The organism is Cohnella lupini (assembly GCF_003386205.1).
GTDB lineage: Bacteria > Bacillota > Bacilli > Paenibacillales > Paenibacillaceae > Cohnella > Cohnella lupini.
In genome coordinates this window covers 1-57,671 of sequence record NZ_QRDY01000010.1, presented here as the reverse complement: position 1 = coordinate 57,671, position 57,671 = coordinate 1, and the positions used below count along the sequence as shown (strand labels likewise).

The window sequence follows — 57,671 nt, the reverse complement described above, 5'->3', positions numbered from 1 at the left end:
ACGCGTTGCAAGGCGAAGGCGTTCACGTTATTACCGTTAACGACTATTTAGCACAGCGCGATAGCGCGCTTATGGGACAAATCTATTCATTCTTGGGCATGACGGTGGGATGCAACCTGCACGGCCTCACTCACGAGGAGAAGCAGGAAGCCTACGCATGCGATATCACATACGGCACGAACAATGAATTCGGGTTCGACTATTTGCGCGACAATATGGTCCTTTATAAGGAACAGATGGTCCAGCGTCCGCTTCATTATGCGATCATCGACGAAGTGGATTCCATCCTTGTCGATGAAGCTCGTACGCCTTTGATCATATCCGGGCAAGCACAGAAGTCCACCGAGCTCTATTATGCCGCCGATCGTTTGGTCAGCAAGCTGACGGATGTCGAAGATTTTACGGTGGATATCAAAATGCGCAGCATAGCTTTGACCGAAGCTGGAGTTACGAAGGTTGAGCGCGCGTTTAACATCGAGAACTTGTTCGCTCACGATAACGTGACGCTGAATCACCATATTAACCAAGCATTGCGCGCTCGGTTCATTATGAAACGCGATGTCGACTATGTCGTTCAAGAAGACGAAGTCGTTATCGTCGACGAATTTACGGGACGCCTGATGGCCGGTCGCCGTTATAGCGAAGGCCTGCATCAAGCTATTGAAGCGAAGGAACAGCTTACGGTCCAGAACGAGAGCATGACTCTGGCGACGATTACGTTCCAGAACTACTTCCGGATGTACCGCAAGCTAGCCGGCATGACTGGTACGGCCAAGACGGAAGAAGAAGAATTCAAACGGATTTACGGCTTGGACGTCGTGCAAGTGCCGACGAACCGCCCATTGATCCGTACCGATATTCCGGACGTGGTGTACAAATCCGAGAACGGCAAGTACCGCGCGGTCGTAGAAGAGATCGTGAGTCGCCATGCCACGGGACAACCCGTGCTCGTCGGTACGGTCTCGATCGAGAATTCCGAGCGGATCTCCGACATGCTCAAGAAGAAGGGCATCAAGCACCAAGTGCTGAACGCGAAGTACCATGCCGAGGAAGCGGAGATTATCTCCAGCGCGGGACAGTACGGTACGGTTACGATCGCTACCAACATGGCCGGACGCGGAACGGATATCCTGCTGGGTGCTGGCGTCGTGGAAATCGGCGGTCTTCATATCATGGGTACGGAGCGTCATGAATCCCGTCGTATCGATAATCAATTGCGCGGCCGTGCGGGACGTCAAGGCGATCCGGGCTCCTCTCAATTTTATCTCTCCATGCAGGATGAGTTGATGCGCCGTTTCGGCGCGGACAACATCATGGGCATGATGGAGCGACTCGGCTTCGACGAGGATTCTCCGATCGAGAGCCGTCTGATCTCGCGAGCGATCGAATCCGCTCAGAAGCGGGTAGAAGGCAGCAACTTCGATACTCGCCGCATCGTCCTCCAATACGATGACGTCATTAACCTGCAGCGGGAGAAAATTTACGGAGATCGCCGGGCGATTCTGAGCTCGGACAATATTCGCGAGATTATTACGGGGATGATTCGTTCCGTCATTAATCGCGCGGTAAATAGCCACTGCTCGGATAACGACGTTCCGGAAGACTGGGATTTGGATAGCCTGCTTACTTACGCTCACACCCACTTCCTACCTGAAGACCGTTTTACCAAAGACGATCTGTGGGGCAAGGAGAAGGAAGAGATCATCGAATTCCTCGTGGAGAGCGTGGAGAAGCTATACGACGAACGCGAAGAGTCCATCGGGCTCGAGACGATGCGCGAATTCGAGAAGGTCGTCGTCCTTCGCGCGGTAGACAGCAAGTGGATGGATCATATCGATTCCATGGATCACCTGCGCCAAGGGATTCACTTACGGGCTTACGGCGGTAACGATCCGCTTCGCGAATATCAATTCGAAGGACATAACATGTTCCTTGCGATGATCGAGCGGATCGAAGAAGAAATCACGATGTATATCATGAGAGCGCAAGTTCAAACGGCTCCTAAGCGCGAAGCGGTGGCGGAAGGCCAAGCCGTCGACGTGAAGGCGGATGAAGGTCCGAAGAAGCCGAAGGCTCGTAGCGCGAGCATTGTAGGACGCAACGACCCTTGCCCTTGCGGTAGCGGGAAGAAATACAAATTGTGCCATGGTCGCATAGAATAGCCTGAGCGATTCGATTCCTTCCGACGCTTACGCGGTAAGCACTAGATCTTAAGAGGTGGTTTTCAACATGTTCGAGCTAGACGTATCGGTTAAGCAAGACCTTCGCGGAAACGCGAAGCGACTCCAGCAACTCAGGGGGTCACTTTGACTTAGATCTGAAGAAAGAACAGATCGAGAACTACGAAGTCAAAATGAGCGATCCGAATTTCTGGGACGATAACGAGAAGGCGCAAGCCGTTATCGGAGAGATGAACGCGATTAAGGGAGTCGTCGACCAATTCGAAGGCTTGGAGAACGAGTGCCGAGATCTGTTAGACATGCTCGAGATTCTCGAAGAAGAGTCGGATGAATCGATGGCGACGGAGTGGACCCAAAGCGTCAAAACGTTAACGGGCAAAGTGGATTCGTTCGAGCTTCAATTGCTGCTCAACCAGCCGTACGACAAACTCGACGCCATCCTGGAGCTTCACCCGGGAGCGGGCGGCACCGAATCGCAGGACTGGGCGCAGATGCTATACCGGATGTATACGCGCTGGGCGGAGAAGAGCGGCTTCAAGGTGGAACTGCTCGACTATCTGCCGGGCGATGAAGCTGGGATCAAGAGCGTAACGATCGGCGTCAAGGGTCACAATGCATATGGATATCTTAAGGCAGAGAAAGGCGTACACAGACTCGTGCGCATTTCTCCTTTCGATGCTTCGGGCCGACGCCATACTTCCTTCGTTTCCTGCGACGTCGTGCCGGAGATCAACGACGAGATCCATATCGAAATACGTCCAGAGGATCTGAGGGTCGATACTTATCGCGCAAGCGGAGCCGGAGGTCAGCACATCAACAAGACGGATTCGGCTGTCCGGCTGACTCATATCCCGACGGGCGTCGTCGTTGCTTGCCAGACGCAACGTTCGCAAATGCAGAACCGGGATAAAGCGATGAAGATGCTGCAATCCAAGCTTTACGAGCTTAAGATTCAGGAGCAGCAGAAGGAATTGGCCGAAGTTCGCGGTGAACATTTGGATATCGCGTGGGGCAGCCAGATCCGTTCGTACGTGTTCCATCCTTACAGCATGGTGAAGGATCACCGGACGTCGGTAGAGACGGGGAACATTGGAGCGGTCATGGATGGCGATCTGGATTCCTTTATCGACGGCTATCTGCGCAGCCAAATCAAGCAGGAAGTACAATAATGTATAGCATGTCGCGAAACTTCTTACACTGATCAGGTGTAGGAAGTTTTTCTGCGTATGATCAGAGGGAAGAAGGACTATCGATGTCGGAAAACGAAATGAAAAGTAAAATTCCTTATGTCCCTGCAGGCGTCCTCAACAAAAGAGCGACGCCCCGGTTCTCGCCAGGAATCAGAACCTTGTTCAGCTATCTGGCTATGCTGCTGGGATCTTTCTTTATAGCAATAAGCTTTAATCTATTTCTACTGCCTAACCGCATCGCGTCGGGCGGAGTATCGGGGATCTCGGTTATCCTGAATACGTTGACTCACATTACCCCCGCTTATACGCAGTGGGCGCTCAACATTCCGTTATTTTTGGCGGGAGTTCTCGTGCTCGGCAAGCAATTCGGCGTCAAAACGGCGGTAGGCTCCGTCGTGTTGCCGCTGTTCGTCTTGATGACGGCTCATTGGCACACGCCGACCAACGATCCGCTTCTCGCTGCCCTCTACGGGGGACTCGGCGTCGGGATCGGATTAGGGCTCGTTTTCCGGGGAAGGGGATCGACGGGCGGACTTGACGTGGCGGCACAAATCTTGCACAGGGTCTTCGGCATGCGGTTGGGGCTGGCGGTCGCGACGTTGGACGGACTCGTCATTCTCTCGGCAGGTTTGTTCATCTCGCTGGAAAATGCTTTATACGCCCTGATCGGCCTGTTCGCTACGAGCAAGACGATCGATATTATTCAGACGGGATTCCAAACCTCTAAAGCCGCATTTATTATCTCGAAGCATCCGACACGCGTAGCGGATGCGATTTTACATGATTTGGACAGGGGACTGACCAAGCTGCAAGGTGTCGGGGGTTATACCGGAGACGACAGGCCCGTACTGCTCGCGGTCGTGGGTCAGAATGAAGTGGTGCGGCTCAAGATTCTCGTGCGCGATGCGGATCCGGATGCATTCGTGATCATCACGAACGCTGCGGAAGTATTGGGGGAAGGCTTCCACGATGAACGTCTTTTATAGTGAGGAGAGCCGTGAAGGAGTTGCCGGGATCGGATAAGTGAATCCAACCATTGAATAAATAGTAATTTCGATGTATAATAATACATATTCTTAAATGCGGACGATTGATTCATTCATTCTATATTCGGTCTCTTTATCTGGGGGAATTATTTATGATATCAACGATCAAAGCGGCTATCGTCGGTTCAACCGGCTACAGCGGCGTCGAACTCATTCGTTTGCTGCAATCCCATCCGCACGTCGAGGTTACGTCCGTCATCTCGTCTTCCAGCGCGGGAGCTCCTATCGCGGAGGGTTTTCCCCATCTCATGGAAATCCGCACCGATCTTCTCGACGGAATCGACGTAGATAACATTCGTGCCAAGGCGGATGTCGTGTTTTTAGCCACTCCTCACGGAGTCAGCATGAAGCTGGCACCGGAGTTTTTGGAAGCGGGGCTTAAAGTGATCGACCTCTCCGGGGACTTCCGATTGAAGTCCGGAGAAGTTTATAAGCAATGGTACCAACACGAGCCAGCGGACCAAGCGCTGGTCGCTCGCGCGGTTTACGGCCTTGCAGAAGTATACGGCGACCAAGTAGCGAACTCGGATTTTATTTCCAATCCCGGTTGCTTCACGACATCTGCTTTGCTTGGATTGTATCCGGCGGTTAAAGCGGGTTGGATCGATCCGGACAGCATCATCATAGACGCGAAGTCGGGCGTATCCGGAGCGGGTCGTGGCCTTAGCCTCGGTAACCACTACTCCGAGATCAACGAGAATTTCAAAGCTTACAAAATAAACAAACACCAACATACGCCCGAGATTGAGCAAGTACTTACAGAAGCGGCGGGAAGACCCGTCATCGCTACTTTCACGACGCATCTCGTTCCGATGACGAGAGGCATTATGAGTACGATGTACGCTAAATTGACCGAGAAGCGTTCCAGCGCGGACTTCGTAGAGTTGTATCGGCAGTTTTACGAAGGTCGCAAGTTCGTCCGCGTTCGTCCGGACGGCAACTGGCCGGCGACGAAGGAAGTATACGGCACGAACTATTGCGACATCGGCTTTTCCGTGGACGAGAGAACGGGAAGAATCACCTTTATTTCGGTTATTGATAACTTGGTCAAGGGAGCTGCCGGCCAAGCGATTCAGAATTTGAACCTGCTGATGAATTGGGACGAGACGCTCGGCCTGCAATTCTCGCCGGTATACCCTTAATTCATGGAAGAGAGGAACTGGACGACTATCATGGGGAATAAGAGGTTTACAATCATAGAAGGCGGAGGAGTTACGACGCCTAAAGGTTTCAAGGCCGGCGGCCTACATTGCGGGTTGAAAAAAACGGATCGGCACGACCTGGGAGTTATCGTATGCGAGGTTCCGGCTGCCGCTGCTGCCGTATACACGACGAACCTGTTTCAAGCGGCACCTTTATTGGTGACTCGCGAATCGCTAGGTAAAGGCGGTACGTTAAGGGCAGTGATCGTGAACAGCGGCAATGCCAACGCATGTACGGGAGAGCAAGGCGATGCGGACGCCAGGACGATGCAATCGAATACGGCGGAAGCCCTCGGCGTGAGCAAGGACCAAGTGGCAGTCGCTTCAACCGGCGTCATCGGTGAGTTGTTGAAGATGGACCGCGTCACTAGCGGGATCGATAAGCTTCCCGGTAGGTTGCGAGAAGATATCCAAGGCTCCGACGACTTCTGTCAGGCGATTCTGACGACGGATCTCGTCAAGAAAGTAAGCTGCGTGAGCGTCCAGGTGGACGGCCGCCAAGTCACCATCGCAGGCGCGGCCAAAGGCTCGGGAATGATTCATCCGAACATGGCGACGATGCTTGGTTTCGTCACGACGGATGTTAGCATAGGATCGGATCTTCTGCAACAATTGCTGCGCGAAGTAACGAATGTCAGCTTTAATATGATAACCGTCGACGGCGATACGAGCACGAACGATATGCTGGTGGCAATGGCAAGCGGATTGGCGGGCAACGAGGAGCTTACTCGCGATCACCCTGATTTCGCAGCGTTCGCGGACGGCTTGCGCCACGTATGCGCGGAACTGGCGAAAGCCATTGCCCGCGATGGCGAAGGCGCGACCAAGCTGATCGAGACGACCGTCATCGGCGCGGCAAGCGACGAAGCGGCTCAAGCGATCGCGAAGACGATTATCGGTTCCAGCCTTGTGAAGTCCGCCGTTTACGGAGCGGACGCCAACTGGGGACGGATTATCGCCGCCGTAGGCCGGGCGGGACAGCCGGTTAACGTAGGAACGGTAGACATCCGTTTAGGTGATATTCTCGTGCTGGAGCAATCCAGACCGATTCCTTTCGACGAAGAGATAGCATTGGAATACTTAAAAGGCGATACCGTCGGCATCAACGTCAACCTGAACATGGGCAGCGGCAAAGCGACGGCATGGGGCTGCGATCTGACGTACGATTACGTGCGCATCAACGCCGCTTATCGGACGTAAGGAGACGGATAATCGCTATGGGGAATCGAAGATTCGTAATGAAATGCGGCGGTAGCACGCTGGCTGCGTTGCCGGATGCCTTTTTCGAAGATTTGCGCGACATGCAGGCTAAAGGCATCGAACCGGTCATCGTGCATGGCGGGGGGCCGGCCATCAACGAAACGCTTGGCAAGCTGGGAATCGAGAGCAGATTCGTAGGCGGACTTCGCGTAACTGATGAACCTACCCTGGACGTGGTCGAGATGGTTCTCGCGGGACGCATCAACAAGGAGATCGTTCGCAAGCTGCAGAAGAACGGCGCCAAGTCGATCGGGTTGTCCGGTACGGACGGCAAGCTCATCGTGGCGAAGCCGGTAGAGAACGCTCATGAAGTCGGGCTTGTCGGCGACGTAATCGGCGTGAACTCTACTTTGGTCGAAGGCATTATCCAGCTCGGGTTTATTCCAGTCATCGCGCCGATCGGCATCGACGAAGCAGGCCAACGGTACAACATCAACGCGGACACGGCGGCCGGAGCGGTTGCTTCCGAGCTTGGCGTGGATACGATGATCGTCGTAACGGACGTTCCCGGCATCATGCGGACGGTTGATGGGAAGAAGGTCGTTCTGCCTCAGGTGACGTTCGAGGACTTAGAGGAAATGATTGTTAGCGAAGAAATATACGGCGGCATGATCCCGAAGGTGCGAGCGGCAATGAGTTGCCTGCATGGCAACGTCAAGGAAGTTTTGATCGTCGACGGGTCGGCGGAGCGCGTGCTTAGCCGCGCGGTAACGGAAGGCGACATCGGGACTCGAATCGTAAGGTCGTAAGGCCATTTGGGGAAAAAAGGAGAGATCGGAATGAGCGACAGCGCGTTGTTTTCGACGTATGCGAGGTTTCCAATTACTTTGGTGAAGGGGAAAGGAAGCCGGCTATGGGACGATCAAGGGAAGGAATACCTTGATTTCATGAGCGGCTTGGCCGTAACGAACTTAGGGCACGTACCGGATGCCGTCAAGAACGCTCTCGTACAGCAACTCGACCAGCTATGGCACATATCCAATCTGTTCAGCAATCCGAACCAAGAGAACGCGGCGAGGCTGCTTGTCGATAATAGTTGCGCCGATGCGGTGTTCTTCTGTAACAGCGGGGCGGAGGCGAACGAGGCCGCGATCAAGATCGCGCGTCGCTACCATCAGAAGCTGAAAGGAAACGACCGCTACGAGATCATCACGTTTAATCAATCTTTCCATGGACGCACGCTGGCGACTTTGACGGCGACCGGTCAAGATAAAGTAAAGGAAGGCTTCTTGCCGTTGCCGGAGGGCTTCCGCCATGTGCCTCTTCACGATATCGCCGCTTTGGAAGCGGCGGTGAACGATAAGACGGCCGCGATCATGCTCGAATTGGTTCAGGCAGAAGGCGGCGTTATTCCGGTCGACGGAGACTTCTTGCGGGAAGTGCGCGCGCTCTGCGATCGCCACGGCATTCTGCTCATTATCGACGAGATCCAGACGGGGATGGGACGCACGGGCAAGCTGTTCGCTTACGAGCACTACGACGTCGAGCCGGACGTATTCACGTTGGCCAAAGGAATCGGAAGCGGCTTCCCGGTAGGCGCCATGCTTGCCAAAGCGCACGTTAAACCGGCTTTCGTGCCGGGCGCGCACGCGACGACCTTCGGCGGCACGCCGATCGCGATGGCTGCGGTTGCGGCCACGATCGAGACGATGCTGAAGGAGAAGGCGGTAGAACGCGCGGCCGAAGCATCCGAGTACTTGATGTCGAAGCTGCAGGAGAAGCTTGCCGGTCTTCCGAACGTAGAGGGAATCCGCGGCAAGGGCTTGCTGATCGGCATCGTCTGCATCGGACCGGTCGCCGAGGCTCTAGCGGAGCTGCATTCCCGCGGGTTGCTGGTCGTACCGGCCGGTCCTAACGTGATCCGGCTGCTCCCTAACCTGCTGGTCTCCCATGAAGATATCGATACGGCGGTCGAATTGATCGCAACCGTATTAACGGAACAGGCGGCGGCGAAATCCGTCGGCCTTTAAGGAAGAAGGGGGTTTTGCTATGACAACGACGGCGAACCTGGAAGAGATCGCTTTGAATTTGAAGGGCCGGGATTTTCTTGGGCTGGTGGATTATACGCCGGAAGAAATCCGTTACTTATTGGATCTTGCCATCGAGCTTAAGCGGAAGCAGAAAGCCGGCGAAATCTATCATCCTCTCAAGGGCAAATCCTTGGGAATGATTTTCGAGAAATCGTCTACCCGTACGCGGATTTCCTTTGAAGTCGGCATGTATCAATTGGGCGGCCAAGCGCTATTCTTGAGCAAGAACGATATCCAGATGGGACGCGGGGAGACGATCCGCGATACGGCGCAAGTCATGTCCCGTTACCTGGACGGCATGATCCTGCGTACTTTCGGTCATCGCAACGTCGTCGAATTGGCGCGCGGAGCAACGATTCCCGTCATTAACGCGCTATCCGATCAGTCGCATCCATGCCAAGCTTTGGCGGATTATCAGACCGCGCTTGAGCATAAGGGCAAGCTGGCAGGCCTTAAAGTCGCCTATATCGGCGACGGCAACAACGTGCTGCACTCGCTGATGATGGGCGCGGCCAAGCTCGGCATGCACTTCGCCAGCGCATCTCCGGAAGGATACGACCCAGCCGAAAGCTCGGTGAAATCTTCCAGAGAGGCGGCGCAAGAAACCGGCTCCCGCATCGATATCGTCCGCGATCCTCGGGAAGCTATCGAAGGTGCCGATATCGTCTATACCGACGTTTGGGCGAGCATGGGCTTCGAGGAGGAGCAGAAGGATCGCGAAAAGGCGTTCAAGAACTATCAAGTCAACGAGGAATTGACGAAATACGCCAAGAACGACTACCTGTTCATGCACTGCTTACCCGCGCACCGAGGGGAAGAAGTCAGCGAAGGCGTTATCGACGGCAAGCACTCCGTCATTTTCGACGAAGCCGAGAATCGCCTGCATGCTCAGAAAGCGGTTATGGCCGCGATTATGTAAGCTGGCGTCTCTCTCGTCAGTTGCACGACTCACCGTGGTAACTAACTCGCACCAAAACAGCCAAGCCGAGCCGAATTAGTAACGAAATCGAGCTAACTCGCACCAAAACAGCCAAGCCGAGCCGAATTAGTAACGAAATCGAGCTAACTCGCTCCAAAGCAGCGAAACCGAGCCGAATTAGTAACGAAATCGAGCTAACTCGCTCCAAAGCAGCGAAACCGAGCCGAATTAGTAACGAAATCGAGCTAAATCGCACCAAACCAACCAATCCAAGTCGAATTAGTAACAAAATCGAGCTAACTCGCACCCAATTGGCTCGACACTATAGCTCGCACCTTCGCAGCTCTGAGCGGATGGGATAGCGACTATACCTAACCTAACAATTTAATGCATAACATTTTCCCGATAAGGAGCTTTCATTCCCAATGGCAAAAAACAAAATCGTCCTTGCCTACTCCGGCGGACTCGATACATCGGTCATTCTTACGTGGCTTAAAGAAACGTACGATGCCGAGATTATTACCTTCACCGCCGATATCGGCCAGAAGGACGAATTGGACGGCTTAGAAGAAAAGGCGCTCAAAACCGGCGCTTCCAAAGTGTATATCGACGATCTCCGCGAGGAATTCGCCAAGGACTTCATTTATCCGATGTTTCAAGCAGGCGCGCTCTACGAAGGCCAATATTTGCTTGGCACGAGTATCGCTCGTCCTCTGATCGCTAAGCGCATGGTGGAAATCGCCCTCGCCGAAGGCGCCACGTACATCGCGCACGGCGCGACAGGTAAAGGCAACGATCAAGTCCGCTTCGAGCTGACGGCCGCGGCCCTCACTCCTAACATCGAAGTCATCGCGCCATGGCGCGACGAAGCGTTCCGCGAAGCCTTCCCGGGTCGCGCGGAAATGATCGCCTACGCCGAGAAGCACGGCATCCCGGTTCAAGCATCCGCATCCAAGCCGTACTCGACGGATCGCAATCTGCTGCATATCAGCTTCGAGAGCGGCATGCTCGAGGATCCTTGGTTCGATTCCAGCGCGTCGGACGTGGAAGACATGTACGTGCTGAGCGTTTCCCCGGAGAAAGCGCCGAATGAAGCCGAGTATATCGAGCTCGATTTCGAAGCCGGCAATTGCGTCGCGATCAACGGAGAAAGCTTGAGCCCGCTGGCGATCATGGAGAAGCTGAACGAAATCGGCGGCAAACACGGCGTAGGACGCGTCGACATGGTGGAGAACCGGTTCGTCGGCATGAAGAGCCGCGGCGTATACGAAACTCCGGGCGGAAGCATTTTGTTCACCGCTCATCGCAAAATGGAATCGTTGACCATGGACCGCGACGTCATGCATCTTCGCGACTCCCTGATCTCCAAATATAGCACTTTGGTATACAACGGTTTCTGGTTCGCGCCAGAGCGCATCGCCATTCAAGCGCTCGTGAACGAGAGCCAGAAGCACGTGACGGGCACGGTCCGTCTGAAGCTGTACAAAGGCAATATCATGGCGGCCGGCCTCAAGAGCCCCGTCAGTCTCTACAATCCGCACATCGCGACGATGGAAGCGGACCCTACGAAAGCGTACGATCAAGGCGACGCTACCGGCTTCATCCGCCTGAACGCGCTGCGTCTGAAGGTATCTTCGGGCGTCAACGGCGCATCCGGCATTAACTGATAAAGACAAAAGGGAGAACCGGGCGCGAGCCTGCCGAACCATCCCCCGTAGCGTATCGGAATGCATAGGTGAAATCCTCCTATACACATCCGATACCTCCGCAAAGCTTCTTCAGCAATCGGTATTGCCGAAGACGGTTTTGCTAGCGCGGGGCAATGCGGGAGGCACCTTCGCTAACCGGAGCTCCCCTTTTGTCGTTAAAGCGCGATACATAGGAGAGGGGTATTCCGATCATGAGCAAATTATGGGGCGGCCGGTTCACGAAAAAAACCGACCAACTGGTGGAAGAATATACGGCTTCGATTACGTTCGATAAGGAGCTAGCCGAGGAGGATATCCAAGGCAGCTTGGCGCACGTGACGATGCTGGGCAAGTGCGGCATTCTTCCGGCCGAGGACGTCGAGAAGATCAAAGACGGATTGCTGAAAGTCCGCCGGCGCATCCAGAACGGCGAGCAGGAGTTCCTCATCGCGGACGAGGATATCCACATGAACATCGAGAAGGCGCTCATCGACGAGATCGGTCCCGTCGGCGGCAAGCTTCACACGGGGCGCAGCCGCAACGACCAAGTGGCGACGGACATGCATCTGTATTTGCGCAAACGCGTCGTCGAGTTCGTGGATCAGCTTCAGAAGCTGCAAGGAGCGCTCATCGGACAAGCCAAGCAGAACTTGGATACCATCGTTCCGGGTTATACGCATCTGCAACGGGCGCAACCGATCCTGTTCGCCCATCATCTGATGGCTTACGTGTCTATGTTCGGCCGCGATATCGAGCGCCTTCAAGACAGCTACAAGCGAATCGACGCTTTGCCGCTCGGAGCGGGAGCTCTCGCGGGAACAACCTTCGCCATCGATCGCCACTTCACGGCTCAGCAGCTCAATTTCGGCCGCGTGTACGAGAATAGCTTGGACGCGGTCAGCGACCGCGACTTCATCGTGGAGTTCCTGAGCGGAGCTTCGCTGATCATGATGCATCTATCCCGCATGAGCGAAGAGCTTATTCTCTGGTCCAGCACCGAGTTCCAGTTCGTCGAGCTGGACGATGCTTTCTGCACGGGCTCGAGTATTATGCCGCAGAAGAAGAACCCCGACGTGCCCGAGCTCGTTCGCGGCAAGACCGGTCGCGTCTATGGCAACCTGGTTGGCCTTCTAACCGTCCTCAAGTCGCTTCCGCTGGCTTACAATAAAGACATGCAGGAAGACAAGGAAGGCATGTTCGATACGGTTAAAACGTTGCAGGGAGCGCTGCAGCTGTTTGCCTCGATGATCGAGACTATGAAGGTTCGCAAGGAAAAGATGCGCCGCGCCGTCGACCAAGACTTCTCGAACGCGACGGATATCGCCGACTTCCTGGTGGGCAAAGGCCTCCCGTTCCGTCAAGCGCACGAAGTCATCGGCAAAACGGTACTTTACTGCATTCAGCACAATAAGTTTCTGCTCGATCTGACGTTGGAGGAATTCAAGCAATTTTCCGAGCTGTTCGACGATCGAATTTACGCGGTGCTTCAGCCGGAAGCGGTCGTTAACGCACGGAACGTCTACGGTGGCACCGCAACCCCGCAAGTGGAAGCCGCGATCTCTCGCGCCGAAGCCGAACTGGCCCGCACCTCGGAATGGGTCTCGGAGTACGAAGCGAAGAGCCTTTAAGGATATAGCAATAAATAAACAAAGACGTGGCCGATTGGGCTACGTCTTTTGCTTTCCCGTCTTTGTTAGTTCAGCCGATTAAATCGGTTCGACCGGTCCTTCGTCTCCGCCGGGAGCGGGAACGCTCGGAGTCGGCGTTTCGCCATCCGGATGCAATCGTACATCTTGGGGATTAACCGCGATCAGAGTGTCCGTAGTACGATAAGTGTCTTTGGACAGCTTTTTGCGCTCGGCGAATTCGCCATTCACCGACTTGACCAAGAACGATTCGACCACATAGCCGGCTTCGCCGTTTTGCAAAGTATCTTGCGCACCAAGGGCAAGCTTGTCATTAGCCACATATATGATTTTCGGAGCATTTTCTTTGACGAGCTCGGTTTCGGTCTCGAAAGAGATATTTTCCGGCATCGTTCCGAAAAGTTTCACCGTAAGCGTCTTGTCCTCGACGACCGTACGGATCAATAATTGCTTGCCCGTCGAATTTCGGAACTTGAAGTTGACGTACCCGTCGGCGAAAGTGGCATCCAGGCCCTTAGGCAAGTAGTGAACGACGAGAGAATGGTTGCGCCGCTCGACGATGTCCAGACCCGTGAGCAACGCTGCGTTATACAGCGTGCTGGATACTTGGCATATACCGCCGCCGATGCCCGGAGTCAGTTTGCCTTTCACAATGACCGGTGCTTCCATATAGCCGTATTCTTTTTCGGCTTTGGCCACGATCTTCCCGTATTCGAAGATTTCGTCCGGCATGAGGAGCGTTTCGTTTAAGGCTTTGGCGGCTACGGTCACGTTATGGGAACGCCCTTCGCCGCTCGAAGTGAATGAAGTCGTGAATTCCACGATTTTGCGGTCGATGCCTTCTTTTTTCAGCTTGGCCAGAGTGATTTCCGGAGGAGTCTCGGTAATAGTTAACTCCAGAAGGAGAGGTTCCGTCCGCAAAGACGACAAAGTAACGGGCTCGTTCTTCCGCACCTGATCCCGCATGGCGGCCAGATCCAACCGGCGTCCCAGCTTCTCTTCGGTATAGACGACGACATCCTGTTCATTGATTGTTCGCGTCGCGTTCTCGGACTGACCGGTAACTAATGCGCTCCAAGACGATCCCGCCGTTTGACTGAACGCCTTTTCATCCCAGGTCACCGTCATGCCGTGCGATGCGTCGAGAGTGCCCCGATATCGGATCTTCGCCCTTTCCCACCAGGAATAATCCCGGTAACGCTCGATCGCGCTCAAGGCTTCGTCCACGTCTACTTTCATACCTAATTGCTTGAAGGTGTAGGAGGGGATCTCGGGGTCCGCTCCGACGGAGCCGAGTTGATCGGGCTGTACGCTTACGACGGTCGATTCGAGTTTAGCCGCTTGCTCGCGAATTCGCGCCAATGCCGCATCCGCAGATTGTCCGCCGACCAGCAGACCGCCTACGGTAAATTCTTCCGGCAACGTGTCATCGCCGCCGTAAGTAATCGCACCGCCTAACCCGGCGCCGATGATCAGAATCGTCAACAATACCGCGACTAACCATCCTTTTTTCATAACGGACCCCTCCCAATTCCTTAGAATGTTAATTTACAAAAGTTTCTAGATATATATACAACGATTGTGGAAGTTCGTTTTCGCCAAAAATTAAAAATTTCTTAAAATTTACCTAAAGTCCAAGCCCTATATGGGATCTTGTACCATGGGTCGACATATTTCTCCTGTCGGATCATCGACAAAGAGAGGAATATCAGGCATGATGTCGAAGTAACTAAGGTCTGAATCTTAACAGGAAGTGATACCGTGATTGAAATGCAGGACATCTGGAAGACTTACGCCGATGGCACGACGGCTCTTCAAGGGGTTAACGTGGTTATCGATCGTAACGAGTTCGTGTACATAGTCGGCCCCTCCGGTGCCGGGAAGTCGACATTCATGAAGCTGATCTACAGGGAAGAGGTTCCGACCAAGGGACAGATTTCCGTCAACGGATTCAATATAGGAAAGCTGAAGCATCGCAAAATTCCTTACGTACGCCGGAATATCGGAGTTATTTTCCAAGATTACAAGCTGTTGCCCAAGTTATCCGCTTTCGAGAACGTGGCTTTCGCTATGGAAGTTATCGAGACGCCTAAGCGGATGATCCGCCGGCGCACGATGGAAGTGTTAGAGCTAGTAGGACTGAAGCACAAAGCGAGCAGCCTTCCGGCTCAATTGTCCGGAGGAGAGCAGCAACGGGTAGCAATCGCGCGCGCCATCGTCAATAGTCCTGCGGTTATCGTTGCCGATGAACCGACGGGAAACCTGGACCCCGAGACTTCGTGGGGCATTATGAATTTGCTGGAAGAGATTAACTTCAGAGGCACGACGATCGTCATGGCAACGCACAACAAAGAGATCGTGAACACGCTGCGCAAACGCGTTATCGCTATCGAACGGGGCAGCATCGTTCGCGATCAGCAGAGAGGGGAATACGGTTATGAAATTTAGTACCGTTTCCCGCCATATTCGCGAAGGGGTCAAGAATGTCGGAAGGAACGGCTGGATGACTTTCGCTTCGATGAGTTCGATCGCCGTTTCGTTGTTCATCCTCGGGATTTTTATGCTACTCGCGCTTAACGTCAACAAGCTGGCCGATCAATTGGATAGCCAAGTTCAGATTAACGTGTATCTCCAAGTAGACACGGAGCAGACCAAGGCGGAAGAAATCGAGCGAACGATCAAGCGAATACCCGAAGTGAAAACCGTTACATACATTCCCAAGGCGGAAGGCTTGAAGCGTTTCCGCGAGAGCATGGGGGAAGAAGGCAAAGAAGCGCTGGACGGCTACGAGAACGAGAATAACCCGTTGCCGGACGCCTTCGAAGTCGAAGCGTTCGATCCGCAGAAGATTGCCTTCGTCGCCGCTCAGATCGAAGCGATCAATTTGACCGATCCCGACAAATCCATCTCCAAAGTAAAATACGGCAAAGAGACGATCGAGAAGCTATTCAGCATTACGAACGCCGTCCGCAATATCGGAATCGCGATCGTATTGGGTCTTGCCGTCATGGCGATGTTCCTGATTTCCACGACGATCAAGATGACGATCATCGCTCGCCGTCGAGAGATATCGATTATGAAGCTGGTCGGCGCAACGAACAACTTTATCCGCTGGCCGTTCTTCATCGAAGGCGCCATCATCGGTTTCGGCGGTTCTTTCCTCAGTACGGCCCTGCTGTTGTTCGGATATTCCCAATTGGTAGAATCGACGAGCGCATCCGTAGGCCTGTACATGATTCAGTTCTCGACATTGGACGAAGTCAGAGTACTCGTCGGGGGAACCATCATCGTTCTAGGAACGTTGCTGGGAGTTTGGGGAAGCACGATATCCGTGCGAAGGTATCTTAAAGTCTAATATTACTCATTAACCGATATTGGGATGCGGCAAACCCGTGCCGAAGGAGGACTTTCGTGAGAAGGAAATTATTGCTCTTGGTAGCCATGCTGCTGGTTACCGTACTGATCGCGCAACCGTACAACGGACAAGCTCTTTCCGAAGTCGAGAAAATCGATCAGGACTTGAAGAAGCTGAAGGACGACATGGATCGCGCTGCGCACAATCAGAGATACGCGGAGAAAACCGTTGAAGATCTTACCGGCAAGCAAGAGGCAACCAAGGATGATATGCAGAAGTTGTTGGATCGCATTGGCCTGGTACAGAAGAAGCTGGAAACGACGCAAGGGAAAATCGCCACTGCGGAAGAGAAGCTATACGTGACGGGAGAAGAGTTGCAGAATGCGATCAAGCAACGCGACAATCGCATGGAGTTGATGGATTCTCGCGTTCGTATGGCCTATACGGCCGGAGCCGTCTCGTATTTGGACGTATTGCTTAGCGCGACGAGCTTCTCCGACTTCTTGGATCGGTTCGACGCGGTAGAATCGATAACCGCGCAGGACAAGAACATCGCCGACGAGAAAAAGAAATATACCGACGAAGTCGCGGCTATGAAGACGCAAAGGGAAAAAGAGCTTCAAAGCGTCAAGGATTTGTACAAGGAGCTGGAAACGAACCAAGCGCAGCTCCACCAAGACGAGAACGACAAGGAAGTATTGATCTCCAAGATTACGAAGCAGATCGAGAACCTGGAAGAAATCAGCGAGGAATCCGAGAAGCAGCTCACGGAGCTCGCGAAGCAGGCCTCCGCGCTTCAAGCTAAGAAAAACAGGATCAAGAACTACTATAAGGGCGGCAAGCTAGGCATGCCGTTGAAAGTGGAATACCGGCTGTCATCGCCTTTCGGTTACCGAATCCACCCGATTACGGGTGCTAAGAAGCTTCATGCGGGCATGGACATGGCTGCGCCAAAGGGAACATCGGTTTACGCCGCCGAGACGGGCGTCGTTATCGTCGCCCAGTCTTGGAGCGGCTACGGAAACTGCATCATCATCGACCATGGCAGCGGATTGTGGACGTTATACGGTCACTTGATGAACGGAGGCATTCTCGTGGAAAAAGGCCAAACGGTCAAACGCGGGGAGAAAATCGGCATGGTCGGCTCGACCGGTCAGTCGACGGGTAACCATCTGCACTTCGAGGTTCGCAAAAATTCCGAACCGGTGAATCCGGTGTCTTATCTGAAATAAGGCTTGAAGGAACAGTTGATCCCCGACAGAGAGTTTTTTCGTCGCGGATCAACTGTTTTTCATTTCGCTTCGTGATCAAAGCCGTCAAGATTCGATATCGAATCCGATTCTTGCCGCGCTTCGTGATGAAAAGCCGGCTTTTTGAACAACCACAGTAAGATCAAGTTCAAAAGGCCGGCTTTTCAGCACCGAGAAGATTGGATGAAGCTAGGGAGTGAGGAGCGGAGCGTAGGAAAAACCTACGTGAGCACCGGAAGGCCCGGCTGAATTCAAGATTCGATGTCGAATCCGCTTCTTGTTACGCTTCGTGATCAAAAGCCGGCTTTTTGAACAACCACTAGGCTAAGTCGCGGAAGCATGTCATAATCTAATCATAATAAACCGTAGTTCGAGGAGTGGGATTTTCGTGTGGTTTCGAGGTCGCACCGTTGTAGCCATGATGGTGCTGACGGCTATTGCTGCCAGCGTGGCGACTTACTCTTTTTTCGAATTATCCGACTGGAGTCTGAAGCCTTCCGGATCGGACGCGTCTTCCGAGAACGAAGGGCTTAACCAGGATGAACTGGACAAATTGAATAAAGCTTTCAATCTCATCGAGCAGCGATTCATCGTGCCGATGGATCGGAACAAGCTATTGGATGGCGCCTTGCAAGGGATGGTAGAATCGTTGAGCGATCCTTATTCGGTGTACAAGTCCGAAGAGGAAGCCGAAGAGTTCAACGATGCCATCCATGGCGCGTTTACGGGAATTGGGGCGGAGCTCAGAGTCGACAATGGAGAGATCGTCGTCGAGGCTCCGATTCGCGGATCGCCGGCGGAGAGAGCGGGGTTGCAGCCGCTAGACGTATTGCTATCCGTTAACGGAGAGAGCTTGAAGGGGGTGACCCTTAGCGAAGCCGTTGCGAAAATACGCGGACCTAAGGGCACTAAAGCCAAGTTAAAGGTGCGAAGGAGCGGAGTGACCGAGCCTCTTGATCTCGAGCTTGTGCGGGATCGCATCGGGCTTAAAACGGTGGACGCCGAAATCAGCCCGGACGGTATAGGGCATCTCATTATCAATCAATTCGACGACGAGACTGCGGGACAAGTAGCGATCGAACTTCAGAGACTTAGGACTAACGGTATGAAGGCGCTCGTCATCGACGTCCGGGACAATCCGGGAGGGCTGCTCAAGACGGTTATCGACGTGGCCGATCAGCTCGTGGAGAAAGGCAAACCGATCGTGCAATCCGAGTATAAGGATGGCGAGCGTATCGTCGATGTCGCGAAAAACGGGGTTATGGACAATGCGATTCCGCTCGTTGTGCTGATAAACGAAGGTAGCGCCAGCGCGGCCGAGATTTTGGCGGGGGCTCTGAAGCAGTCCGCCGATGCCGTGCTCGTGGGCATTACCACTTACGGCAAAGGCACGGTACAGGTTCCCTTCAACGAGGAGCTCGGGGACAAGAGCCTAATTAAGCTAACGGTTAACAAATGGTTGCTCCCGGACGGGACATGGATCGATCAAAAAGGGATCGAGCCCGATATCGAAGTCGCTCAACCGGATTACTTCCAGGCTTACCGATTACCCCGTGATTACATTCTTAAATTCGATACGAGCGGGGAAGCGGTCGAGAATCTTCAAAATATCCTTGAGGGCGTTGGTTTTCCGGCGGATCGTACGGACGGTTATTTTAGCCAAGAGACGAAAAAGGCGCTGGAGCGGTTTCAGCAACAGCAAGCTTTGCCGGTTTCGGGCGAGGTAGATCCGAAAACGGCACAGAGATTGGAAGATATTCTTCAAGAGAATTTGCAGAAACCGGAAGTCGATACGCAATGGCAAGCCGCGCTTTCGAAAGCGCGGGAAATGATGCAAGCGCGTTAGTAAATAATTAGAAAAGCACCAGGTGAAGGAATTTTCTCGCTATTGTCGAATACTTAGGAGGTTGACCATAGGTCAACTTCCTTTTTTACGAATGGGGGAGAGGCGCTTGGATCCTCTGCTGGACGTATTGCGGGAAGCCGGACGAGCCGTTATCGGATTGTTCGCGTTACCGTATTTCTATATCGCCATCGGATTAGTATGGTGGCATGCTCGTCTAGGATCTACATTACAGCGCAAGCTGTTCCATGTTAGATTGTACGGCACCTTGCACTTAACGTTAACGAGAGTATTCGCGGGTATCGCCGTTGGACTCGTATTATCTCTAACGAGTCTAGGGGCGGGAGCGGGACTCAGTTCGGAAACGTTAATGTTCTTATGGATCGTCATGGGAATATTGGCCGTATTCCGCCTGCGTTACGTATGTCTTGCCTATGCGGCTGGGGCTTTGGGCATCATTCAAGTTCTCTCGGACTGGAGCGGACTGAACGGAACGGAGGGGACGTACGCCGAGGCGGTACAAATTCTCTTCGCGATAGACGTTCCGGGGCTTCTCTTCATGGCGGGGTTATTGCATGTGGCTGAAGGCTTTCTGGTGCGGTTGCAAGGCCCGAAGCTGGCCATTCCGTTGTTCCTTCAGGGAAAGAGGGGGAAAACGATGGGCGCGTATGCCTTATCTGGCGTATGGCCGATTCCCCTTCTATGGCTGACTCCCGCGATCGGCGATGGATTCACTCTCCCATGGGCGCCGATATTCGGCGGCGGAGCGGAGGGGGCGGCATGGAGCTTACTAGCCTTCCCGGTACTGATCGGATTCAGCGACCGAACGACGGCGCATTGGCCGGAAGAAAAAGCTCGTTCATCGGGTAATAGGTTGATGATCTATGGAGTAGTTGTTGCGATTCTCGCGGTAGGGGCGGAGTACTGGTCGCCGCTGACTATCGTTGCCGCGGTGGCGGCATTCGCATTGCATGAGGGATTACTGCTGATGAGCCGAATGAAGGAAATGGGCAGGAATCCACGATTCTCGCAGGACGGAACGGGAGTCAAGGTGCTTGCGGTATTGCCGAATACGCCCGCGGACGAGTTGGGCTTTCAATCCGGGGAAGTCATCAAGAAGGTTAACGGAGTGAACGTCCGCAACAAGGAAGAGCTTCATGCCGCTCTTCAACGGCAATCCGCATTTTGCAAGCTAGAGGTCGCCAACCGGGATGGTCACGTCAAGTTCCTCCAGCGCGCACGATACGAAGGCGAGCATTACCAACTGGGCCTGATCTTAGCGCCCGACGAGGATGTGGAATTCGTTGCGGCTCCGCGGTCTGCTTCGATCTGGCAGGGTTTGAGGGAAGCGGGCGCGCGCAGGCTTGGGAATTCGCCTACAATGACGGCTCGCAAGGAAGCCATGCAGGCGGAAGTAGAGCTGGCAGCGGCAGAACAAGCCGCGCTGGCCGCCGTTCCGGAAGAACCCGATGAAGACGCGGGACTTCCCCCGCGCAACGCTCAGAGCAGAAAAAATTCTTGACTTAAATGATACCGTACAGTAATTTGGAGTGACATCATCAGTAAATTAGGCTTTCTAGGGTTCCACGGTAACGCCGTTCGCGTACCGGTTCGGTCCGAGAGGAAGCGCATCTTGGCGATATGCGAGGATGGACACGGCGGGATAAAAACCCGGGAGTATCGATGAGGGTTCGTAGCGACGTCCAACGTTGCTCGAAGCCGGCGATACTTTCGGGTTTTTTTGTTTTCCGTAATACCGCCGGGACAAAATACAAGTCGGAGGTGCATTCTTATCAAGAATTCGAATCGTTATTGGTTGTTGCTTTGGGTAGCGGGGGTGTGCGAGGTCGGGTGGGTATCGGGGTTGAAACACGCGACTACTCCGAGCGAATGGATATTGACCGGGATCGGGATTCTGTTGAGCTTCACCGGGCTGCTGTATGCATCGCGGTTTCTTCCGGTCGGTACGGTATATGCGGTGTTTACCGGTATAGGCGCGGCAGGCACGGTGCTGGCGGAGTCGATTTTCTTCGGCATCCCGTTAGAGGCCGGGAAGCTGGCATTAGTCGTCGTTATGATCATCGGAATCGCCGGTCTTAAGATGACGACCCGGATACCGGCTAGGGAGGTGGAGGAATAATGGCTTGGATCATGCTCGTTTTCGCGGGATTGTTCGAGGTGGTCGGGGTGTTGGGAATGAATCGGTTGAAGGAAAAAAAGGATAAAACGAGCGTTGCGATACTGGCGGTAGGATTCGTTGCGAGCTTCGCGCTCCTATCGATCGCGATGAAATCCATATCAATGGGCACGGCCTACGCCATATGGACGGCAATCGGAACGGTTGGCGGAACTCTCGTAGGAATGGCATTCTACGGGGAGTCCCGCCAAATTCGCCGGATTTTCTTCCTGAGCCTTGTCGTCGGAGCCGTTATCGGATTAAAGATTCTTGGACGCTAGTATCCTGCTGGCTTAGGATGAATAGAACGACCAGACCCGCGATTCCGATGCAAAGCAAGGTGAAGAGCGTGATCTTGACCGCGCTTCTGGGAACGTGGCCGGATACCGTTCCTGTCTGGCCGTTGACCATATAGTAATAGGACTTGGACTTATAAGTATAGTTAGCGTTCCATACCGGCAGCAGCAAGTGCTTGTAAGTGATGTCATCGTAGGACGTTCTTATGTTCAGATTGCGTATTTCGTCGCCGCCGATGACCTGTTTGATCTCGGACTTCAAAGTGTCGTCCGCGATCTCTCGGGCTTCCTCCCACCCCTGCTCTCGGGATACGGAGTATCGCTCGGAGATATATCCGCTTAAGTATTCAGGTTGGTAAGTGCGGAGCTCCGATAGCTCGAAATCTCCGAGCTTTCCCAGCAAGCCGGAGTCGTAATGCCCGGAGGCCGGGATAAGCAGGTCGTCGAAGGACCTGTCATAGTCGCCGCGAGTAGGGTGCCACACCGTGTATCTTTCCGTTGCGGTATAGGTTTCCGATTTGCCGTTGACGACGCGAGTTCGCGTGACCGTCCGGTAATGATAAATGCCGACTTCGGCGGTATAGACGGAATAGGTGTCCGTATCGTAAGTCCAGTAAGGAATATAAATACTGTTCAATTCGGAGTTTACGTTTTGTTTCTTGAATGCGCCAGGAAGAAACCAACGCTTCTTTTTCCAGGCCGAGAAGGAACTTAACGCTTCGTCCCGCGAGATCTGGAACGGAATGACGGACTCAGGCCGAATACTTCCGGAGTCTGCTTGAGGAAGTACTTTGGGAGAACCGCAGAAGACGCATTGCGATGTCGTCTGGCCCGCGGGGATCAACGTTTCTCCGCCGCAGGTTTCGCAATGGATGAGCTGTTGCTCTGTTCCCCAATCGTGCAGTGCTTCGAGATTGTCGCCTTCATTGTCGAACGGATGCTCTTGCGGTTGTTCCATGACGTTGTCGATCGACCGCTCGGCGCCGCAATACCGGCATTTTAGATTCTGGCTCTCCGAGTCGAATACCATGGGTCCGGCGCATCCTGCGCACGGAAAACGAATCGCGGTTGAAGAGGTGCTCGTGCTCATAGTTTCCTCCGATCAGCTTGTTTTGCTGCCGCAATCGGAGCAAAATTTGGCATTCTCCGCCAGCTTACCGCCGCATTCCGAGCAGAACTTCTTCCCTGTCGAAGGAGCGTTGGAGGTTGGGGATTGCTGAGATTGCGATTGAGGGGCGGGGGTTTGTTGCTGTTCGGCAGGTCTGCCCAACATTTGGTTCATCATCTGCCCCATGGCCATCCCGGCTCCGAGTCCCGCGCCGGCCCCGGCTATTCCGCCGTCATTATTGGCGGCATCCCGAATGGCTTCGGCGGTCTGGAATTTCATGTATTGATCGAGATTGCCGGCGATATTCATCGAGGACTTGCGGTCGATCATTTTCTCGACATCCTCGGGAAGCGAGATATTCTCGATCGTCACGCCGACTAGCAGAAGGCCGATTGCCGAGAACCGGGGCTGCAGCCTGGAGATGGACAATTGCCCCAACTCGTCGTAAGAACTGGAGAGATCCGCTACCGGGATTTTGGCTTCGCCGATTAGATCGCTTATCCCCGATACCACGATGGACTTCAGAAATCCGGTAATGCCGGAAGTGGTAAATTCCTGCTTGGTGCCGAATATTTCTTTAAGGAAAATCACTGGGTCGTTGATCTTGACGGAGTAGTTACCGTAACCGCGCATGCGGATAATTCCGAATTCCGGATCGCGCATGATGACGGGATTCGTCGTTCCCCATTTCAAATCCGTGAAAGTAGTCGTATTGAGGAAATAGACATCCGATTTGAATGGCGAATTAAAAGCATATTTCCAAGAATTCAACGCGGTTAGTACAGGAAGGTTCTGAGTGCTTAACGTATGCGTGCCAGGACCGAATACGTCGGCGATCCGGCCTTCGTTCACGAATATAGCGTTCTGGGATTCTCGTACGACGAGCTTTGCGCCCATCTTAATCGCGTTGTCGTAAGCGGGAAACCGATATACCAGTGCACCTTTGTCGTCCAGCCATTCAATCACTTCGATGAATTGACCTTTAATGAAGTCGAACAATCCCATGCTTCACTCTCCCAGTCTGCGCCGTCCCGAGGACGGAGAAGTCTTTTCCCCTATCCTATCACAGAACGGTTTATTCCCGCCTCAAAACGAGGATTTCCACGCGGCGATTTTTCTGGCGATCCGCTTCCTTGTCGTTCGGGGCGACCGGACGCGTATCGGCGTAACCGGCCACCTCGAATTTCTTCTCTTCGAGTTTCTTCACGTCGACGAAATACCGAAGCACGGAGAGCGCGCGACCCGTTGAAAGCCCCCAATTGTCTTGGAAAAGACCTCCGGGTTGAATGGGAAGATTGTCGGTATGGCCCTGGATCGAGATCGTCGTGGAGAGCTTGTCGAACAGGCTGGATAATCTGTTCAGAATCGGAAGCGACGGCTTCTTTAAGTCCGCTCTGCCCAGATCGAAGAGAAACCGGTCGGACAGTCGGATCGATATTCCTTGCGGCGTATCGACGACGAAAACTTCGTCCTCCAGGTGATAATCCTTTACGTATTCCCTAATGATTTTAAGCAGATCCTGAAGCTCTTGCTCTTGATTCCTGTCTTCACCCGAAGATGGAGAAGGTTCCGACGAAGCGGTAGGCGGCGGAGTAGGGAATTTGTCCGGATCGTCCATGTTGCCGTCCAGAATGCCGGATCCCTTCTCGATCAAGCTGTCCGCGTCATTGAATTGCATTTGCAGAGCTTTGGAGAGGGTTTCGTATTTCTTGATGTCGATTTGGCTCATGGCGTATAACACGACGAAGAAGATGAGAAGCAAGGTAATTAAATCCGCGTAAGTAATGAGCCAGCGTTCTTGATTGGCGTGAGCTTTGCCGCCGCGTCTTCGTCTGCTACTCTTGCGCATCGAGAGTCACCTTCTTATCCGCGGAAGAAGCCGGGCTATCGCCCAGCAGGAGGAACGAGGTCAACTTCTTGCGGATCAAAACCGGGTTCTCGCCGGCTTGAATGGCAAGGATTCCCTCGAGCATGAGCTCCAGAACGTGAACCTGCTCGGAGCAACGGGAACGGATCTTGGAAGCGAGCGGCAGGTAGATGACGTTGGCCGAAGCTACGCCGTATAGCGTTGCCGTGAAGGCGACGGCAATGGCCGGCCCAAGGGTTGAAGGGTCGGAGAGATTGCCTAACACGTGGATGAGGCCCATAACCGTTCCGATGATGCCCATCGTCGGCGCGTAGCCGCCCGCGGAATCGAATATGCTTGCTTGTTGTTCGAGGCGCTGCTCGGTGGCGTCGATCTCCACCTCTAAGATCTGGCGGTTAAGATCGGCGTCCGTGCCGTCCACGACCATTTGCAGGCCGTCGCGCAGAAACCTATTGGTATGATCCGACGCCTGGCTTTCCAGCGAAAGAACCCCTTCGCGCCTCGCAATGGTCGCGAACTCGACGATGTCGTCGATCAATTGATGAGGATCCTCTTCGTGCGGGCGGAACACCAGCTTAATAGAATCGGGGATGCGTTTAAGCCTTGACCAGGGGTAACTCACGGCAGTTGCGGCGAAGGTGCCGCCGAAGACGATGAGCAACGCCGTTTTCTCGAACAGCCCTTCCCAATGTCCGCCTTCCCATAGAAATCCGCCGATCAGGGCGCCAAGTCCGGCGAGGATGCCGAAGTTCGTAGTTTTATCCAGACGTTTCATATTAAGACTCGCTCCTTTTGACGGTGCAGACGTTAAACGATATAATAGATGGGAACACACATTCTGTTTAACCGTACGCGCTTTGTTATTTATATCGGGTGCATCGGGATCGAATCCCATAGGACTTAAGTCATGCGAACACGGGAGGGGGAGTAGAGAAGTGTCAACATCGGAAATGGAAATCGATCGGAAGCCGTTCAAGCTGGTGTCGGAATATTCTCCGGACGGAGATCAGCCGGGAGCGATCGCAAGCTTGGCGAAAGGGATAATAGCGGGGGAGAAGCACCAAACGTTGCTTGGGGCGACCGGAACCGGTAAAACCTTTACCATCGCGCAGACGATAGCAAAGGTAAATAAACCGACGCTCATTATCGCGCATAACAAGACGTTGGCCATGCAATTATGCAGCGAATTCAAGGAATTCTTTCCGGAGAACGCCGTGGAATACTTCGTCAGCTATTACGACTACTACCAGCCGGAAGCATATATCCCATCTACCGATACTTATATCGAGAAGGACTCCAGCATCAACGACGAGATCGATAAGATGCGGCATTCCTCTACCGCCTCGTTATTCGAGAGACGGGACGTTATCATCGTAGCCAGCGTTTCTTGCATATACGGTCTCGGCTCGCCGGAAGAATACCGGGATTTGCGACTAAGCTTACGCGTCGGGATGGAGAAGTCGCGAAATGCCATCCTGCATAGATTGATCGATATTCAGTATGAACGAAACGATCTGAACTTCGTCCGGGGAACGTTCCGGGTAAGAGGCGACGTGATCGAAATTTTCCCGGTATCGCGTGGAGATTCGGCGATCCGGGTCGAGATGTTCGGCGACGAGATCGAACGGATTACAGAGATCGACGTACTGACCGGCGAGATAAAGGGTCAACGGGATCACGTTATTATTTTCCCGGGATCTCACTTCGTGACGGGCGAGGAGAAGATGAAGCGGGCGCTCGTGAACATCGAGCGGGAATTGGAAGAAAGGCTCGTCGAGCTTCGGGATGCGGGCAAGCTTCTCGAAGCGCAGAGGCTTGAGCAGAGAACCCGCTACGATCTGGAGATGATGGCCGAGATGGGCTTCTGCTCCGGCATCGAGAATTACTCGGGTCCGATGACGTTCCGCGAGCGCGGGGCGACTCCATATACTTTGATGGATTTCTTCCCGGACGATTACATGATCGTCATCGACGAGTCTCATGTGACTCTACCGCAACTAAGAGCCATGTACAATGGTGACCAAGCGCGCAAATCGGTGCTGGTAGATCACGGCTTCCGGCTGCCGTCCGCCAAAGACAATCGGCCTTTGCGATTCGAAGAATTCGAAGAGAAGGCCACGCAGCTCGTCTTCGTCTCGGCGACGCCGGGACCATACGAGCTCGAGCTTTGCCCTACGGTGGTGGAGCAGATCATTCGCCCTACGGGGTTGATCGATCCCGTTATCGAGATCCGTCAGACCAAGGGACAAATCGACGACCTGCTCGGCGAGATCCGCGACAGGATATCCAAGGACGAGAGGGTGCTCGTCACCACCTTGACGAAGAAGATGTCCGAGGATCTGACCGACTATATGAAGGAAGTCGGAATCAAGGTTAGGTATCTGCATTCCGATATCAAAACCTTGGAGCGGATGGCGATCTTGCGGGACTTGCGGTTGGGCGTGTTCGACGTCCTCATCGGGATCAACCTGTTACGGGAAGGGCTCGACTTGCCGGAGGTGTCGTTGGTCGCGATATTGGATGCGGACAAAGAAGGCTTCCTACGCTCCGAACGTTCTCTCATCCAGACGATCGGAAGAGCGGCGCGGAACTCCAGCGGGCGCGTCATTATGTACGGGGATAAGATCACGGATTCCATGGCGAAGGCCATAAGCGAAACGGATCGCCGCCGCACGATCCAGCTTGCTTATAACGAGAAGCACGGCATTACGCCGCAGACGATCGTTAAGAAGGTAAGGGATCTTATCGAAGCGACGAAGGTCGCGGAATCGAAGAGTACGTACCTTACGGGAGCGGAAGATCTCAGTAAGCTGTCGAAGAAGGACCGCGCTTCGATCATCGAACGCCTCGAGTTCGAGATGAAGGATGCGGCGAAGAGCTTGCAGTTCGAGCGTGCCGCGGAGCTACGCGATGCTTTGCTGGAACTGAAGGCGAGCTTGTAAGGCGCGTTTGTAAGGCGAGTTTGTAAGGCGCGTTTGTGGAGAAGAGAGACGACGAGAAGTTTCGCCGTCTCTTTTTTGTACGCGATTCAGAAAGTATAAAATTTCTATACTTGTCCTGGATCGTCCACGATAAATTGACATTCTCTGTCCTTAAAGGACGACGAAGTCATTTTTACTTCACATATCAGACTTACATGCCGCTTACCGTCGTCAAAGACGGCGAGACCATTTAACTGTTGTGATCAGAAGTTAATACTTAGGTAGGTAGTAGGAAGTCAGCTGGGGTGTGAGAGGGGGAGTGAGTCATCCTATCAAATACGATGCTTTTCAATGTATTTTTGATGCTCGTTCAAAAATTAAGCCGGATAAAGATGTTTTTTATTCCTATTGGTCTCCATTTGACCTATTCCTTTCATAAATTCGATCAATAGTGATGTTCTTCATCCTACTTTGATTGCAAATGCGCTTGATAACTCCAATAGCGATGATTACCATTCTACTTTTGATCAAGTCATACAGCAGAGCATGCTTTAATCTCGAAGTATTGGACGGCGAAGCGGTTTTTACTTGGTCGAAAAGGTGCGGCTCTACGTCATGCCTTGTTAAACATAAACGATCCTTATCTAAATCGTTTTGTATTATTTATCTAATTAAAATGGATAAATCATATAATTTTTTGTAGTATTTTCATGAAATATGCTGTTTCGTGTCTCGCGATTGATGTAAAATGGGTGAAGTGTCTTTCGCAATAGTCGTAAAAAGCATGGCTAGTACAAGTCTATCGGTCGTAATGTGCCGAAGCGATCCTTCATTACAACTAAACAACTTCGGGAGGAAATAACTGTGAGCAGAATCATTTCTATCGGAATCGTAGGGTACGGAAATTTGGGCCGGGGAGTAGAAGCGGCGATTCGCCAAAATTCCGATCTCAGGCTGGAAGCGATCTTTACGCGCCGGAATCCGGGGTCGATCGAATCCGGTACTCCGATGGTATCGATCTCCGATATTGAACAATACAAGGGCAAAATCGACGTTATGATTCTGTGCGGCGGCTCGGCCAAGGACTTGCCCGAGCAAGGTCCGTCGCTGGCTAAACATTTTCACACCGTGGACAGCTTCGATACGCACGCGCTCATTCCGGAGTATTACGATAAAGTAAACGACGCGGCCGTATCGAACGGCAATGTCAGCGTGATCTCGACGGGGTGGGATCCCGGATTGTTCTCCTTGAACCGCTTGCTTGCGGAAGCCGTACTTCCGGACGGCAAGGAGTACACCTTCTGGGGCAAAGGCGTAAGCCAAGGCCATTCCGACGCGATACGCAGGGTCGAAGGCGTCAGTAACGGAATTCAATATACGATCCCGCGGGAAGAGGCTGTCGAGAGGGTGCGCAGCGGTTCGAACCCCGTCCTCACGACGCGGGAAAAACACCTTCGGGAATGTTTCGTCGTATTGAAGGATGGCGCGAATCCCGAAGCCGTGGCGAACGAAATCAAGAGCATGCCGAATTATTTCGCGGATTACGAGACGGTCGTTCACTTCGTCGCCGAGGCAACGCTTCAAGCGGAGCATGCCAAGATGCCTCACGGAGGCAACGTTATCCGCAGCGGTCAAACCGGACAAGGCAATGGCAACACGCAATTGATCGAGTTCGGGCTCAAGCTGGACAGCAACCCCGAATTCACGGCTAGCGTACTCGTAGCTTACGCTCGCGCCGCGTATCGGATGGCTCAAGCAGGTCAAACCGGAGCCAAAACCGTTTTCGACGTGCCGTACGGACTGTTGTCGCCGAAATCTCCCGAGCAGCTCCGCAAGGAATTGCTATAACTTCTAGCGGAGTAGAGTTTCTAAGAATGCCAATCATTTGAAATGGTTACAAATCATTTGCATGACCAGCCGCAGTTCTGTATAATGAACGGGAACACACATTCCTATTCGTGTGCGACTGCGGCCGGCATGCATTTTCTGAGGCCCCCGTGCTGTCGCGAAAGGGGCTTTTTCGTTTTGGCTAACGAGAAGATAATCATCAAGGGCGCGCGTGCCCATAATTTGAAAAATATCGACGTGACGATTCCTCGCGATAAGTTCGTCGTATTGACGGGGCTATCCGGTTCGGGTAAGTCGTCGCTAGCGTTCGACACGATCTACGCCGAGGGACAACGCCGTTACGTGGAGTCCTTATCCGCGTACGCAAGGCAATTTCTCGGACAGATGGACAAACCGGATGTAGATTCGATAGAAGGTCTATCGCCGGCGATATCGATCGACCAGAAGACGACAAGCCGCAATCCCCGTTCGACGGTCGGTACGGTTACCGAAATCTACGACTATCTTCGCCTGATGTTCGCTCGCGTTGGCAAGCCTCATTGTCCGGATCATGGACTTGAGATTACGTCGCAGACCGTGGAACAGATGGTCGACCGGATCATGGAATATCCGGAGAGGACCCGTCTACAGATCTTGGCTCCCGTCGTATCCGGCCGCAAAGGCGAACATTCTAAGCTTCTAACGGATATTCAGAAGCAAGGCTTCGTTCGAGTGCGCGTCAACGGAGAGCTTCGGGATTTGTCAGAGAAGATCGATCTGGAGAAGAACAAGAAACATTCGATAGAAGTCGTCGTCGACCGAATCGTAGTTAAAGAAGACGTGGCCTCGAGGCTCGCGGATTCTTTGGAGACCGGATTAAAGCTGTCGGGCGGGCAAATTATCGTCGATATCATAGATAAAGAAGAACTCATGTTCAATTCCAATCTCGCGTGTCCGGAGTGCGGTTTCTCCATCGACGAGCTTGCGCCGCGCATGTTTTCTTTCAATTCCCCGTACGGTGCTTGTCCGGAATGCGACGGTTTAGGGGTGAAGATGGTCGTCGACCCGGATCTGCTTATTCCGGATCGCGACAAGAGCATAGAAGAAGGAGCGTTCGAGGCTTGGGCAGGTAGCACGTCTAATTACTATCCTCAATTCCTGAACGCGGTTTGCACTCATTATGGTATTCGTACGGACGTACCCGTAGAGCAATTGGACGATAAGCAAATGCAAATTATCCTTTACGGGACTGGCGGAGAGAAAATCCGCTTCCGTTACGAGAACGAATTCGGCCATACGCGGGATGCGTTAGTTCCGTTCGAAGGGGTCGTTCACAATTTGGAACGACGCTACCGGGAGACGGGATCCGAAGGCATCCGCGAGTTCATTGAAGTTTACATGAGCGCGAAGCCGTGCGGCAAATGCAAAGGCCAACGACTGAAGAAGGAATCGCTTGCCGTCACGATCGGCAAGGAGAACATAGCTTACGTGACGTCGCTGTCCATCGGCGATGCTCAGAGATTTTTCACCGGATTGGCTTTAACCGAGAAGGAGCAGGCGATCGCCAATCTGATCTTGAAGGAGATCAATAATCGTCTGGGCTTCCTGGTGAACGTGGGATTGGATTACTTGTCCTTATCACGCGCGGCTGGCACGCTTTCCGGCGGAGAAGCGCAACGGATCAGGCTCGCGACGCAGATCGGGTCAAGTCTGATGGGCGTGCTCTACATTCTGGATGAGCCAAGTATCGGGTTGCATCAACGAGATAACGATCGGCTCATTCAGACGTTGAACCATATGCGCGATCTCGGGAATACGCTCATCGTCGTAGAGCACGACGAAGATACGATGATGGCCGCGGATTGGATTATCGATATCGGTCCAGGTGCGGGAATACATGGCGGGACTGTCATCGCGGAGGGGACTCCCGCGGAAGTGATGGCGAACGAGAAATCCCTGACGGGAGCTTATCTAAGCGGACGCAAGTTTATTCCCATTCCTCAAGAACGCAGGAAGCCGGATGGTAGATGGATCGAGATCAAGGGAGCTAAGGAAAACAACCTTAGGAACCTGAGCGCCAAGTTTCCTTTAGGCGTGTTTACGGCCGTAACGGGCGTATCCGGTTCGGGCAAGTCGACGCTAGTCAACGAGATCTTGTACAAGACGTTGGCGCGGGATCTGAACAAAGCGAAAACTCGTCCGGGCTCCTACAAGGAAATCAACGGGCTCGAGCACTTGGAGAAGGTCATCGACATCGATCAGTCTCCGATCGGACGGACGCCGCGATCCAACCCGGCCACTTACACGGGCGTGTTCGACGATATTCGCGACGTATATGCTCTAACTAATGAATCCAAGGTTCGAGGTTACAAGAAGGGCCGATTCAGCTTTAACGTAAAGGGCGGACGATGCGAAGCTTGCAAAGGCGACGGCATCATCAAGATCGAGATGCATTTCTTGCCGGACGTTTATGTGCCATGCGAGATTTGCAAAGGCAAACGGTACAATCGCGAGACGCTGGAAGTGAAGTACAAAGGCAAGAGCATTGCGGAAGTGTTGGCCATGACGATCGAGGATGCTACGGAATTCTTTATTAACATTCCGCGTATCCATCGCAAGTTGCAGACGCTCATGGACGTTGGGCTTGGCTACATGGATCTTGGACAGCCGGCTACGACGTTATCGGGGGGAGAAGCCCAACGCGTTAAGCTCGCGGCGGAATTATATCGTCGCAGCACGGGGAAGATGCTTTATATTCTCGATGAGCCGACGACCGGTCTTCACGTAGACGACATAGACCGTCTGCTGCAAGTTCTCCATCGGCTCGTCGATTCCGGAGAAAGCGTGTTGGTTATCGAGCATAATCTGGATGTTATCAAGACGGCGGATTATTTAGTCGATCTTGGACCGGAGGGGGGCAACGGAGGCGGCACGATCGTGGCCACCGGTACTCCCGAGGAAGTATCCAAGGTTAAGGGCTCCTATACGGGCAAGTATCTGGCTCCGGTTCTCGTAAGGGATCGCGCGCGGACGGAAGCTGCTTTAGCCCAAGTGTAATTACTTTTCTACCGAATATGAATAAAGACGAGCCCCGCCTTCGCTAACGAAGGGGGCTCGTCTTTTTTGATCATCTTCGTCAATCAATCGCTATGAACATGCGATTGGGAAGAAGGGTTAATAATCGTGAGCAGTTGTTTCTGCAGCTTCAGTATCCCTTGCTGCTTCTCGACGATTTGTTTCTTCTGTTCGATGATGGACCGAAGATCGTTTTTGGCGGGATCCCATTGCTTACTCGCAGCATGTTCTTGGAATTTATCCCACGACTCATGCTTTTTATCGCGCAGGGAGCGAATGGCATCGCGTGAAGAGATCATCTGTTGGATAAGTTGTTTCGCGGGTTTTTTCAGCGAATTCCGCTGTTCCGGCGTCAGTGATTCCCGTGCTCGCTTTATTTGGTCGTTCTGCGATCTCATCTGTCTGAAGAGACCCTTCTGTTCGATTCGAATTTGGTCCAGTTGGGCTTTAAGCGCTTGGACGTCGGCGGGATATGCGCTCCAGTCTATAGGTGCCTTTTGCTCGGGGTGATGGTGTTCTTGTCCCGGAGTGGCGGCAAGTAGCAGTGGAGCCGATATCGTCAACAAAACAAGCGTAAGGATGGTAACGATTCTGTTAATCATTTAGAGTTCCTCCCGGTTGATGGATTCCCCTCTAGTATGGACGAAAAACTTTTTTCCATTCTTTGGATTACACATTTAAGAACAGTGTCAGCCCGGTTTACCGCTTGCGATATCGGTTCGATAAGCGATCAAGCTGATGGGTTGTCCGATCTTCTCGGACAATCGTTGCTCCATTTCCCTGATTTCTTCGACTTCTTCAGGCTTCAATAAGGCAAGAGAGTACATTTCTTCATACATGGCAAGACCTCCGTAAGTTTATATTCATTAGTATGAGAAAATCCTCCAAAGTTAACACATCGACATCGCAGAAAATAGATCCCCAAAGTCTGGAATTATTCGTCTGACTATCGCACTGTTATAAATGGTGGTGGAAATGGACATTTTATATTTCCGAGGTAAGCGGGAGGCAGAATACGATTCCAAACAATTACTGATACTAATCGTAATCCTTTCTTACTAGTAATGTGTGACAAAGTTGTTACGTCCTTCACTTCGGACTTGCAAGCCGGGCGTCCAGAAGCTAACATAGATGAAGATGGGTTCATTAGGTCAAATAAAGGAGGTCCCCCTATATGTTTCTCGTTGAAACGGCATCGGATGCTGCGGTAAGTACATACGAGCACTTCGATATCTTTATGGTTATTTTTACGATTCTGATTGCCGTAGGGCTATTGCGTCTTTTGATGCAGAGGCCTCGAAAAAACGTGCTCGCCATCGGATTTTCCACTGTAGCGCTTCTGGTATTCTTAGTAGCTGACTATAAGATGGTAAGCGGCTGGGTTTGGTAAGACCAACGAATTAGAGTAATACGTTAAGCGAGTCGGGGAATAATCCTCCGGCTCGTTTTTTATTTTGGTAAAAAGGAAAAAATCTCCTCGTTTATTTATTCTCAGGAAACGGTCTTTGTGATAGAGTAAATCTGTTTAATAGAATTATCTGGAGGCGGAGTTATTGCATTTAAAAAGACGGCGTAACATCGGGCTAGTAATTATCCTCTCCGCGCTTATGGCGGTTGCGGGTCTAGCTGGTTCATCGGTCGCTAACGGAAGCGGTAGCGGCGTGGCATTAGATGCCAAGGTCATTAACGGAGAAGTATACGTGAAAGCTTCAGCTCTCGTGTCGGAGGTCGGAGGTACGGGATCTTATAACTCTTCTACTAAGAAGTATATATATGCATCCGAATCTCTCATTCCTGAAGTCATTAAGAAAGTATCTCCGTCGGTAGTAGCCATAATCGGAAAACCCGCGGACGAGAATTCAAGCAATCGGTTTTCCTTGGCTCACGGCACGGGGGTCATCGTGAAAAGCGACGGTTGGATCGTTACGAACGCGCATGTGGTCAAGGATATGGAACGAATCGTCGTCGTGACGGCGGATGGTAAAGAATACGCGGGCACTCGCAAGCAAATCGACGTAACGAGCGATCTCGCGTTAGTCAAAATTAATGCGGCGAAATTGAAAGTCGCGGCGTTGGCGCCCTCTCCGCTAAAGGTACAGGTTGGCGAGTCGGTCATCGCGATAGGCACGCCTGTTTCCTTTTCCCTCCGAAATACGGCTACGGTGGGCGTGATCAGCGGGATGAATCGATCGGTATCTTCAGATTACAACTTGCTGCAGACGGATGCGGCGATAAATCCGGGAAACAGCGGCGGGCCGCTCGTTAACATGAAGGGAGAGGTCGTGGGCATTAACTCGATGAAATTCGTAGATGTCGATATAGACAGCATGGGCTTCGCGATTCCCGCCGATACCGTTCAGTACGTGCTTAATCATTTTTACAAATACGGTCAAGTTAAACGTCCTTCGCTCGGCTTGGAACTCGAAGAAAGCTGGTCGGCCGTCGTAGGTCTGCCAACGGAAGAGCCGATGACCGTCATCGCTGTCACTCCTGGAAATGCTGATAAAGCGGGGGTGCAGGTCGGGGATCAACTTTATTCGGTAAATGGCAAGCAGGTTTCTTCCCTAGTGGAGCTCAACGAGTTGCTTAAAGCGTTCCTGCCGGGGCAAACGATTAGCGTGACTTTGCTGTCCGACGGCGACTTGGTGACCAAGAAGCTCGTATTGTCCGAAAGCATAAAGAATTAACGGTAAGTTAGATCGCATACCCGAGGGGAGTACAAATTCATGTTTACAATGGTTCGTTCCAAGAGTAAGAGCCTTATGGCTATTCTGCTAGCCGCCGTTTTGATCGTTCTGATCGCACTGCCGGTATCCGCGGCCGAGAGCGACGGCAAGGTCGAAGTTCGACTTAAAGTCGGAAGCGCTCAAATGAAAATCGACGGAGTCGCGGTTAAAATTCAAGCTCCGTATGTATCCGCAGGAAACGTCATGGTACCTCTAAGCGTGTTTACCAACAAAAAAGGCTTCGGAGCAGGCTTGAAATTGACGAACAATAAAATCATTACTTTGACTTATCCTAAACATGTAATCACGCTTACGATCGGTAGCAAATCTGCTACTATCGACGGCAAAAAGACGACATTGGCGGTCGCGCCTGTTAACAAACAAGGAACTACGATGATTCCTTTGGCGGTTATAACGAAAGCACTCGGCGTCAAGCTGTCGAAAGACGCGGTAACGAAGGAATTGATCCTAACGGGTACCGCTGCTTCCGGCGCAACCGGCAACTCGAACTCGGGAATCGATTCGGACTCCGGGAAGTCGATGATCGGCGATAGCTACTACAAGTGGTCCATGAATTATCCGACGGGGCTCGTCCAAGACAAGCAGTGGTCGAACGGGGATTGGATTTCCTTTAGCGACGTCAAAGGCGATTATTATATGGCGGTATCCATTGATGAATCCGAGGAGACCTTGGATAAGCAAGATAAAAGAGACTTCTTGGAGTACAACATGGGCGAAGAAGAAACAATCGTCGACGTCAAGACGATTACCCGATCCGGCGAGGAAATCGAGCGCATGGTGACGAAGGAAAACGGATTCTTTTACGAATATCGGGGGTTTCAAGCAAACGGCTATTTCTACACGTTGATCTTCGGCAAAAAGGCGAAATCGGCGGCGGACTTGAACGCGAATACGGCATTATTGGATAGTTTTAAGCCTGTGTTTCAAGCGTCCAATAAATCGCTGAAAGATTTGGCTCGGATCATAGATGGGAAGATTACTTATACGGACGATGAATATGGTTTAAGTATCAAACTGCCGAAAGAGTGGGAAAGGGATACGGAGTCGGTTAAACCGTATTATGTGGGGCCAGATGATTCATACTTACTTCTAGAGGTGAGTTCAGTCAGAGAAGGCGACACACTTGACCAGTGGGTTGATCGTAAATTACAGATATACAAAGATATAAAGAAGGACATATATCATAAAACCCCAGTGAAAAGTTCAATCATCTGGAATGGTGTACCTGCCATTTTAGTGGAATTGTCCTATTCCACCGACACAAAAAACTGGTTGAACGAGTATGAAATTTATGCCATCAATGGCACCCATAAGTACTATGCAGATCTTACCTTCGGTCAGGAAAGCAAAGACGACATCATGCCTGTATACGATCTAATGCTAAAAGAGATGAAAATCGATTTTTCATTGATCGAAAAGTCGTTCGGCGAAGTGCCGGACCCGTATGACATTGATATAAAGGAAGTCATTACAAAAACGAGCAAGGAGAATAAATTCAGTATCACCCTTCCGAAGTATTGGACTAAAGGCGTGATGGATATGGACAGTGATGATCTTGTATTTCGAGGATATGGCACGGAACTACACATCAATATAATAGAAGCAACCGGATTGGCATCCTCTCTCGATATTTTCTTGAAATCATATCAAGATGGAATACTTGAAGACGGTGGACTTCGTATTGATTCCAATACTGCGGTTAATTTCGCGGGGGTTAGCGCCCGGAAATTTGAGATATCCAGTACAGAGCTGGCATTGAATTCAGGGACAGTAACAGCTTATATTTTCAAAAAAGACGAAAAAATCTTTGCGGTTCAAGCTGCTATTCCAACTATTAGCGCTTCTGAATTAATTAACAAACAAGTGCAGGACGCATTTAACTCCTTCCAATTCACAGACAAGTAAGCTTAATAACGATAGCCGCTCTATGGAGGAAACTTCCTCCGCAGGGCGGTTTTTCGCTTTTCTTGGCCCCTTCGCCCTGACTTTGGTATACTGGGAGCAGAAGATTGTCGCGTAAGTAAACGCGCTTTGGAGGGTAACGAAACTAATGGTAGATAAGAGCGCCTTGCGGCGTGAAGACATAGAGCTTTTGGCACCGGCTGGAGATTGGGAATGCATGCGCGCGGCGGTCGCGAACGGAGCGAATGCCGTATTTTTCGGCGTGGAGAAATTTAATGCGAGAGCACGCGCGCGCAATTTTCAAACGAACGAATTACCGGAGATCATGGCGTTCCTGCACAAATACGGAGCAAAGGGATTCCTGACCTTTAATATTCTCGTATTCGAGGACGAGTTGTCGGAAGCGCGTAAGCTCATAGAGGCATGCATCGACGCGGGAGTAGACGCGGTTATCGTGCAAGACTTGGGTCTTGTGAAAATGATCCGCGAGATTTCCCCCGACTTCCCGATCCATGGCTCGACGCAGATGACGATTACTTCTCCGGAAGCGGTCGAATTCACAAAGCCGTTCGCTTTGGAGCGTGTCGTTCTGGGTCGAGAAAACAACCTTAAGCAAATTCAGAAAATCGGAGATCAAGCGAAGCTGCCGATGGAAGTGTTCGTGCACGGCGCGCTTTGCGTGTCTTACTCCGGGCAATGTTTAACCTCCGAAGTATGGGGAGGACGTTCCGCCAATCGCGGGGAGTGCGCGCAAGCTTGCCGATTGCCCTATGACCTGATGGTGGACGGCGTGCACCAGCCAATGGGCGACATTGCTTACCTGTTATCTCCCAAGGATCTGGCCGCGATCGATATCGTGCCTGAATTAATCGATGCCGGAGTAACGTCCTTCAAAATTGAAGGACGTTTGAAAAGCCCGGAATACGTAGCGAATGTCGTAAGCAAATACGGCAAAGAAATCGACAAATACTTCGGCGGAGACGATTCCGAGCCTTCTAAAGAAGAAGTGCGAGAATTGCAGCAGAGCTTTTCCCGAGGGTTCACGCACGGATTCCTCGACGGCACGAATAATAAGCAACTCGTCGAAGGGACTTTCCCCAAAAGCCGCGGCGTTTACTTGGGCACGGTGGAGAAGATTCTCCGCGATGCGGTGATTTGTCGGTTGGAAGCTCCGCTTAAGCGCGGAGACGGGATCGTCTTCGATGCCGGAGATCCAACGAAGAAAGAAGAGGGCGGACGCGTATACGATGTTCGCAACGCTGGCGTCAAGCTGGAAGGCGAAGCGGCGGAAGGCGCGCGTATCGAAATCGTCCCCGGGCGGAACGACGTAGATTTGAACCGGGTTCGCGAAGGAGATCGAATTTGGAAAACGAGCGACCCTGCGTTGGACAGGCGCCTGCGTAGCAGCTTCGAGACGGAGAAGCCATATAGGACTTTCCCGCTAGCCGTATCCGTGTTCGGACAAGAGGGCATTCCGATGCGTACGATCTGGACTGATATCGGCAAAGGAACAACCGTTGCCGTAGAATCGGAGATTCCGCTCGAACGCGCCGAGAAGCGCCCGCTTGGACACGACGTATTACACGATCAACTCGGCCGCTTAGGCGGAACGCTTTACTATCTTGATCAATTAGAAGTTGCGCTTAAAGGCGACGTGATCGTGCCGATGCGGGAATTAAATAGAATGCGCCGGGAAGCGGCGGAGCAATTGGAGATTCTTCGCGAGCAGCCGCCGAAATATATCAAGCGCCAAGTGGATGAGTTTGCGGATTCTTTCGCGGCTGATCAAGACGTTTCGGTTCTGCCGCAAGAGGTGGAGATGACCGCGCTATGCCGGACGTTAGAACAGGTGAAGGCCGTCGTGGAGACGGATGTCTCTCTCGTGTACGCGGACTTCGAGTTCATTAAGCAGTTCCCCGAAGCAATTGCCGTCTGCAGGGCAGCGGGCAAACGAATCGCGCTCGCGACGCCGCGTATTCATATGCCGGGCGAGAACGGCTACCACCGCAACATCTTGAAGCTGAAGCCGGATGCAGTGCTCGTGCGCAATACGGGGGCGCTCTACTTCTACTTGAAGGAACGGATGGAGAAGCCGGATGCGGAGCATCCGATCCTAATCGGAGACTTCTCGTTGAACGTGGCAAATCATAAAACGGTGAATCTTTTCCGCGAAGCGGGCTGCGACTGGGTTACTCCTTCGTACGATCTCAACATTCAGCAGATGGTGGACATGCTTCGCCGTGCCGATACTTCTCGCCTGGAATTGGTCATCCACCAGCATATGCCGATGTTCCATACCGAACATTGCGTCTACTGCACGTTCATGAGCGAAGGCACGGATTTCACGAACTGCGGACGTCCTTGCGAGGAGAAACGGGCATCGCTGCAGGATAGAATCGGCATGTCCCATCCGGTTCGCGTCGACGAAGGCTGCCGGAATACGGTATACAACGCGATCGAACAATCAGGCGCGGAATACTTGAGCACTTTCATGGAACTAGGCGTTCGTTCCTATCGAGTTGAGTTCCTGGAAGAGCCGGCGGACAAAGTTCGCGAAGTGCTCGCGCTCTACCGTGCGGCGATCGACGGCAAGATCGGCGGTCCTGAAGTTTGGCGCAAGCTGAAGGCGACCAACCAACTCGGCGTCACTCGCGGGCAACTGGTGAAATAAATGAGATTAAACCTTATTTCCGAATTCAAATAGGAAATAAGGTTTTTTTGTCGAAAGAATACGATATGAAAAATTCAACTCAAGAACATTCTCCTAGGAATGAAAAAATCGCATTTGTTATCCTTTCGGCGTTTTTATGGATTGGAGCGGTTTGCGCGGGCTACTTTTTCGAAGTAGCTTTTTTGTTGTTAGATGCGGGACTGTTCTTGGGATTGGCGATCTGGCTGTGGCTCGGTCGTGGGACAGGTTTGCGAATAACGATTTGGCATGGTTATATTGCTGCGTTTATAGGCATCTACTGGATATCGTGTTTATACGCTTCGGATGCGAGCGCCGCAATTCAAGAAGCATCGAAATTCTCCAACTTGCTGCCTCTGGCTATTCTGGCCTCATCGCTCTCGATTGGGAAATTCGACTCTTTGCTAAGGCAATGGGCTTGGGTTGGCGCATTTCTAACCGTGTGGGGTTGGATGTTTGAACTATTTCGAAACGGGAGATTAGAGTCGACTCTGGGTTATGCGAATTCGTTAGCCGTTTTACTTGCCGCCGGAGCTTATTTGTCTTGGAAAGCATTTAGAGAAAATCACGGTAAAATCTACATAGGGCTGCTTGTTCTTCAACTGGTAGGGCTAGTGCAAACGGGATCGAGGTCGGTGTTGGTTTTGTTTGCGGTTATATGCTGCGTGGAATTGGTGCGTCTTAGAGGAAAAGCTCTGTTTGCGCTACTTGGAATCCTTGCGGGAGGAGCAGCGATTGCAGTTGGGCTAGCAAACAGCTATTCGACCGAGATTTTTCGTCGATTTTCGGAGATTAGCTGGAACGCTCCCGAGTTGCAGTTGAGGCGGCAGTATTGGTCGGACGGACTAAACTTGTTGAAGGAGCATTGGGTCGCTGGGTTAGGTGGCGGGGGCTGGGCGGTCGAGCATTCCTCCTGGTATTACGTGAAATACTTGCATCAATTTTATTTACAAGTGGCTTTGGAGGTTGGGATTGTTGGGCTGATAGCTTTCTTGTTGGTCGTTTTTGCCCCGGCATACCGATCAAGGGAAACGGTTCTCCATGCGGGATTCGTATGGTTGTTAGTCGGATTTTTACTCCTTCATGTCGCCGTCGACATCGATTTCGAGTATCCTCTTTGCTTTGGCTTGTTAGTTCTCTTATTGGCACGTGCGGAGAGCTTGAATTCTCTTTCGTGGAGCGGGTTACAGATTAATAGGTTCATGCGCTTATGCGTTATTTTTGGCGGTATTTTGTTGGCGGTGGCTTTTAGTATTTTAAGCGTGCAGCATATATCCGTATAATCTCCTATGCGCACTTCAAATATTCCAAATTTTTCTTGCGATTATATCGAAATCCCCTTATGATGAGTGAGTAAATTAGCATTTAATAGGGGGATTAGCAGTTGAAAAGTCGGTTAAGGTCGAAGATTAGCGTAGCCATACTAGCATGCATGTTACTAAATCTCAGTCTTCCAGTTCTGATTTATGCAGCGAGTTATATTAAAGTGGAGTACGATTCGAGTAGCGGGAGAATACATGGGGTTATTTATACGGATCAAGCTACTGTCTCTCTGAATGTTTATAGTAATGGTATGACAAAGAATATAGGATCGATAGGGCCTGCACATGAGATTGCAAACGGCGGAGGTTATTTCTTTAATATCGATAACCAAATAGATCTCGGATTGGCTTTGAAGAAAATAACGTTAAACGATGGTCAAGTCAAAGATTTCTCTAATTTCTCCGTTGCGAATTCTGTGTATACGTTCGAGCACGCCAATACAGTTTCGTCACCCTCATTCTGGACGCCAACTCAAAAGTTTGATGACAGCAACGGAACAGTGAACGTGAAGCTCAGATGGACTAAGTCTAATGATCCTAGCTTGGAGAAATACAACATATACCGAAATGACCTTCTCATTGGGAGTACCAAGGAAGGAACATTCCTGGTGAAAGACCTTCCATATTTAAGCCATGAGAAATTCGACATCGAAGCAGTAAATAGATTAGGAGTGAAAGCTCCGAAAAACAGTCGCTCACTTCGGACATTAAGCAGATTACAACTTTCGGATCTTGGCATGAACAATAAACCCGTAGGTTACTCTCTTCAAAAAGGTGATCCTATCGTAAGCTTTTCACCTGTTCAACAGGCAGGTGGATTTTCGAATACGCAAATCATACTGAACTTTGGAAGCGCGGTGAAAACCAATTTCAAGGGAGAACAACATTTGGAATTTTTTCAGGTGGACGATAGCCAACTTAGTAAAGACGATTTCAATTTGGTAGACGAACAAGGTTCCTTCGTACCTATAACTACCCTATCTACATTTGGTCCTTACAATGAGACTATTATCATTAACTTGGCTCAGTCACTTGAGAATAACAAAAAATACACTTTGGAAATGTCATCAACGAGTTTCGGAAATGAAATTCGTTTACCGAATGCCGCTTCAAATAGCACGAATTTTACTATTAGTTCTACAAATGGTTACCTATCCAGTATATTCAAAACCAAAGAAATGCAAATAGGAGATTATTTTGCACCAGCTAAACCAACAAGTCTTGCGATTACAGCGAAGGACGGTGGAATTGAAGCTGCGTGGGGCGCAAATACTGAATCCGATTTGTCGGGATATCTTGTATACCTTGATGGCGAATTATTAACCGCAAATCCGATCACCGCGACAAGTTATTCCATAAGCGGGTTACAGAACGGAAAAACGTACCACGTTAACGTAGCCGCCGTGGACAATGCGGGTAATCGCTCGAAACAGGCGTATGCCTTCCCGACTCCTGTCGGAAGCTCTGGGGGGCTTGGTGGAGGCGGTGGATTCTTCCTGGCTCCGGAAGAACCGGGAGTTAAAACCCTTAAATCCGAAGACTTAAAGCCGGAAAACGGCAAAATCCCTGTGAAGCTATCTGAGGATGTGAGAAAGCTTAAGTTTCCAGCTAATGCCGAAGCGCTCGCCCCTAATAACGCTTTGGCGATAAGTAAAGACAATCTCAATCTAGAAATTCCAGGTTCTCTAATCGGACAACTGCAAAAGCTTGTAACGGCTGAAGAATTAAAGGATGCTCAAATCTCAGTATCATTCGATAAACTCGCGCAAGAGAGCGCACAAGAAACAATGAAAAATGCGGAAAGCAACTTGAAGAACACGACGTTAAAAGCCGGCGGCGATATTTACGAACTCTCGTTAACCATTACGACCAAGGACGGTAAGGAGCATAAGCTAACCGCTTTCGACGCTCCGATCAAGCTGAAGTTGAAAATCGCCGACGGCGCGAATACTCAGTTGATTGGCATCTATTATATTGGAGATGACGGTCGATTGGAGTATGTCGGAGGCGAATTGGAAGATGGATATATGGTTGCCGAGGTAACGCACTTCAGCAAGTATGCCATAGTGGAATTCAGCAAGAAATTCAATGACGTGGCGGAGGGGAACTGGGCGTTCCAGGCAATTTCGACGCTAGTTGCAAAGCATGTAATCGATGGTGTGAGCGAAACCTCGTTTGCTCCTGAAAAGAAGGTTACCCGAGCCGAGTTCGCGGCGTTATTGGCAAGGAGGCTCGGATTAAAGGCGAGCATTCCAAACTCGTTTACGGACGTAAAAGCGAGCAAGTGGTATGCGAACGACGTTACTGCAGCCGTAGAAGCTGGAATCGTCAAAGGGCGCACGACAAAGACTTTCGCTCCGGATGATGCCCTAACTCGGCAAGAAATGACAGTCATGCTAATGAAAGCTTATGAACTCTTAAGCGGGAAGACGATTCCGAGCGGTCCAAGCGCAGGATTTACCGACAAAGCGGAAATCGGAAGCTGGGCGATCTCATCCGTTAACGCGGCAAGCGAATTAGGATTTGTAAAAGGTCGAGGAAAAGGTAATTTCGATCCACAAGGGACAGCGAGCAGGGCGGAAGCCGCTCAAGTCATTTCAAAGCTGTAATCACGAATTAGACCAACCCGCTCTCCCCGTAAACAAGGGAGGACGGGTTTTCCATTTTCTAGTCTGTCCGACGCATAATTTACCTTCCTCTAACACAATCATGGATGTTCGTTTTCAATTCGATGCTACAATCGGATGAAAGCGAATTCGCTCTTATAGAGCGATCGACATAGAGGAGGCGCGTTCCATGAGGATGGCAGTCGTAGGAGCAGGGATAGTCGGACTGGCAACGGGCGCCGGATTTGCGGATCTTGGGCATTCCGTTCAATGCGTGGATATCGATACAGGTAAGATCGCTCAGCTTTCCCGCGGAATCATTCCTTATCATGAACCTGGCTTGGAAGCTGTTGTCGTGCGTAACGTGTCGGCGGGTCGGCTTACGTTCGGTCATGAACCATCCAGAGTGCTGCAAGAAGCCGAACTCGTTTTCCTGACCGTAGGTACTCCTTCGGGAGACACGGGGGAGATGTCGTTGGCGGCTCTTTGGTCGGTTATCGATCGGTTCGAGGCTTGGTCGGCTTCCGAAACAAGGCGGATCATCGTAATTAAGAGCACGGTACCCGTAGGCACGGCTGAAAGAGCGGAAGCTAGGCTCAGAAACCGATTGCCTGAGCATTGCTTGGTAGACGTTGTGTCGATCCCGGAGTTTATGCGCGAGGGATGCGCCGTGCGGGATTTCTTCGAGCCGACGCGAATCGTCATCGGATCCGCAAACTCGGAGGCAACGGAAAAGCTTACTCAACTGCATCAAAGATTGCCCGGTCCGATCGTGGCGACCGACCGTCGTAGCGCGGAGCTCGCCAAGCTGGCCGCGAACGCGTGCTTGGCCGTGAAAATTTCCTTCGCTAACGAGATTGCCGCGCTTGCGGAACAGACGGGGGCCGATTATCCATCCGTCGCGCACTCTATGGGTTTGGATCCGCGGATAGGTCCGCATTTTCTCTCGGCGGGACTTGGCTTCGGCGGATCCTGCTTGCCGAAGGATGCGCGCGCGTTGGTAAGAATGGCGGACGAAGCGGGAGCGCCGCAAACGCTAGTCGAGGCGGCGGTTCGGGCCAATGCGATGCTGCCGCTTCGCATGGTGCGTAAGCTAGAGGCCGCGCTTTCCGATCCGGCACGTCGCAAGGTAACTTTGCTGGGGCTGGCCTTTAAGCCGGGAACGGACGATATGCGCGAGGCGCCTTCTTTGAGATTAATAGCAGAGTTGAATCGCAGGCATCCGGGCATAACGATTACGGCATACGATCCGGAAGCGAATGCCGTCGCTCGCAAATTATTGCCGTCCACCGTGACGGTCTGCGACTCCGCGGAAGAAGCTCTGAATGGGGCGGATGCCGCAATCGTCGTAACCGAATGGCGTGAATTCCGTCAGATTAAGGCAGACGACTTTAAAAATTGGATGAATCGTCCTATAATTATGGATGGAAGAAATGCGCTGGACGCTGCGGCACTGAATGCGCAAGGCGTCGTATGCATTGGAGTCGGACGTTTGCCCGTCGTTCCGAAGGATTCCGCGCGGAAGACGAGCGAGGCTGTACCGAAAGTCTAGAGAGGATGCCCGTAATGAGAATTCGCAAGGCCATTATACCCGCGGCGGGAATGGGAACGAGATTTCTTCCGGCCACGAAAGCGATGCCCAAGGAAATGCTTCCGATTATCGATAAGCCCGGAATTCAGTATATTGTCGAAGAAGCGGTCGCTTCCGGCATAGAAGATATTCTCATCGTAACGGGTAAAGGCAAGCGCGCGATCGAGGATCACTTCGATAGCTCGTACGAGCTCGAGCAAAGTTTGCTTTCCAAGGGGAAGCTGGATCTGCTATCCGAGGTTCAGAAGCCTTCGGATCTCATAGATATTCATTACATTCGCCAGAAAGAGCCGAGGGGACTCGGCCACGCAATTTGGTGCGCCCGGAAGTTCATCGGAAACGAACCTTTCGCGGTTCTTCTCGGAGATGATATTGTCCAATCCGACGACGTGCCGTGCTTAAAGCAAATGATGGACGTCTACGATCAGGTTCAAGGTTCGGTGTTAGCCGTGAAAACGGTGTCCGACGAAGAGGTATCCCGTTACGGAATCGTCGATCCGGACGCTTCGAGAATATACGGCGATCGAATCCTTAAGGTACGCGGGGTCGTCGAGAAGCCTGCTCCGGGAGATGCTCCGTCTAACGTTGCCATTATTGGACGTTATATTTTAACTCCGGCGATTTTCGAATTGTTGGAAAACCAAGATGTCGGCGCGGGCGGAGAGATTCAACTAACCGACGCGATTTCGAGGCTCATGCAGGACGAATCGGTTTTTGCTTACAATTTCTACGGTACTCGTTACGATACCGGCGAAAAGCTCGGCTACCTCAAAACGATCATAGATTTCGCTTTGGAGCGTCCGGATCTGAAGGACGACGTTCGGGCGTATTTGATGGAGAAATTGAAGAATTAGATCTGCTGCCAGTTAAATGATTAAGCGTGAAGCACACGCCGCTTGTTCCCCTTTGGGAGCAGGTGGCGTTTTTCTGTTCATAACCCATTTTAGGAGGAGATGAGTCGAATGTCCCCACCAACTTCCTCTCATTCCTTCTTGGAAGAAGTCTCGAATTCCTGTAAACTAAAGGGTACACCAAAACAACCTAAGATCACTAATGGAGGCTATGATGCTCCCTTCCTTTTACGGCAACTGGAGACACGTTTTCAAGCTTGACCCGGAGCGTCAGATAGACGACGCAACTCTGGACGCGCTATGCATGTCGGGGACTGACGCGATCCTTGTCGGCGGCTCTAGCGGGGTAACCTTCGATAATACGGTGGATTTGATGTCGCGCATCCGCCGTTACGAGGTTTCTTGTGCCTTCGAGCTATCCGATCCATCCTGCGGAGTACCGGGGTTTGACGGATATTTTATTCCTAGCGTGCTTAATACGAAGCGCTCCGAGTGGCTGATCGGCCACCACGTCGAGGCGCTGCGCGATTTCGGACATTTACTCCCGTGGGAGTCGATCGTTGGCGAAGCGTACCTCGTGCTAAACCCGGATTCTACGGTCGCCCGAATCACCGGTGCGGAAGCGAACATTCCCTCTTCGGAAGCGATAGCGTACGTCCAGGTAGCGGACAGGCTCTGGAATATTCCCGTACTCTACGTAGAGTACAGCGGCACTTTCGGCGATATGGAGCTGCTTAAGCGCATTAAGTCCACAATGAAGCAGGCGCACTTATTTTACGGCGGTGGAATCGATTCACCCGAACGCGCTCGGCAAGCGGCGCTCTATGCGGACACGGTCGTCGTAGGCAACATTATCTATGAAAATCTGGATGCCGCGATCTCGACGGTAGGCGCGGTTCATCCTTCGATAAAGGAGCAAGGACATGTTTTTTGAACGGGATAATACGAACTCTGTCGATATCGATGCTTCTATTAATAAACTGAATCCTAAGCAGAAGGAAGCGGCGATCGCCACCAACGGCCCGTTGCTCATCATGGCTGGAGCGGGAAGCGGCAAGACGCGCGTTCTGACGCACCGGATCGCTTACCTGATCTCCAAGCGGTTAGCCGCTCCATGGAGCATTCTGGCTATCACGTTTACGAACAAGGCCGCGCGCGAGATGCAAGAGCGGGTAGCCAAGCTAATCGGTCCATCCGGTAAAGACATTTGGGTCAGCACCTTCCACTCGATGTGCGTACGCATACTTCGCAAAGATATTGAGCGGATCGGATTCGGCTCCAATTTCAGCATCCTCGACTCTACCGACCAACTGTCCGTTATCCGGAACGTGATGAAAGACAACAACATCGACACGAAGCAAATCGAGCCGAAAGCGGTTCAAGGGGCCATCGGCGCGGCGAAGAACGAGCTCGTTAATCCTCAACAATACGAGCAGCGCCAAGGGGACTATTTTCAATCCATCGTATCGAAGGTATACACGCAATATCAGCGCAGGCTTAAAGCGAATAACTCTTTGGATTTCGACGATCTGCTGCTGCTGGCCATCCAATTGTTCAAGGACGTTCCGGAAGTGCTGGAATTTTATCAGAATAAATTCAAATACATTCACGTCGACGAATACCAGGATACGAATAAAGCGCAATACACGTTGTGCAAAATGCTGGCGGAGAAGCATCATAACATCTGCGTGGTCGGCGACAGCGATCAATCGATCTACCGTTGGCGCGGCGCGGACATCACGAATATTCTTAACTTTGAGGCCGATTATCCGGAAGCTCAGAGCATCCTGCTCGAACAGAATTACCGTTCCACTTCGAATATTTTGGATGCGGCGAATGCGGTTATCAAGAATAATATGGGCCGCAAAGCGAAAAACCTATGGACGGATCAGAACGGCGGCGACAAAATAACGGTTTATCAGGGCGATTCCGAGCATGAGGAAGGTTACTTCATTGCCGGCGAGATTCGCAAGAATCGTCAGAACGCGCGCAAATACGGCGATCATGCGATCCTGTATCGGACGAACGCGCAATCCCGGGTCGTGGAGGAAATTCTGATCAAGTCGGAGATTCCTTATCAGATCGTCGGCGGCATCAAGTTCTACGATCGTAAAGAGATCAAGGATATCCTTTCCTATTTAAGATTGATTTCCAATCCGGACGACGATAACAGTTTAAATCGGGTCGTCAATGAGCCGAAGCGGGGCTTGGGCGACACGACGATGACCAAGGTTCGCGAAGAGGCGACTCGTAAAGGAATATCCACGCTCAAGCTGCTTAACGAAGGAGACGGATTGCTCGGAGACGGGTTGTATCACCTGGATATTCAATCTCGCGCCAAGATAGCCTTGTCCCAGTTCCGCGATCTCATTAATAATTTAAGCGCGATGGTCGAATATTTGTCCGTAACCGAATTGACCGAGAAGCTGCTCGAGATGACGGAATACCGATTGGAGCTGCAGCGGGAAAATTCGCTCGAATCCAAGTCCCGTCTGGAGAACATCGAGGAGTTTCTGTCGGTTACCCAGGAGTTCGAGAAGCGCAACGAGGATAAGTCGCTGATCTCGTTCCTGACGGAATTGGCGTTGGTAGCGGATATCGACTCGATGGATGACGATGACGAGGATGGCGGAGATGCCGTCATTCTGATGACGATGCATAGCGCCAAAGGGTTGGAGTTCCCGGTCGTGTTCATCGTCGGGATGGAAGAAGGGCTGTTTCCGAGCAGCCGGTCGTTCATGGATACCGCGGAGATGGAGGAAGAACGCAGGCTTGCCTACGTCGGCATAACGCGGGCGGAGAAGAAGCTGTACCTCACCTGCGCTCGAATGAGACTGCTCTACGGACGGACAAGCACGAATGCGCCTTCCCGATTCTTGGAGGAAATTCCTAACGAACTGAAAGAAGCGGTCGAGTCGGCCGGTGGAAGCCGATACGGATCTTACGGAGGTTATAGCTCCCGATTAGGCGGCGGCAACTCTAGCGGCGGCGGCAACGGATTCGGCGCTCGCCCGGCCGCTTCGTCTTCCGGGTCCGGCGGGGCGACGTCCGGTTTCGGCGCACGCCCCACTGTCAGTCCGACGAACAGCGGGTCGGTCATTCGTCCGCAGACTCCGTCCGCCGCCAAACCTGTCGGAGACGGTATGGCCATCGCCGCCGGCGACAAAGTCCAGCACGCCAAGTGGGGCGTCGGAACCGTCGTCGCCGTTAAAGGAACGGGCAACGACGCCGAGCTACAGATCGCGTTCCCGGCTCCGACCGGCGTGAAGAGATTACTTGCGGCATTCGCCCCCGTCACCAAAATATAATAAAGACCGCCGGCATATACCGGCGATCTGCTTTTTCGGGCGGGCTCTAAGGAGCCCGTTTTCTTATGTTGCGGAATCTCCTCACAGACCCGGGTTGTTAGATTCCGAATGCCCATACCCTTGATGATGGTAGTCCGGAGTCCGCAGTTCCTGTAAGATATCCATGTATTCGATATGCCGTTTGGTCTCGATGGTGCCGACTTGATAGATATACCGATAAATATCTACCATTCCCTCGTTGTATCGGTTGGTCGCTTTATCGTGATCTGCGGATTTGTACGGAATTTGCGCGCGGATATAGGTCTTTTCCGTCGCTTTCTGCTCCCGGTTCAATAGCGCGAGTAAATGGTTGCGTTCCTCTTCCGTTGCGAATATGGTAAGCTGGTCCGTCAATGAAGGCTCCGTGCCTACCATGCTTGCAGAGACGGAGACGTAATAGCGTTGCTTATCCATCTCCCTCACCTCCTAAGTTATGTGGCTAACAATCATTAAACCGCGCGGACGGGTAGTGAAACAAACGAAGGCCTCCCGATGGAAGGCGAAGACTTGATTTGACAGCGTTTCGGCGCTGAAATAGACTATTGGAAAAGGCTTCAATTCTCCGATCGAAACGAGGTTAATCAAGCATGGCGGACAACGGTTTTGAAGAGCGTATGCGGGAGCTCGTCGCTGAGCTTAACGCGCATAGCCATCGTTACTATACGGAAGATAATCCGACGATCAGCGATAAAGAATACGACGTGTTATACGACGAGTTGTCGGCATTGGAAACGGAGAGCGGAACGATTCTTCCGAATTCTCCAACCCGAAGGGTCGGCGACGATATCCTTAAGGGATTCGAGCCTCATCGTCACTTGTCCCGTTTGTGGAGCTTGGACAAGGCTCAGGATATCGAAGACTTAACATTGTGGGTGGCACGCGCCAATCGGTTGATCGCCGACTACAACGCCAAGAATCCGGAGCAACCGCTTCCGCCGCCTGAATATGTGGTGGAGCTGAAATTCGACGGGCTTTCGCTTAACTTGACCTACAGCGATGGCGTGCTTGCCCAGTCCGCAACGAGGGGGAACGGAGAAGTCGGCGAAGGCATTCTGGCTCAAGCTCGTACGATTCGTACCGTTCCGTTAACGATCGATTACGCAGGCGGAACGATTGAAGTGCAAGGCGAGGGCTTCATGCGCTTGTCCGTTTTGGAAGAATACAACAAGACGGCGGCAGAGCCGTTGAAGAACGCGCGTAACGGAGCTGCCGGAGCCCTCCGCAACCAAGATCCTAAGATTACGGCTGGCCGCAGGTTAGATGCCTTTTTCTACAATGTCGGTTACGCGGAAGGAATCTCCTTCGCGAATCATCGCGAGATGATGGCATTCCTGCGCGATAATAAGTTCCCCGTTAATCCCTATCTCGCGTATTTCTCTTCCGCGGACGATCTCGTCGCCGAATTGGAATCCATCGTCGAACGACGCAATCGACTGGATTATCTGATTGACGGCGCGGTCATTAAGCTGACCGATATGAGGACAAGGGAAATTCTCGGCTACACGGACAAATTCCCCCGTTGGGCGGTCGCGTTCAAGTTCGAAGCCGAAGAAACGACGACGGTACTGGAATCCGTATCTTGGGAGTTGGGGAGAACGGGCAAGGTTACGCCGTTGGCTCGCGTTGAGGCCGTGGAGCTTGCGGGAGTTACGGTCCAGAATTGTACGCTTAACAATATCGGGGACATCGAACGGAAGAACTTGTCCCACGCTCTCGGTACGCGGGTATTCATTCGCCGCTCCAACGACGTCATTCCTGAAATTCTAGGCAAGGCGGACGACGAAGAAGGAGGAACGATCGAAGTTCCGGTCGTTTGTCCGGGTTGCGGTTCCCCACTTGAAATGAAGGGTGCCCACTTGTTCTGCAACAATCGCTTGGGATGTAAGCCGCAGATCATCGGCAGGATTACTCATTTCGCTTCGCGCGATTGCATGGACATCGAGACGTTCAGCGGCAAGACCGCCGAGCAGCTTTACGAGGAGCTTAACGTGAGGGAGCCTGCTGGTCTGTATAGTCTGGAGTTCGATGATCTGGTCAAGCTACAGCGGTTCGGCGAGAAGAAGGCCGCTAACCTGTTGGCGGCGCTGGAGAAATCCAAATCTAGAGGTCTGGCTTCTTTCCTTAATGCCTTGGGCATTCCGAATACGGGAAAAGCGACGACGAAAATGTTGGCCGATCACTTCGGAGACTTGGACCGCTTGATGGCCGCGGATGCGGAGGAACTGGTCGGTTTACCGGATGTTGGAAGTATCGTCGCGGAGAGCATCAATACCTTCTTCCGCGATCCGCTCGTGATCGACGGCATTGCCCGCATGCGCGCGCTCGGGGTGAAGGCGGAGGGGACTCCTCCGGCCGCGGCTTCCGCCGATGCGAGTCATCCGCTGTTCGGCAAGACCGTCGTGTTGACCGGGACTTTGACCGTAATGACGCGAGATGAAGCCGCGCGGAAGCTAGAGGCTCTTGGGGCGAAAGTATCCGGGAGCGTGTCGAAGAAAACCGATCTTGTTATCGCTGGCGAGAGCGCCGGAAGCAAGCTGACCAAAGCTCGCGATCTAGGCGTCGAGGTACTGGAGGACGAAGCCGAATTGCTGCGTCTTCTCGGCGGTACGGAGTAGGTATCTCTCAAAGGCTGTCCTTAAGGTCAATCGACCTCTTTGGACGGCCTTTTTTTTGTGGAAATATCCATTTATCTTTATATAATTATACAATAATATAACCTCTACAAATTGCTATTGAAAATCACGCCGAGCGAGCGAGTTTACGGCATTTTTATTGAATCGGCCGATGAGTTGCAAGGGGAATTCTTGAATGGTTTTCGTAGAATGCGGTGTCTCTAGTGCGGAATCTTCTCAATTATAAAGAGCTTGTATGATTCTTCTTGTGGGAGGGAGAAAATTTACTTATTATAGTAATTAGCGACTAGGACTATATTCCTGCGGAGGTTTCGAGATGCCGACACATGCCGAGCTGCATAAAGAGACGGAAGCTTTATCGAAAGCGAGCGGTCTGCCAGCCGGAGACGGCGACTTGGAGGAGATCGAGGCCGAAACCGAGGAGGCACCCGATAAAGAAGCGATCATGAAAAGATTAAAGGCCCAGGGAGCCGTCCGAGTGTTCCCGGGATCCGACCCGGAGTCGTCGTCCGCGGCGCCTGCGCCCATACAAGCGGAGGAAGAGGAATCTTCGGAAGGCGAAGAGGAAGAAGCGCCTAAGGTCGAGGCGCCTACCACCCCGGCGGCGGAGGCTGGAGCAAGCGCGCCAGAAGCGTCGGGAGCCGGAACGACGGATCCGGCTTTTCACGAACGAGTGAAGAAGATGACCGATGCCGCGAACAATCCGAAGTGGTACGATCTGCCCCAGCATATCGAGAATGCGCGTCACGGCGAATGGGACTTATCCCAAAGCCGCGAACGCAGCGGCGCCCGCGAGCGGGACGTCAACATGGAAGAAGATGTTCGCACGAACAAAATCGGCCATGAGAGAGCTCCCGGCATGTTCGACGTCAAGCAAAAGGCGAAGAACGCGATCGATGGCGCGGTCAGCAATCCAGGACAGACCGCGGCCGGAATGATCCCTTTATTAGGTAAAGGAATCAAGCAGAAGATGGCGGAGAAATACGACGTTAAAGAGCGCGATCTTCTTAAGGGGATATCGGCCACGACGACAAGCGATTCGATTCGGGAGAGCACGGCTTCTCAATCCAGCGCGGTGGCAGCTAAGATCAGCAACGATCGATTTAAGGCCGGAGTCGGTACGGTAACAGGGATCGTCGGCGATGTGGTCCCTCTTTCGGGAGCCGGTAAAGCCGCAAGCGCCGTCGGCGCCGTAGCGGGTATGATCGGGGACAGGGTGAATAAGAAGGAAATCGATCAAGTCAATAGCTCGAGGGACAGGAGCAGGGCGCGCAGGGAAATGGGCGGAGCCGAATTCGGAGCTTACGAGAACATCGACGAGTTCATGGGCATGGAGAAACAAAGACATGCCCTGGTAGCCGCCGGCAAGGGCGACAAAGCAGCCGGCGCGGGCGCGCCTGCTATCGAATCCGCGGAACAAGTCAAGAGGTTAACCGCCCATGCGCGAGGAGAAACTCTTCACCACGAACACTACAAACGACGCGCTAAAGAAGTAGAGAAAGAGAGAGCGGCAGCGGCCAAGCCTAAAGAAGAGGGCGCGGGCATGCTTTCCAGGATGAAAAACTTCTTTAAACGCGGATGAGATATGCTTTGCCGGTTAACGGTAATAGGGGGAATATCAAAATGGACAACTACGTTCCTATCGCAATGCCGTCTCCCGAGACGGCATTGCTTGCGTATGAAGGCGATTGGGATTATATCCGGGAACATCTGACGTGGTTGGATCTCCGTATCGCTCTGCGTCTGCGCTTGCAGGAGTCGGTCATGGGGACGGGATCAACCGGGAAACGGTCCGCTTCGAACGAGGACGAGCAAACGCTGCAATATCATGATCGTCTGAATAACCTCGAACGTCATATGGAGTCCAGGCTGCGGGTGAGCCAGCAAGAGGGCGTCTTTCTGTCGCTTCCTTATTTGGCGGGTGTTTTCGGACTTTCATCGATCGAATCGAAAGCCATCATAGTGTGCTTAGCCGTGGAGATCGAACGTAAATACGAGACGGCTTACGAATTATTGCAGCATGGAGCGCCGGGAGCTAAATGCCCGACTCCGGATCTGATAGCGACGATCGTAAGCCGTACATCCGATGAAAGAACCGAAGTGCTAAGTGCGCTTCGTAATGATGGAATTCTAAGAGAGCATTTCATAAGAAACGACCTGCCGTCCAAACAAGGGACGTTGCTCGGGCAACCTTTCCTTCTGGACGAGCGGATCGTGCGATTCGTTCTCGATTCCGGCGGCCTTCCGAAATCGATGGAGGACTACGCGAGGATCGTTCCCCCCGGCAGAACTCTCGAGCCTTTGCTCGGAAGCCCCGATACTCAGAGGAAACTCACGCAGTGGATCGCGAATCGGATGTCTCAGCCGCGTTCCTCCGACTCATCCTTAATCATTTCCTTATGGGGAAAGCAAGGTGCCGGCAAGAAGACGCAGATTGAGCATGTCGGTCATTATTTCGAAGAGCCGTTACTTTTCGCCGATATGGCAAAGCTTGTCGGCGCGGATTCAAACGTCCAAGCTTCGCTACGGAAGGTGTTCCGCGAGGCGACGATTCAACAGGCGATCTTGGTACTGGAGCATTTTCACGTCGTCGCGCATAAGAACGAGTCCAATGATCGGGCAACGGAAATTCTGGAACGGCTATCTGAGATGTCCGGCATCGTATTTCTTTTATCGGAAGAGCCTTGCCAACCCTTGGATCGATATCGCAGAATCGACTTGGAGTTGGAAATCGCGGCGTTGCAGGACGAAGAGAGGGCCGAGGCTTGGCGCAGATTAGCCAAGGGTTACGAGATGGACTCTTTACTGGATTGGGAGGCGATATCCGCTCGGTTCCTTTTTAATCCGGGTCAAATGGCTAATTCGTTAAGCGCGGCTAAAGTGATCTCGGAATGGAATCAAGAAGGCGGGACAGCGCTTCCGATCGGGTGGAGCGATATGATTCAAGCTAGTTACAAGCAACTGAACCATAGCTTGGCCAATAAGGCCAAGAGGTTGACGCCGAAGAGCAGGTGGAACGATCTGATACTGCCTGCGGCGCAGAAGGAAAAGCTTCAGCACGCTTGCAATCATATCCGATATAAGCACACCGTGTACGGACGTTGGGGTTTTAATAAGAAGTTATCTTACGGAACCGGAATCAGCTTATTATTCTCGGGGCCTCCGGGAACCGGGAAAACGATGGCGTCGGAAGTCGTGGCCAAAGAGCTGGATATGGAAATCTATAAAATCGATTTGTCCCAGATCATCAGCAAGTACATCGGCGAGACGGAGAAGAATTTGCGAGAGATTTTCGACGAAGCCCAAGCAAGTTATGCGGTCCTGTTCTTCGACGAAGCCGATGCGCTGTTCGGCAAGCGCTCCGAGGTTAAGGATTCCCACGACAAGAACGCGAATACGGAAGTTGCCTTCCTCTTGCAGAAGATGGAGGAATACAGGGGGATCTCGATCCTCGCGACCAACTACTTGCAGAATATGGACGAAGCTTTCCTGAGAAGGATCAACTACGTCATCCGTTTCCCTTTTCCCGATGAGAAGCAGCGGGAGACGATATGGAAGCAAGTCTACCCCGTTCAGACTCCGTTGGATCCGGATATCGATTTCCCTTTCCTCGCGCGCAAGCTGCAGATGGCCGGGGGAAGCATTAAGAATATCGCGATGACTTCGGCTTTCTTGGCTAGCGGTCAAGAGGAACGGGTGGGCATGAAGCATATTTTCAAAGCCTATCAATACGAATTGGACAAAACGAATAGGGCGATAACCCGGGATGAGTTGGGCGAATACGCATATCTGTACGATGAGTTCATGGGGATTTGAAGCGGTGTGATTTAGTTAAGTAAAGAGAGTATTGTATGGCTTTGTTCTTTATTAAGTTGAATATAACCGCCGCCCGAGGATTCGCTTACGACCGCGACTTGAGTCGACTTTTGCATAAACCAGATTCCGTATATGCGAGGTTCGACTGAAGCGGTCGGTCTTGTAATGACGAGAGAAATCTTGCGGTCAGGAGCGCGGGTCATAGAAACCGTTGCGTTGCTTTCGTCGGATTTCATTAGAAGGAGCGCGACTTCCGCGAAGATTTTTGAATTTTTGATTGTTTTGTAAGTACGATAAGTGGAGTCTGAGGTGTCGGACTTCATGAAATTCAAAATTTTGTCGTTCTCGGCTACCTTCTTGCCGAAAGGCGTTGCTCCGTTACATGCGACAAGGCAGAGCGAGAAAGAGACTGTTAGTAACAGTGTTTTTAATAGTGTCATGCATGATCCTCCCCGTGTACTCATTATATAGAAGAAGACGTTAAGAGGAGATCTATTGTTGCTCCATAAGAAAAGGGTAGCTTCCACGTGGAAGCTACCCTTTTCTTATGGATTACGTTCTTCTGAATCGTCCCGCGCGAATTTGTTTGATCCAGAAGTAAACGGTGCAACCGACGCAATAGCCGAGCAAAGCGGCGCTGGCGGCAAGGAACATCATGGCCGCAAAGGCATAACCGGCGATCTGCCAGCCGAAACCGAAGGATATAAGAGCTAAGGTTAGGAATAAAACGGCCAGCAGGTTATTGAATCTTTGGAGCTCGACGGCTTGAGTCTCTTGTCCCTTATCTTTAAGGACTCGCTTAGCGATATATACGAAGAGATTCAGACGCCCTTCCGTTAGTACGCCAGTTAACTGAATGATCCAAAGTGCGGCCAATATCCAAGGCTGATGGAACAGAAAGGAGAGAAGAACGGTCAGGACGATTCCAGTCTGATTGGCTTTTACATAACGCATAGGGACTTCACGCATGCGTAATCACCTCATTATCGATATGTTTACTTGTATTTAATGTAACCCGATAAACGTGAAATAGCAATGGGTGGCCGCTTCACGGATAGTTGTGAGGATCCTATTCATTAAATGGACTAGTCATTAACTGTATTAAATTACCTGTATAAAAAGGGGTTGCAATCGTCTAGTAGGCTGTGATATATTATTTAAGCCGCTTCAAGAGGGCACGCGATAAACGAGAAAAACGAAACACGAATTGTTCTTTGAAAACTGAACATTGAGCGTAAGAAACAACAAACGTCTGAGGCGGACTTTCGAGTCTGCGGAAGGCAAACCA

General features: G+C 52.0%; 43 protein-coding genes and 1 riboswitch (1 of these 44 running past the window's edge). Of the genes, 33 read left to right on the top strand and 10 right to left on the bottom strand.

Going from position 1 to position 57,671, the window contains the following annotated elements:
- The 10 genes from secA to argH form a co-directional block, all read left to right on the top strand.
- On the top strand, positions 1-2,162 hold the 3' portion of the coding sequence (gene secA / locus DFP95_RS17090) for a preprotein translocase subunit SecA (RefSeq protein ID WP_115993870.1). It extends 352 nt beyond the left edge of the window; only the last 2,162 of its 2,514 coding nucleotides appear in the window; the start codon falls outside the window, past its left edge; the stop codon is at positions 2,160-2,162.
- 67 nt (positions 2,163-2,229) lie between these two features.
- A protein-coding gene (gene prfB / locus DFP95_RS17085) for a peptide chain release factor 2 (protein ID WP_115993869.1) occupies positions 2,230-3,349 on the top strand; the annotation gives its coding sequence in 2 pieces (ribosomal slippage) (positions 2,230-2,307 and positions 2,309-3,349; 1,119 coding nt in all).
- An 83-nt stretch (positions 3,350-3,432) separates the two neighbouring features.
- The gene (locus DFP95_RS17080) at positions 3,433-4,356 is read left to right on the top strand and encodes a YitT family protein (protein ID WP_115993868.1); all 924 of its coding nucleotides are present in this window, start codon (positions 3,433-3,435) and stop codon (positions 4,354-4,356) included.
- 152 nt (positions 4,357-4,508) lie between these two features.
- The gene (gene argC, locus DFP95_RS17075) at positions 4,509-5,558 is read left to right on the top strand and encodes an N-acetyl-gamma-glutamyl-phosphate reductase (protein ID WP_115993867.1); all 1,050 of its coding nucleotides are present in this window, start codon (positions 4,509-4,511) and stop codon (positions 5,556-5,558) included.
- A 30-nt stretch (positions 5,559-5,588) separates the two neighbouring features.
- On the top strand, positions 5,589-6,818 hold the full coding sequence (gene argJ, locus DFP95_RS17070; RefSeq protein WP_115993866.1) for a bifunctional glutamate N-acetyltransferase/amino-acid acetyltransferase ArgJ: 1,230 nt from the start codon (positions 5,589-5,591) through the stop codon (positions 6,816-6,818).
- Between the two features lie 17 nt (positions 6,819-6,835).
- Positions 6,836-7,627: an acetylglutamate kinase gene (gene argB / locus DFP95_RS17065; RefSeq protein ID WP_115993865.1), complete on the top strand. Its 792-nt coding sequence runs from the start codon at positions 6,836-6,838 to the stop codon at positions 7,625-7,627.
- A gap of 30 nt (positions 7,628-7,657) precedes the next feature.
- Complete coding sequence (locus DFP95_RS17060) at positions 7,658-8,848, top strand: acetylornithine transaminase (RefSeq protein WP_181907479.1); 1,191 nt, start codon at positions 7,658-7,660, stop codon at positions 8,846-8,848.
- Positions 8,849-8,867: 19 nt separating this feature from the next.
- Positions 8,868-9,827, top strand: coding sequence for an ornithine carbamoyltransferase (gene argF, locus DFP95_RS17055; protein WP_115993863.1), 960 nt, complete (start codon positions 8,868-8,870; stop codon positions 9,825-9,827).
- Positions 9,828-10,252: 425 nt separating this feature from the next.
- A complete protein-coding gene (locus tag DFP95_RS17050; RefSeq protein ID WP_115993862.1) occupies positions 10,253-11,494 on the top strand; it encodes an argininosuccinate synthase in 1,242 nt (413 codons plus the stop codon).
- Positions 11,495-11,727: 233 nt separating this feature from the next.
- Positions 11,728-13,143 (top strand): argininosuccinate lyase, encoded by a 1,416-nt coding sequence (argH, locus tag DFP95_RS17045; RefSeq protein ID WP_115993861.1) that lies wholly within the window; start codon positions 11,728-11,730, stop codon positions 13,141-13,143.
- Positions 13,144-13,221: 78 nt separating this feature from the next.
- Here the strand turns inward: argH and DFP95_RS17040 are convergent, their stop codons facing one another.
- A complete protein-coding gene (locus DFP95_RS17040; RefSeq protein WP_115993860.1) occupies positions 13,222-14,676 on the bottom strand; it encodes a VanW family protein in 1,455 nt (484 codons plus the stop codon).
- A gap of 246 nt (positions 14,677-14,922) precedes the next feature.
- On the opposite strand from DFP95_RS17040, the gene ftsE reads away from it, so the two are divergent.
- From ftsE to DFP95_RS17005, 7 genes are all read left to right on the top strand, one after another.
- Complete coding sequence (ftsE, locus tag DFP95_RS17035; RefSeq protein ID WP_245987707.1) at positions 14,923-15,609, top strand: cell division ATP-binding protein FtsE; 687 nt, start codon at positions 14,923-14,925, stop codon at positions 15,607-15,609.
- On the top strand, positions 15,599-16,516 hold the full coding sequence (gene ftsX, locus DFP95_RS17030; protein WP_115993859.1) for a permease-like cell division protein FtsX: 918 nt from the start codon (positions 15,599-15,601) through the stop codon (positions 16,514-16,516). The genes ftsE and ftsX overlap by 11 nt, the downstream gene beginning before the upstream one ends.
- Positions 16,517-16,572: 56 nt before the next feature.
- Positions 16,573-17,748: a murein hydrolase activator EnvC family protein gene (locus tag DFP95_RS17025; protein ID WP_115993858.1), complete on the top strand. Its 1,176-nt coding sequence runs from the start codon at positions 16,573-16,575 to the stop codon at positions 17,746-17,748.
- 406 nt (positions 17,749-18,154) lie between these two features.
- The gene (locus DFP95_RS17020; protein WP_115993857.1) at positions 18,155-19,612 is read left to right on the top strand and encodes a S41 family peptidase; all 1,458 of its coding nucleotides are present in this window, start codon (positions 18,155-18,157) and stop codon (positions 19,610-19,612) included.
- Between the two features lie 106 nt (positions 19,613-19,718).
- On the top strand, positions 19,719-21,131 hold the full coding sequence (locus DFP95_RS17015) for a PDZ domain-containing protein (RefSeq protein WP_181907478.1): 1,413 nt from the start codon (positions 19,719-19,721) through the stop codon (positions 21,129-21,131).
- A gap of 43 nt (positions 21,132-21,174) precedes the next feature.
- Positions 21,175-21,289: riboswitch (guanidine-I (ykkC/yxkD leader) on the top strand.
- Between the two features lie 136 nt (positions 21,290-21,425).
- The gene (locus tag DFP95_RS17010) at positions 21,426-21,749 is read left to right on the top strand and encodes a DMT family transporter (RefSeq protein ID WP_342768249.1); all 324 of its coding nucleotides are present in this window, start codon (positions 21,426-21,428) and stop codon (positions 21,747-21,749) included.
- Positions 21,749-22,066, top strand: a complete 318-nt coding sequence (locus DFP95_RS17005; protein WP_115993855.1) for a DMT family transporter — start codon at positions 21,749-21,751, stop codon at positions 22,064-22,066. Before DFP95_RS17010 ends, DFP95_RS17005 begins: the two co-directional genes overlap by 1 nt.
- Here DFP95_RS17005 and DFP95_RS17000 read toward each other — a convergent pair.
- The 4 genes from DFP95_RS17000 to DFP95_RS16985 form a co-directional block, all read right to left on the bottom strand.
- The gene (locus DFP95_RS17000) at positions 22,038-23,171 is read right to left on the bottom strand and encodes a hypothetical protein (RefSeq protein WP_115993854.1); all 1,134 of its coding nucleotides are present in this window, start codon (positions 23,169-23,171) and stop codon (positions 22,038-22,040) included. The genes DFP95_RS17005 and DFP95_RS17000 overlap by 29 nt on opposite strands.
- Before the next feature lie 12 nt (positions 23,172-23,183).
- Complete coding sequence (locus DFP95_RS16995; RefSeq protein WP_115993853.1) at positions 23,184-24,194, bottom strand: SPFH domain-containing protein; 1,011 nt, start codon at positions 24,192-24,194, stop codon at positions 23,184-23,186.
- 70 nt (positions 24,195-24,264) lie between these two features.
- Positions 24,265-25,038: an OmpA/MotB family protein gene (locus DFP95_RS16990; RefSeq protein WP_115993852.1), complete on the bottom strand. Its 774-nt coding sequence runs from the start codon at positions 25,036-25,038 to the stop codon at positions 24,265-24,267.
- Entirely contained in the window at positions 25,025-25,822 is a 798-nt protein-coding gene (locus DFP95_RS16985) for a flagellar motor protein (RefSeq protein WP_115993980.1), read from the bottom strand. Before DFP95_RS16985 ends, DFP95_RS16990 begins: the two co-directional genes overlap by 14 nt.
- Before the next feature lie 184 nt (positions 25,823-26,006).
- On the opposite strand from DFP95_RS16985, the gene uvrB reads away from it, so the two are divergent.
- From uvrB to uvrA, 3 genes are all read left to right on the top strand, one after another.
- The gene (gene uvrB, locus DFP95_RS16980) at positions 26,007-27,998 is read left to right on the top strand and encodes an excinuclease ABC subunit UvrB (protein WP_115993979.1); all 1,992 of its coding nucleotides are present in this window, start codon (positions 26,007-26,009) and stop codon (positions 27,996-27,998) included.
- An 843-nt stretch (positions 27,999-28,841) separates the two neighbouring features.
- Positions 28,842-29,825: a diaminopimelate dehydrogenase gene (locus tag DFP95_RS16975; RefSeq protein ID WP_115993851.1), complete on the top strand. Its 984-nt coding sequence runs from the start codon at positions 28,842-28,844 to the stop codon at positions 29,823-29,825.
- A gap of 177 nt (positions 29,826-30,002) precedes the next feature.
- Positions 30,003-32,861: an excinuclease ABC subunit UvrA gene (gene uvrA, locus DFP95_RS16970; RefSeq protein WP_115993850.1), complete on the top strand. Its 2,859-nt coding sequence runs from the start codon at positions 30,003-30,005 to the stop codon at positions 32,859-32,861.
- Positions 32,862-32,944: 83 nt separating this feature from the next.
- Here the strand turns inward: uvrA and DFP95_RS16965 are convergent, their stop codons facing one another.
- Positions 32,945-33,481: a hypothetical protein gene (locus DFP95_RS16965; RefSeq protein WP_115993849.1), complete on the bottom strand. Its 537-nt coding sequence runs from the start codon at positions 33,479-33,481 to the stop codon at positions 32,945-32,947.
- A gap of 87 nt (positions 33,482-33,568) precedes the next feature.
- Positions 33,569-33,718: a hypothetical protein gene (locus tag DFP95_RS28950; RefSeq protein ID WP_181907477.1), complete on the bottom strand. Its 150-nt coding sequence runs from the start codon at positions 33,716-33,718 to the stop codon at positions 33,569-33,571.
- Between the two features lie 335 nt (positions 33,719-34,053).
- Here DFP95_RS28950 and DFP95_RS16960 point away from each other — a divergent pair, with 335 nt between their 5' ends.
- The 10 genes from DFP95_RS16960 (at position 34,054) to pcrA (ending at position 49,895) form a co-directional block, all read left to right on the top strand.
- The gene (locus DFP95_RS16960; protein ID WP_115993848.1) at positions 34,054-34,269 is read left to right on the top strand and encodes a DUF2759 family protein; all 216 of its coding nucleotides are present in this window, start codon (positions 34,054-34,056) and stop codon (positions 34,267-34,269) included.
- Positions 34,270-34,432: 163 nt separating this feature from the next.
- Entirely contained in the window at positions 34,433-35,566 is a 1,134-nt protein-coding gene (locus tag DFP95_RS16955; RefSeq protein WP_245987706.1) for a S1C family serine protease, read from the top strand.
- Between the two features lie 39 nt (positions 35,567-35,605).
- The gene (locus DFP95_RS16950) at positions 35,606-37,531 is read left to right on the top strand and encodes a copper amine oxidase N-terminal domain-containing protein (protein WP_115993847.1); all 1,926 of its coding nucleotides are present in this window, start codon (positions 35,606-35,608) and stop codon (positions 37,529-37,531) included.
- A gap of 145 nt (positions 37,532-37,676) precedes the next feature.
- The gene (locus tag DFP95_RS16945) at positions 37,677-40,199 is read left to right on the top strand and encodes a U32 family peptidase (RefSeq protein WP_115993846.1); all 2,523 of its coding nucleotides are present in this window, start codon (positions 37,677-37,679) and stop codon (positions 40,197-40,199) included.
- A 182-nt stretch (positions 40,200-40,381) separates the two neighbouring features.
- The gene (locus tag DFP95_RS16940; protein ID WP_181907476.1) at positions 40,382-41,500 is read left to right on the top strand and encodes an O-antigen ligase family protein; all 1,119 of its coding nucleotides are present in this window, start codon (positions 40,382-40,384) and stop codon (positions 41,498-41,500) included.
- A 101-nt stretch (positions 41,501-41,601) separates the two neighbouring features.
- The gene (locus DFP95_RS16935; RefSeq protein ID WP_115993844.1) at positions 41,602-44,148 is read left to right on the top strand and encodes an S-layer homology domain-containing protein; all 2,547 of its coding nucleotides are present in this window, start codon (positions 41,602-41,604) and stop codon (positions 44,146-44,148) included.
- A gap of 187 nt (positions 44,149-44,335) precedes the next feature.
- Entirely contained in the window at positions 44,336-45,697 is a 1,362-nt protein-coding gene (locus DFP95_RS16930) for a UDP-glucose dehydrogenase family protein (protein WP_115993843.1), read from the top strand.
- A 14-nt stretch (positions 45,698-45,711) separates the two neighbouring features.
- Positions 45,712-46,590, top strand: a complete 879-nt coding sequence (galU, locus tag DFP95_RS16925) for a UTP--glucose-1-phosphate uridylyltransferase GalU (protein WP_115993842.1) — start codon at positions 45,712-45,714, stop codon at positions 46,588-46,590.
- 208 nt (positions 46,591-46,798) lie between these two features.
- Entirely contained in the window at positions 46,799-47,521 is a 723-nt protein-coding gene (gene pcrB / locus DFP95_RS16920; protein WP_342768248.1) for a heptaprenylglyceryl phosphate synthase, read from the top strand.
- The gene (gene pcrA / locus DFP95_RS16915; protein ID WP_115993840.1) at positions 47,511-49,895 is read left to right on the top strand and encodes a DNA helicase PcrA; all 2,385 of its coding nucleotides are present in this window, start codon (positions 47,511-47,513) and stop codon (positions 49,893-49,895) included. The genes pcrB and pcrA overlap by 11 nt, the downstream gene beginning before the upstream one ends.
- Before the next feature lie 81 nt (positions 49,896-49,976).
- Here the strand turns inward: pcrA and DFP95_RS16910 are convergent, their stop codons facing one another.
- Positions 49,977-50,348: a hypothetical protein gene (locus tag DFP95_RS16910; RefSeq protein ID WP_245987705.1), complete on the bottom strand. Its 372-nt coding sequence runs from the start codon at positions 50,346-50,348 to the stop codon at positions 49,977-49,979.
- Positions 50,349-50,521: 173 nt separating this feature from the next.
- Here DFP95_RS16910 and ligA point away from each other — a divergent pair, with 173 nt between their 5' ends.
- The 3 genes from ligA to DFP95_RS16895 all read left to right on the top strand — a co-directional run bounded on the left by ligA (position 50,522) and on the right by DFP95_RS16895 (position 56,383).
- Entirely contained in the window at positions 50,522-52,549 is a 2,028-nt protein-coding gene (gene ligA / locus DFP95_RS16905; protein WP_115993838.1) for an NAD-dependent DNA ligase LigA, read from the top strand.
- 334 nt (positions 52,550-52,883) lie between these two features.
- Complete coding sequence (locus DFP95_RS16900; protein ID WP_115993837.1) at positions 52,884-54,149, top strand: hypothetical protein; 1,266 nt, start codon at positions 52,884-52,886, stop codon at positions 54,147-54,149.
- 41 nt (positions 54,150-54,190) lie between these two features.
- Positions 54,191-56,383 (top strand): ATP-binding protein, encoded by a 2,193-nt coding sequence (locus DFP95_RS16895; protein ID WP_181907475.1) that lies wholly within the window; start codon positions 54,191-54,193, stop codon positions 56,381-56,383.
- Positions 56,384-56,394: 11 nt separating this feature from the next.
- Here the strand turns inward: DFP95_RS16895 and DFP95_RS16890 are convergent, their stop codons facing one another.
- Positions 56,395-56,823 (bottom strand): hypothetical protein, encoded by a 429-nt coding sequence (locus tag DFP95_RS16890; RefSeq protein WP_115993835.1) that lies wholly within the window; start codon positions 56,821-56,823, stop codon positions 56,395-56,397.
- A 112-nt stretch (positions 56,824-56,935) separates the two neighbouring features.
- Entirely contained in the window at positions 56,936-57,352 is a 417-nt protein-coding gene (locus DFP95_RS16885) for a DUF4395 domain-containing protein (RefSeq protein ID WP_115993834.1), read from the bottom strand.
- Positions 57,353-57,671: the final 319 nt, after the last annotated feature.

Excerpts from the sequence above, each read along its gene's own strand:
- DFP95_RS16945 (WP_115993846.1), top strand. The coding sequence starts at position 37,677 with ATGGTAGATAAGAGCGCCTTGCGGCGTGAAGACATAGAGCTTTTGGCA.
- DFP95_RS16990 (WP_115993852.1), bottom strand. The coding sequence starts at position 25,038 with ATGCGCAAGAGTAGCAGACGAAGACGCGGCGGCAAAGCTCACGCCAAT.
- DFP95_RS16965 (WP_115993849.1), bottom strand. The coding sequence starts at position 33,481 with ATGATTAACAGAATCGTTACCATCCTTACGCTTGTTTTGTTGACGATA.
- argF (WP_115993863.1), top strand. The coding sequence starts at position 8,868 with ATGACAACGACGGCGAACCTGGAAGAGATCGCTTTGAATTTGAAGGGC.
- pcrA (WP_115993840.1), top strand. The coding sequence starts at position 47,511 with ATGTTTTTTGAACGGGATAATACGAACTCTGTCGATATCGATGCTTCT.
- galU (WP_115993842.1), top strand. The coding sequence starts at position 45,712 with ATGAGAATTCGCAAGGCCATTATACCCGCGGCGGGAATGGGAACGAGA.
- argH (WP_115993861.1), top strand. The coding sequence starts at position 11,728 with ATGAGCAAATTATGGGGCGGCCGGTTCACGAAAAAAACCGACCAACTG.
- DFP95_RS16960 (WP_115993848.1), top strand. The coding sequence starts at position 34,054 with ATGTTTCTCGTTGAAACGGCATCGGATGCTGCGGTAAGTACATACGAG.
- DFP95_RS28950 (WP_181907477.1), bottom strand. The coding sequence starts at position 33,718 with ATGTATGAAGAAATGTACTCTCTTGCCTTATTGAAGCCTGAAGAAGTC.
- DFP95_RS16930 (WP_115993843.1), top strand. The coding sequence starts at position 44,336 with ATGAGGATGGCAGTCGTAGGAGCAGGGATAGTCGGACTGGCAACGGGC.
- DFP95_RS16910 (WP_245987705.1), bottom strand. The coding sequence starts at position 50,348 with ATGGATAAGCAACGCTATTACGTCTCCGTCTCTGCAAGCATGGTAGGC.
- argB (WP_115993865.1), top strand. The coding sequence starts at position 6,836 with ATGGGGAATCGAAGATTCGTAATGAAATGCGGCGGTAGCACGCTGGCT.
- DFP95_RS17060 (WP_181907479.1), top strand. The coding sequence starts at position 7,658 with ATGAGCGACAGCGCGTTGTTTTCGACGTATGCGAGGTTTCCAATTACT.
- DFP95_RS16995 (WP_115993853.1), bottom strand. The coding sequence starts at position 24,194 with ATGGGATTGTTCGACTTCATTAAAGGTCAATTCATCGAAGTGATTGAA.
- DFP95_RS17040 (WP_115993860.1), bottom strand. The coding sequence starts at position 14,676 with ATGAAAAAAGGATGGTTAGTCGCGGTATTGTTGACGATTCTGATCATC.
- DFP95_RS16885 (WP_115993834.1), bottom strand. The coding sequence starts at position 57,352 with ATGCGTGAAGTCCCTATGCGTTATGTAAAAGCCAATCAGACTGGAATC.
- argC (WP_115993867.1), top strand. The coding sequence starts at position 4,509 with ATGATATCAACGATCAAAGCGGCTATCGTCGGTTCAACCGGCTACAGC.
- pcrB (WP_342768248.1), top strand. The coding sequence starts at position 46,799 with ATGATGCTCCCTTCCTTTTACGGCAACTGGAGACACGTTTTCAAGCTT.
- DFP95_RS17005 (WP_115993855.1), top strand. The coding sequence starts at position 21,749 with ATGGCTTGGATCATGCTCGTTTTCGCGGGATTGTTCGAGGTGGTCGGG.
- argJ (WP_115993866.1), top strand. The coding sequence starts at position 5,589 with ATGGGGAATAAGAGGTTTACAATCATAGAAGGCGGAGGAGTTACGACG.
- DFP95_RS17000 (WP_115993854.1), bottom strand. The coding sequence starts at position 23,171 with ATGAGCACGAGCACCTCTTCAACCGCGATTCGTTTTCCGTGCGCAGGA.
- uvrB (WP_115993979.1), top strand. The coding sequence starts at position 26,007 with ATGGAAATCGATCGGAAGCCGTTCAAGCTGGTGTCGGAATATTCTCCG.
- DFP95_RS16890 (WP_115993835.1), bottom strand. The coding sequence starts at position 56,823 with ATGACACTATTAAAAACACTGTTACTAACAGTCTCTTTCTCGCTCTGC.
- DFP95_RS16950 (WP_115993847.1), top strand. The coding sequence starts at position 35,606 with ATGTTTACAATGGTTCGTTCCAAGAGTAAGAGCCTTATGGCTATTCTG.
- ligA (WP_115993838.1), top strand. The coding sequence starts at position 50,522 with ATGGCGGACAACGGTTTTGAAGAGCGTATGCGGGAGCTCGTCGCTGAG.
- DFP95_RS16900 (WP_115993837.1), top strand. The coding sequence starts at position 52,884 with ATGCCGACACATGCCGAGCTGCATAAAGAGACGGAAGCTTTATCGAAA.
- DFP95_RS17080 (WP_115993868.1), top strand. The coding sequence starts at position 3,433 with ATGTCGGAAAACGAAATGAAAAGTAAAATTCCTTATGTCCCTGCAGGC.
- ftsX (WP_115993859.1), top strand. The coding sequence starts at position 15,599 with ATGAAATTTAGTACCGTTTCCCGCCATATTCGCGAAGGGGTCAAGAAT.
- DFP95_RS17050 (WP_115993862.1), top strand. The coding sequence starts at position 10,253 with ATGGCAAAAAACAAAATCGTCCTTGCCTACTCCGGCGGACTCGATACA.
- DFP95_RS16895 (WP_181907475.1), top strand. The coding sequence starts at position 54,191 with ATGGACAACTACGTTCCTATCGCAATGCCGTCTCCCGAGACGGCATTG.